Raw genomic sequence first — 54,578 nt, 5'->3', positions numbered from 1 at the left:
CCTTGAAGGGTCGTTCGAGACCAGGACGTTGATAGGTCGGGTGTGTAAGCGCAGTAATGCGTTCAGCTAACCGATACTAATTGCCCGTAAGGCTTGATCCTATAACAAGTCTGCCTTGTAGATCGGCGCCGTGCTCAAGCACTGGCCGCGATCCAAAGCGACAAGTTGGATTCTCGTGTGCGATACACACAACTCAAAATTACTGCTTCTTCCAGGATTGGTTGCGCTGCGAAGCAACGCAACAACCCCCTTTGCCTGATGACCATAGCGAGTCGGTCCCACCCCTTCCCATCCCGAACAGGACCGTGAAACGACTCTACGCCGATGATAGTGCGGATTCCCGTGTGAAAGTAGGTAATCGTCAGGCTCCCCTCAAGCCAGAAACCCCCGCCCGAACAGGCGGGGGTTTTTGCATTGGTGCGGCGGAAATGTGCGGTGCGCCTGGTATGGGTTGCAGCTCGTGCCGCCAGGCTAAACGGCAGCGGACCTGAGTGTCTGGCGCCGCTGCGCTTGCATCGCAATCGTCGCTTGTCACAGTTACTAACGGTATCGAGTCTCGGGTACTGAGCTACCTGAGCGATGGTGACTTGCGACGCCCACCATGGGCAATGCGCCGATCACATCGGCGTGATGATGAGCCGCTTGTCCTCGACAGTAATCCGGACGCGTTCTCCAGCTTCGAATCCCGCGTCTTCAAGCCATACTCCAGCCAATTTGATCCACGGGTAATACGTCGTGTTCAGTTTCCGGTGCGCTCGGATAGCACGGAGGACCCTAGACAAGGAATGATGGCGTGCTGACTCTTGGACGGTGACGAAGCGTTCCGTTACCGGGGGACGTGACTTATGATTGGCGTTAGCCATTTCCGACTCCTCAACTGAGTTGGTGGTGGTCAGCGGGTCGTATGGGTGGCAGCCCATGCGGCCCGCGCTTTTTGCGGTGACGCCATTTGAGTCTACCTAACTGGGCATCTCGAAATATGGAAAATTCGACGAGTGGCCAATTGGCATAGTTGTGGAAGAGTTGATCAACGCTGGCGGAAAGAAAAAGGCCCACCGATCTCCCAACATATGAACCTGCTTTATAGGTTGCGAGACTACTTCCAAGATTGCACTTGCGATCATCATTCCGTGGACGGACGCCTCGTGCCGCATTACCGGCAAGCACATGCTGGAAAGAACGATGACGGACCCAGTGTTCCGTTGAAAGCGGAGGAGGCCGGCTACAACGCCGATGGACTCAACTGGCTGATCGTCTGCATGACGGAAAGCTTGTTGAAGCAGTGGCCACATCGAGTCCTCACGAGCGCACGCAGCTCGGCCGCGTGAACGCGCATGCACTCCGCCATACCTTCGCAGGGGCGGGCCTTGGAAGACGGAGTACATTGACGTCCTAGCAGAGTGCCAGATTATTTTGATTCGTCTGACCTTGTTTTCGATCTGGTACTCCACATATCTGTGGGACGCACGCAGCCAAAGTCGGTGAATCGTGCATGGCCGTTGGCGAAAGATCGTCGACGAGTTTAACCGCCTGATGAGACCAAGGGAAAAACATGACCAATAAAGCCATGGGACTATCACCCGCATGTCTTAAGACGCTAGCGCCGGTGGAAGCAAACCCTAACAAATCCAACCAGCACGAACTCAACGGTGTCATCGAGCTAAAAGCTATTCTCGGCCTTAACGACGCCCACTATTCGGCGATCTTCTCCGTCCGCGGTGAACCAATCACTGCCACGGTGGATGTGACCTGGTACGACGCTCGGGCCGCCCATCCCACGCGCACCGAGCATCGCCTCTATTTCGAAACAAACGCAGTGATGGAGCGCGCGCGGGCAGGTGACGATCTCCTGATCGGGTTCGATAAACAAGGTCAACTCCACTGCATCCTGATTCCGAGATCCGCAGCAGGAGGTGGCGCGCACACGGACGCGTGGGTGTCGGTGACATAGAAAAATTCGCCGGCCCCCGAAGTGCAGTGGCATGGGCGTGACCATGACGCCCACAGCATAGAAGGCCTCGTCCTTTCCGGCCCAACAGCAGGCCCTATCCCTTGGCTCGTCGGAAATTCGAACCCGACGGGCATCTCTATTGCGTTTTCGACCTGAACCGCGCCACGCTTTCTTAGACCCGCTTCGAGCAAGCGAACGTCCCCGCGATGCGTAAGCGTTCCGCGACCGCACGGTCTCGGCTCCAATGAGAGGACCCTGCGAGCGCCAACGTCGCAAAGTGCGCTAGGTCTAAACGTTCACACCAGTCGGTTTCCCCGCCCAGCAGGTTGCCCTCTCTGCCGCAACTGATTCTTGCAGTGCAAAAAACCGCTTCGTAGCGGACGCTCGCGCTCGTTGGGGTTCAACGGCGCGAGAACCAGCCTATCACCTATTCTTCTTGGCAGCAGTACGACTAACGGCCATAATGTCCGGAAATATTCCCAGAGGCAAGAATGCAAAAAAATCCGCCACTCCAGCTCCTAAGGCAAGCTAGAGGTCGATTTACCCAGCAACAAATTGCTGATTTCATTGGAAAAAACGCGAAAACGATCAGGCGATGGGAAAAAGGGGAGACGGCTTGTCCGATCGTCGTCGAAGCTGCCCTGCGCGAAATGTTGAAGTGCGAAGCGGCAGCCGGTGATGTAGCGCCAGAGACGTTTCGATTCGTCGATCTATTCGCAGGTATCGGTGGTATCCGGATGGGCTTCGAAGCGCACGGAGGTGAATGCGTCTTCACAAGTGAATGGAACGACTTTTCGAAGAAGACCTATCTAGAGAACTATGGGGATCGTCATCCGTTCGTCGGCGATATCGTGCCGTTCCCGGCGGAAGACATCCCTGACCATGATGTGCTGCTCGCGGGCTTTCCCTGCCAACCGTTCAGCATTGCAGGTGTGAGCAAAAAGAACTCGCTTGGCCGACCTCACGGGTTCGAATGCACGACCCAAGGTACTTTGTTCTTCGATGTCGCGCGGATTATTTCCCACAAACGCCCGAAAGCATTTCTACTGGAAAACGTCAAAAATCTTCTGTCACACGACAAGGGAAACACGTTCCGCGTTATCCTCGAAACGCTGCGTGACGAATTGGGTTACGACGTCCATTACCGCGTAATTGATGGTCAGCATTTTACTCCGCAGCATCGCGAGCGAATCATCATTGTCGGGTTTCTGGAGAAGACGGGCTTTTCATGGGATGACCTCAGACTGCCCTCGGAGGGCCCCCGCCTTGGGTCGATCCTGCATCGCACGGACGGAGCGGAGCCTTTGCTGCCGTGGGATGGCGATCGCTTCTTCGATCACGAGCGCAGCTCAGTGCAAGCCAAGTACACCCTGACCGAAAATCTTTGGAAGTATCTGCAGGCTTACGCAGAAAAGCATCGCGCCGCTGGCAACGGATTCGGTTTCGGGATGACCTATACCGATAGCGTCACGCGTACGCTGTCGGCCCGTTATTACAAGGACGGGTCGGAGATTCTCGTGTCGCAGGGCGGCTGCAGGCGACCCCGGCGCCTTACCCCGCGAGAATGTGCCCGCTTAATGGGCTTCCCTGATACGTTCCGGATCCCGGTGAGTGATACGCAAGCTTATCGCCAGTTTGGAAACAGTGTAGTCATGCCTGTGATGAAGGAAGTGGCACGCATCATGATGCCTCACGTCCAGTCCCTCGTGGCCCGCGCGCGAGACGGAGTTCCATATAACCTGCCGTTGTTTGCCTGATGGTCGACGTAGTCGACAGCGCCACGCGAAGCCGGATGATGTCTGGCATTCGTGGACGCAACACGAAGCCGGAGATCTTGCTGCGCAGCGCGCTGCATCGACGGGGGTACAGATTTCGCCTGCACGTGCGGGATCTCCCGGGCAAGCCGGACATTGTGTTTCCGGGGCGGCGCGCCGTGGTCTTCGTACATGGTTGTTTCTGGCATGGACACGACTGCCCACTTTTCAAGTGGCCGCAGACACGTCCAGAGTTCTGGGAACAAAAGATACTGCGGAACAGGCAGAACGACGAGAAAGCAGTTGCTGCGCTCCAAGCAGGCGGTTGGCGGGTTGGAATCGTCTGGGAGTGTAGTCTGAGAGGGGCAGATAAAAAAATCGAAACGGTTGCGCAGGTTGTCAGCGACTGGCTATGCAGCAGCGAGGAAACGATGGAACACCGAGGATGAAATTCCGGCGCTTATCCGAGTACTTTAAGTGCGTCGCTGCCGAGCGACTGAACAGTGATTGCTGTTTCGTTCGACCTGCCGCGACAGCTGCTGATCGACAGCAAGCGGATCGCGATGCGAACCGTAAGACAAGGTATGTTAAAGCCGTGGTTCGCGGCTGCCGTTATACAGCGATGGAGCGAACTGCAGGACGCTCGGCTGCGGCTTTTCGATCAGCGCGCTGCCGTCCCAAAGTGAATTATTGCCATTTGTATGCTTTCCGATAAAGCAATCGACAACTGAAGCGAACAACGAACTGGAACTCACTGTGAGCGACTTAATCAACGAGCCAGATGCACCACGCTTGATTTATGGCCTTCGGGACACTGGGTATAACGTAAAGACGGCGGCGGCCGACATCGTCGACAACTCAATTGCTGCGAAGGCGAGTCGGATCAACATTCAAATCGACCTCCGGAATGACGGTCGCAAGGTCGTGTACTTCGGCGACAACGGCAGCGGTATGGACGCCGACGGCGTCTGGCAGGCCATGCGCTATGGCGCACCCGTGCGGGAAAATCCCGAAAGTCTCGGAAAATTCGGTCTCGGACTGAAAACCGCCTCCAGCTCGGTGTGTCTTCGATTTTCTATCATCTCGCGCAAATCGGCAGACCAGCCGCTGGCGAAGCTTACTTGGGACCTCGAGCATGTTGCTGATGCCGAGAAATGGGAGATGTTGCGGGAGCCAGTCACTTCTGACGAAGACGAGATGTTCAGCGAATTGTGCGGGGACAAGGGAACCCTCGTCGTCTGGCAGAAGTGCGATCGCATTCTCACAAAGGACTATGAGCCGGGTAGCACAGCTGAGAAGCAGGCCATCAACAGACTAGCCGAAAGTCTCGATAAGCATCTGTCCCTGGTCTTCTTCCGTTTCCTCGATAAAACAGACGAACGGGCTCGCAACGTTGAAATATTCATCAACCAAAGTCCCGTAGTGCCGTGGAACCCGTTTTACCCGACCCGTTCTGAGCAGGTTCTGCCCGAGAGCAAGCAGTCGCTGAACATCGAGCTTCTGGACGGTTCGGAACAGGTCGCCACGATTCGCGCATGGATCTTGCCGCATCGTGCAGATATGACCAAGGCCGAGGAAAAAGAATACGCACGCATTTCAAACCGTGCTCAAGGATTCTACGTTTTCAGAGAAGGCCGGCTCATCCAGGATGGCGGATGGATGGATGTTTTCGGGTCCCCCGAACCGCACACTTCCCTGCTGCGGATCGAATTCGACTTCGGTCACAAGCTCGATGAAGCGTTCCGAATAGATGTAAAAAAATCGCGAATCCTCTTTCATCCCGACCTTGAGGATGGGTTGCGCGAACTCCTGACCCCGATCTATCGCGAGGCAAACCGTCGCTATAGACGAACGATTCGCAACACGAACAAGCCGATTGATCACTCCAGCGCGAACAAGAGTATCGCGGACGCCAGTAACGCGGATAAACCGCAAGTGAATTCTGTCGACGCTGCAGATCAGTCTGCTGTCGTGGCGAATAACATGGGTCCGAAGATTAAACTCAAGCTCAAGATCGAAAACTTTGTCAGTCCCGACACAATCCATGTGGAAGCGAGCGAGGAGATCAAAACAGGTGAATTGTGGCAGCCGGCTTTTCGCAGCTCGGGCACCAGTGGTCACGTACCCTCTGTCCTGCTCAATAAGCACCACGACTTCTACCAGAAAATCTACAAACGTGCTGCTGCAAACGGGTATGCAGTCGAAGGTATGGACTTGCTCCTCTGGGCATTCGCTGTAGCGGAACAGAACAATACGAACGAGGAGCTGGAACCGATCTTTGAAGACATCCGAACCGAGATCTCCAACAATCTCCGAAAGCTGCTGCGAAACCTGCCGGAACCCGAGCCAGGTGAGACGGCGGACGACGAGGAGGGCTGATGATCGCGGCAAAGAAGGATCTCATCATCAAAGAGCTACAAGAAGGCACAGGCGCCGAACTTGTCGCTGCTATTGATACGTCAGGTTTGCGATCTAGCCTTCGCATATGGTTCGGCGACCTGGACGAGAAACATGGACCAATCGCCGACCTTCGTCCGTTCGGGCTGAAAGGTCACCGGGTCGAACTATCCCTTGGATCCTTCTCTCGCAACGTCATTCGCCAGATTGAGAAGGCTTCCGCCGAGGATGTACAGCTGGCGCGCGCGTTGGTGGCGTCTATTGGACCAAACGTTGAGATCGACATTCCTGGCCAAACGCGTTCAAGCTGGAAGGTCGATAGCGGCGCCTTCAAGATAGTAGCGAAGCTGCGCGATCAAGAAGCACCTGAGGAAGATAATGCCATCGTCGCAACATGTCGGAATGTGATCGTGCCATTAATGGCCGCCATGGCTGAATTGATCGGCTACGACGTGATCGAGGAGGCCGTGATGGGTGATGAGCCGGCGGTGGAAGGTGGTCTGTCTCAGGCGTTAATTACTCGGCGCGAACGTAACCCACGTAACAGACTCTTGTGCATTCGTCTCCACGGAGAGAAGTGCGTTGCTTGCGGTATTGAGCCTCGGCAGCGCTACGGCGAGGCGGGAACCATCATTGAGGTCCACCACCTTGAGCCGTTGGCTTCTCTCACTGAACCGCGTCCGTACGATCCGAACACAGATCTCGTTCCGCTGTGTCCCAGTTGCCATCGCGCGGTTCACACGAGACGTCCCGTTCCATTCAGCGTCGAAGATCTCAGGAAAATGATGGAGCCTTGCCATGGCTGATATGTCTCACCTGCCCGAGGCATTTGACGCGCTGCAAGGTCGACTTCCTGAGGGATACACAGCCTCAGAACGGCTGCTTGATCCAGTGGTCGTCATTGACCGAATCGGTGGGAAGACCATCGCCCGCCTCGGTGGAACACGAACCGTAAGGGGGCAACGAAGGATTCTGCATGCCCCGACGAACCGACACTCATGGGTGAACGACGGAAATACCCTGAGGCCTCTTCCGCGCGACTCGGTGCAGATTTTCAAGGAGCTTCTGGGCTCAGCAGACGCGAACGATTTGCCTTACGACGTCGCGATCCGACTTATCCGGAATTCAGGCGCGGCTATCAAAACCGAACCCGCTGAGGGCTTTCTTGACGCGGGTAAGACGGTAGCGGCGAGTCTTCACGATTCAATAAGCATTCCCGACCTGAGGGCAAACCTGTTTCCGTATCAGGCCAGGGGTGTACAGTGGATGCATGAGACGATCCGGTATACGGGTGGTGTGATCCTTGCAGACGAAATGGGTCTGGGAAAGACACTACAGGTGATCGCGCTTCTTTTGCTCGAACGCCCCCAGTCAAGCGCACCCGCCCTCATTATTTGCCCGACTAGCCTGATTGCGAACTGGCTTCGCGAAATTGAACGGTTCGCGCCAGATTTAACCGTGATGGTACATCGAGGACCGGAACGGACGGGAGTGTATAAAGGACTGCAAGTCGCAAGTGTTGTCGTCACCACTTATGAAACGATGGTGAACGATATTTCGATTGTTTCCTCGTTTAAATGGTCTTGGGTTATTTGCGATGAGGCTCAGGCAGTCAAGAATCCCGAGTCAAATCGTCGACGTGCTCTTGTGACAATCCCCCGACGCCGTGCCATAGCGATTACCGGAACGCCCGTAGAGAACTCGCTCCTTGATTTATGGTCGCTCGGGGATTTCGTCATCCCCGGATTACTGGGCTCTCGGCGGGAGTTTGAGGACCATTACCCGGACACCACCGATTCGGCGCAGCTGGTCGGGAGAATTACCGATCCCATTGTGCTGCGGCGCAGGGTGAAGGAGGTTGCGGATGATCTTCCAGAGCGCGTCGATATCGACCTTCCTTTGGAACTCGACGACAATCTCACGGACTACTATCTTCAGGTGCGCAACGAGACCATCGCGAAGTATCCGGTTGCTGGCCCGCTGGTAGCGACACTGCAGTTACAACTACTCTGCGCCCACCCATGGCTTCGGCTCGCGAATGACGCAGAGCTAGGCTCGGAAGACGCGAATCTGGAGCCCTCGAAGACGGTAGCATTGATGACAGCAAAGCTAGAGCGCACTGAAGCCTTATTGCAGGAAGCGTTCTATAACAAGCAGAAGGTCATTCTCTTCTCCATCTTCAACAAGGTGGGAGACTTGGTGCGGACAGCATGTCCGAACCCGGATAATGTTTTTTGGGGTACGATTAATGGGTCAACGCCGCAAGATGAACGTCAACAGATAATCGATGATTTCTCGGCGCATGCAGGTCCGGGATGTTTGATCCTTAACCCAAAAGCAGCGGGCGCCGGACTCAATATCACGGCCGCAACAGTGGTTATTCACTTCACACCGGTGTGGAACCCTGCACTAGAGGCTCAGGCCAGCGCTAGGGCTCATCGACGTGGGCAGACGCGGCCAGTGACGATCTATCGGCTCTTTTATCAAGACACCGTCGAGCAGGTGATGATCGAGCGTTCTGCATGGAAAAGAGAGCTTGCTAATGAATCTATCCCGGTCGCGACACGTGATGCGACGGATATGAAGCGAGCACTAGATATGAAACCGGGGAAATCGTGACAATGAGAACCTTCTGCAAGACGCTGAGCGCAAACGACGTGGGGGCAACTGGAGCGCACCAGGCGGGCATCCTCGTCCCAAAGTCGGAACAAGAACTCCTGGACTTTTTGCCTCAGCTCGATTCGGCTGTCAAAAATCCTGACGCTTGGATCGAATGCGTGGACGAAGCAGGGATGCATCATCGCTTCAGATTTGTGTACTACAACAACCGGCTCCACGACGCCACGGGCACGCGCAACGAGTACCGGATCACTTACATGACAAGGTATTTCAAGGCGGCCGGAGCGAGTGAAGGCGATACGTTTGAGATCTCTCGATCGGATGGGAAGACGCCCTATAAGATCCGCGTTGTGCCCCATGCGCAAGTCGTTCCGGACCAGAACACGCCAGTCGCTAACGGAGGGCTGGCGATAGAAGCGGTGTCTGCAGTTATGCAAGCGTCCGACGAACTTAAGAAGCTGACGAAAAATCCGAACGGGCAAGGCTTTAGGATCAAACTAACGTCGGCGTGGCGACGAGTGCACTAAGGGGGATGCATCGGGGAACGGCAGTGTATGCGCCTGAGGGGGCGCCATGTCTGAATGGCTCATTCGCATCTTGACGACACGCCGCTGGGACATGACAAGCCACGAGAAGAACGAGAGGTAAGGAAGCGATGCATGCAGTAGTATGGGACGAGCCAGCTCATGCTGCTGGACGCACACTTTACCCGGTAGCGGGGTGAGACAACTGTGAGTGAACAAAAGACGGCAAAAGCTAGGCCTCTATCCCCACTTCTAAAGATGGCCGCATCGAGCGGTGTCCACGCAGCCGTTCGCCTTAGGCTGAACCGTGGTGACAATGTTAATGCTACGGACGGAAACGGTCGCACCGCCCTTCACCTCGCCGCCACACGTGGTCATTTGCAGACATGTCGTGTGCTCCTTGATGCAGGCATCGATCTCGCTGCCCGCAACCGAGATGGCGACGATGCTCGCGCACTCGCGCTCGCTGGAGGGCATGTCGACGTTGTTGCGCTGATTGACACCTATCAAAAGACGTCTAACGTACGAGCGACAGCCGCCATGACGCAAACGTCAACTGAACATACTGCCGTTACAGAGGTGCCTAGCGAGCACGGTGTAAGGATCAAACTGAGGTCAGCATGGCGCAGGTATATCGAATGAAATGCGGATTTTTGGGATCGTTTCCCGATCTATCAAGTGAATCGAATCTGTTGCTCGGGAAATCCGACCGAGTCCGTATTGAGATTGATGGGGGACTGACTTGAGCTCTCTCAAGTTTTGTGTCAGGTGCATCGTAATACATACGCGCGAGATGGCGAACCTGACGATAAGCTAAGCAAAATGAAAAAAACACGAGAAGGACGCGAGGCTGAGAAGAAGTGCATTCACCCACGACGGGCGGACTATACCGCCCAGCTGTGCGAGTTGCAGTCGTATCCTGACGTGACAGGTCGAGGCAACGGTGAGTGAACTTCACGCGTCAAAAGTGAGGCCGCTATCCCCACTTCTAAAGATGGCCGCGTCGAGCGGGGTGCATGTTGCAGTTCGCCTCAGGCTGAACCGTGGTGATGACGTTCATGCGACGGATGAGAAAGGCTATAACGCGCTTCACTACGCCGCCGCGCGCGGACATCTGCAGACGTGCCGCGTACTTCTCGATGCTGGTATCGATCCAATAGCTAGGAACGGTGATGGCGCCGACGCCCGTGCGTTGGCGCTTGTTGACGGGCACATCGAGGTAGTAGCCTTGATCGACTCGTACGTGACCGCTGCCGATTGCAGCGATGTTTCGAACGATGCTCCTCTTGCTGGAGCAGCGGAATCCGTTGCGCTTCCCGCGGCGATTATCTCACTACAAGATGAACCTGCCCCGTCCGCTGCTTACGTTCTACAGACAGAACGTCTCGACGACGTTGAGCATGTTGTTTCTGCAGTAGGGCTGAGGCCGCCGGTAACGCAAGCCTGCCTGATAGGAACACCCGAATCAGAGCAGTTGGCCGATGTTAACGACTGGGAGGAAGAAGTGGACCCGGTGCGCCCGAACAACGATACATCGTTCCTTCAGTCCGCGTCCAGAATACAGATCTCAATAAATTGCCATCGGACCGTTGATCGAGACGAGCTTTGGGACGATGTGGACATCGATCTGCCTGAAATACGGCGGCTGCACTGGGGCCCCAACGGCTCTTCTGGCGAACGCCACGCGCGAAGCCGGCAGATCCTCGCTTACGGTTTGCGTCACGGTTTCGTCCCCGAATCGTGGATACGTGAAACAGCTGATGTTGACGGCGAAGCGAGCTCAGGATATTTCGCCAACTTGGCGATCATTGTGGCCGACCTCGGTATTCAGACATCTGAAGGAATATGGGACTGGCAGGAGTTAGCCGACGATATCGAAGACCCTGAACTTGCGGAATCTGCGCAATCCGGCGTAGACGCGCTTCTTTCGCTAAATTCCTCTGATGTCGATCCGCTAAAGCTTTACGAGGATGAATTCAAACGGGTTCCGCTGCTCTCCAAAGAGGAAGAAGTTGAATTTGCCAAGACGATCGAGCACGGGTTTGCAGAGGCCGCCCGCATCGTCGCGCGGTGTCCGGTAGCCCTTGAAATGATTGCGGCGTCACTTGAGGGGGTCATCGCTGGAGCGGCCTCAATAGCCGATGTATTCGCATTAACGCAATCTGACGAAGGTATTGTTTCGGGGGGCGGCGACGAGGCGTTCGAAAGTACTTCGACTGGGCAAACTGATTCCGACGCGGATTCCTTGTTTAGTCAGAACGTTGCCGAATCGGAGGCGCTCGATCTGGCATCACTGGTCGAAAGCCTCCGTGCGGCGAGCTCCTACGCGGGTTGCGACGACGAGCGTGTTGTCGATCTCGAAGCGACCTTGCTCGCCTCCCGGTTGGCTTCAAAGTACCTTGAACATCTGCATACGCGCCTTGCTGAAGCGCCAGAGACTCAGCAGACCTCAATTCGACTAGCATCCTGTCTTGAAATGGCCGAAAGAGCTCGCCACCGGCTCGCAGAGGCTAACCTTCGACTTGTGTTGTCAATTGCCAAGAAGTACCAGAACCGCGGAATGGATCTGCCGGATCTTATTCAGGAGGGGAACATTGGACTGCTGCGGGCCGTCGATAAGTTTGAATGGCGCAGAGGATTCAAATTCTCCACATATGCTACATGGTGGATTCGCCAGGCTGTGAGCAGGGCAGTTGCAGATCAGGCTCGTATTGTCCGGCTTCCCGTGCACGTCGTTGAAACGCTGAACCAGATCCAACGGGGAGAAAGGGAGCTGGAACAGCGGAGCGGGAAAATTCCGTCAGGTGACGAGATTGCATTGCACTTGGGCATGGATCCCGCGATGGTTGCAAAGCGCCTACGAGTCTCCCGGCAAACGGTGTCGTTAGATAGTGACGAGGGCGTCGAGATTGGCCTGAATCTCACTAATGAGGAGCATCAGCCGGATGCCGCCGTTGTTTCCGCACAGTTGCGCCATGCAATTGAGAAGGTCTTCGCCGCACTGACGTCGCGAGAAGCCAAGATTCTCAGGTTGCGTTTCGGTATCGACTGCTCCTCCGAGCATACCCTCGAGCAGCTCGGGCAGATGTTCGATGTCACAAGAGAGCGCATTCGGCAACTCGAATCAAAGGCACTCAGGCGCTTGCGGCACCCAGTGAGATCCGTCGAACTTACCCCTTTCCTTGAAAATATTTCCAAACACCGCGCCCCTGAAACCGACGATGAGGCGTAGAGCGATGCACGTGTTACTCGAGCCGGTGTCGTCATCGAGTCACTGCATGTTCTCAGCTATTCGCCGGTTGCATGACCACGCGTCGATGAAACATGTGCACTGTATAACTTGAATTTATCACGATATGGAACTAGCTGACTTTCTTGCGCAAACGCAAGCGCAGGTCAATACCGAGGTTAATGAGAGACTTGTCGACACGGATGGCGTTCATCCGCGTCCAGAACTAATCTTCGCGGAAATTGTGATGCGTCACATGTCCGAAGTAGGCATGACGTTTGAGCCAGAGGTATGTCATCACTCGTCGGTTCTTGACAAGGCGAGCCTGTCTTTGAGCGGCTTCTCTATTTCCGAAGATTTGGAACAGTTAGATCTTTTTGTCAGCATCTACGACGGAAAGGAAGGAATCTCTTCCATTTCTGATGCGATTACAAAGAACGCCGCGGAAGAGTGTCTGCAATTTTTGACGAAGTGCGTGCAAGGTACGCTGGCGGCGGCGACGGATGACTCATCCGAGGCATATCCCCTGATCCTGACGATTCAGGAAAATTACCCACGGCTAGAGCAGATCAGAATCTATGTGCTGACTGATCGTCGCGCGAAAACTCGGAATTTCAGAGCGCGGGAGGTTAACGGTAAGACGGTAAAGCTTGAGGTGATGGACATTGAGCGGCTCCATCGTCACTGGTCGGAAGGTAAGCCTCGCGATGAACTCGTAATCAACTTCGAGGAGGTATCAGGTTCCGCTCTGCCGTGCGTCTATGTGCCCGGTCAGGCGACCGATTACGACTACGCGCTCACTGTCATTCCTGGGGAGGCGCTACGGTTCATCTATGAAAAATATGGGGCCCGTCTGCTAGAAGCCAATGTCCGTTCCTTCCTGAGCGTCGCGGGCAAGGTTAATCGGGGAGTTCGCGATACTTTGCGTGACAACCCGGAACGGTTCATGGCATACAACAATGGCATTGTGCTTGTCGCAGATGAGGCTCATCTGGGCAAAACGGTTGACGGAGGTCCAGGCCTTTTGTGGCTGAAGGGTATGCAGATAGTCAATGGGGGGCAGACGACCGCCTCCATCTACTTCGCAAAGAGAAAGAACCCAAGCATTGACCTCCGGAACGTTCGCGTACCAGCGAAAGTCATCGTTTTGAGATCCACCGATACAACATCGGAGGAAGCGCTCATCTCTGACATCTCCCGATATGCAAACAGTCAGAACGCAGTGAAACTGTCTGACCTGTCTGCGAACAAGCCGTTTCATGTTGAACTGGAGCGCCTTGCGTCAACGACGTATTGTCCGGACGGGGTGGGTAAATGGTTCTATGAACGGGCGGCAGGCAGCTATAACACGTGGCTTGCGAGAGAGGGGGCGACGGCAGCTCGCCTTCGTCATCTTAAGGAGGCCGTCACACCGCCTTCTCGGAAAATAACAAAAACTGATCTTGCAAAGTTTCTGTATGCGTGGGATTGCAAGCCACACTTTGTAAGTATGGGGGCACAGAAAAATTTCGAGCGTTTCATGGAATCATTGTCGGACGGCGAGACAAACAAACAGATGTCACTTCCGGACGTAGTTGGCTTCAAGCAGATAGTTGCGAAGGCCATCCTTTTCAAGCGGACGAGTTCGATCGTGCGGCCACTGTTTCCGGCGTTCCAAGGAAACGTAACCGCTTACCTCATTTCCATCCTTTCCCTTAGAACCGGCGGGACGATCGATTTCGAGCGCATCTGGCTTAACCAGTCAATATCGCACGCTCTAACACAGCAACTCAAAACATGGGCCTTCGAAGTCAATGAAGTGCTGCATAAGTCGGCATCTGGCCGAATGGTCTCGGAGTGGGCCAAGAAAACTGAATGCTGGGAGACAGTGAAGAGCAGCGCTTTCTCGCCGACCGCCGAGGGTATTCCCGAGGTCAGCTTAAATAAAAGGGCCAATTCATAATGGAGGCGCACATTCGAATAACTGACGATTTCGCGAGAGAACTCGAAGAGAAGCAAGGCATCACGCTCGGTTAGCGACTGGAGCGAAACTGTTCTGCCCGACTTTCGGGAGGGAAAGCGGCCGCGGAAAATTCAGCCGGTAGGTCGCCGTCGAATTTAAGTCGTAAACGTCCTTGACCATGCGCATGTTCATCCGGGGCGCGGGCATGCTGTCTCCGGCCAAAGCCGGCGAGCATAGCCCGCGTAGTTGATGTCATGCGCAACGCCAATCCCGCCTTCTGGTTCGCTCGGTCACGTTCCCGAAACGGCTGGTCACGTTCGTCCGATATACGCACTCGTGTTCGAAAAAATGCTCAGGGCAGTAGGCGTCCGTCTAGGCCTCAATTTGCCGGCGTCACTTCACCATGGACTACGGCGCTATGCGGAAATTCGACGCGAGGCCGACGTCTCACGCATCGTATCAATAGCCATTGAGACAATCGACTCGTGATACCCTCTGGACGAGACTCAGGCAGTCTTTCTTGAGCACCGAGCGGCAACTATACAGAAGTGGAGACTATGTCCCGGATTTCTCGGTCGGCAGCTCCAGCGAAATCGTCAGGCCGGAATCAGAAACTGTCTGCATGGACCCGTCATCAAAGTCCCCGTCGCTCAGAAGGATAAACGCCTGCGCGTCGTCCTCAGCGGAGAAACGCCGAGCTTCTGCGAGTGCTGGCATGATGCTGCTATTGGTGCCCAAAGCGACACGCTCTATGTCGAACGCCCTTCCTAACGCCTCGGTCAGGGAGGCGCAAACATTGGCCTTTCCTCCAAACAAGATACAAGTGTCGGATAGCTCGCCAGCAGTCACTAACTGACGTAATCGGGGCGCGACGGCCAAGACATCATTGACGTAACTTCTCGACAAATCGAGGATTGCTATCGTCCGCGAAGTGAGGCCGTGTGCCTGCTTTAACAGCCTCCGCAACGTATCGAGCCCTGCTCCCCAAGGTGCAACATCTAGAATGACGCGTGGGTCCGAACCGATTTCAGGGCGAGGAAAGTATTCGAGCACGCAGGAGAAGTCGCTGGGTCGAAATTGGTCCATGTATCGTTGTGCCGTGCTTACGTAGCTCGACATCGAATACCCACCTTTTTCAGAGAATTTCGGGTCGACAATCCACATCGGTGATGTCTCAGCTGAACGGTCCCGCCACAGCGAGATATCCGGCATGTCTCCCTTGGTGCGACGACGAAACAATTGGTAAAAGAGAAACATTTTTACGTCGTCTTTTGTGATTTCGGCAACTGGACTCGTGGCTTTAGCGTACTTCAGATTCCATACGAAGTTGGAATCCTCGCCACTTACGACCTCCAACAATTGGACGCCGCAACCACAATCTCTAAGCATCTTCAAGATAACGCACATCACCCACATCTCATAGAGTTGAGGTCGATGACGGAATATATCCAGTCTCAGGAGCTGAGCAAGCTCCTTTGCGGGCGTGCGTTTGTGGAGGAACGAAACAGATTCAATAAAAATCTTAAAGCGTTCGATCGAACGCGAATCGATTTCGGGAGACCATATTTCTCGTGAACTATATGCAGAATCCACTTCCGATTCAAATTTCTGCAGGTCACGTGATAGCCTCTTTGCAAGACTTCGAATTTCCCCCAAAATAGGGAAGTCTGTTGGTTCGTCACTAGCAGCACTGTCTGGAAGTAAATTGTCAGCAAGGTGCAGAATCCGCTCAAACCCGTCGAGCGCCTCGCGAGAGTATTCACAGAAGTCGATACGCTCAAAGACCTCGCCCAGATGCATGTATCGTCGACTAAGCCGTGTCCTCGACCTCTGATGTGGCGCAGCGTTATTTCGAACATCGAGAAGGAATGGTTTCACAAAGGTTCGAAACTCGACCTCCAATTCCTTTCTCACTTGCTCCTTCGGGCGCATGTTTTCGGTCCAGGAGATTGCATACTCTAGTTGCTGCGATTTAACTCTTATGTTGTCTGCAAGACAAATTATAGATGCCGTTGTACGTGCCCTAACGTCATTTTTCCCCAAAAAATCGGCAACCTCAGCCAGCATATTCATCGGACGCGTCAATGCGTCGAACACTGCCATGCAGTATGTTGTCTTCGATACCGATTGAAAAACCGTCTGCGGTTCCTTTTTGAAGGACTCTTTGGATACCGCCTCAACCTTGAGGTCGTCGCATACTCGCGACCATTCGCTGTCAGACAACAGGTCGGCAAGTTTCGCGTAGGATTTGTCTTTCAAAATTCGATTCCGCAGTGTTATGTGTATTTGCCGACGGGCTGCTATACAGTCGCATCCTTCATTTGCTGAGCAGCAAACCAGTTTCGCATGAACTGGGCTGGCGGAGTCTCCAGAACAACTGCGTCGTCGAGAACCACGATGAGTTGACGTTCCGGATACGAAAGCTCGAGTACATCGAATGATTCAGTTTGCGTTGACATCGTGTTTTCTCTATCGATAACTTTTTCGGGCAGCTCCCTACTTCGCCATCTGGCCGAAGGGCGCAGCCGCCTCTCTTGACCGCTGACTGGTCAGGGCAGCACACGAGCCTCAAATGCCTCACTTAGTCCGTCGTCGCCGGATTTTGCGTTTTGGTGACTCACAGCTATCGATAAAAAAGGCCCATAAGTTGAGAAACTTATGGGCCGATTTTTCTCAGGCTATGCGATTACCTACACCATGAGTTAGACGTCAATATTCCCCGCCCGCAACGCATTCGACTCGATAAACGCTCGCCGCGGCTCGACGTCATCCCCCATGAGGGTAGTAAAGATCCCGTCCGCAGCAATCGCGTCTTCGATCTGCACACGCAGCAGACGCCGCACTGCCGGATCCATCGTCGTTTCCCACAGCTGCTCGGGGTTCATCTCCCCCAGCCCCTTATACCGCTGCTTCGAAACGTTCCGCTCAGCATCCGCCAGCAGCCACTTCATCGCGCTCTTGAAGTCCGCCACGGCCATGCTGCGCTCACCGCGCTTGATGACCGCACCTTCCCCAATCAGCCCCTTGAACGTATTCGCGGTGGTCACGAGCTGCTGATAATCCGCCGTATGCTGGAATTCCTGGTCGATGACCGAAACGCGCACGTTGCCGTGATGCGTGCGCTCGACATGCAGCGCCCGCTGTTCGCGAACCGCGTCATACGAAGGCACCACGCGCACTTCGTTCTTCAGCGCTTCATCATGCAACGCAGCGTGCAGCGCCTTAGCCGAAGCCTCGGTCGACTCCTCGCTGGAGAGATCGATCACCACCCCGTCCATAACGGCTTCCAGCGCAGCCGGGTCATACAACCGGCTCAACCGCTCGATCACGCTCTGCGACAGCAGATACGACCTTGCCAGCTCCCCAAGCGCATCACCCGAAATCGCAGCCGCATTCTCACCCGGCACCAACTCCGACCCTTGCAGCGCCAACCGCAGCATGTGCGCGTTGAGCTCCACGTCGTCCTTCAGATACCGCTCGTCCTTGCCCGCCTTGATCTTGTAAAGCGGCGGCTGCGCGATATACACGTACCCGCGCTCGATCATGTCCGGCATCTGGCGATACAGGAACGTGAGCAGCAGCGTCCGGATGTGCGCTCCGTCGACGTCCGCGTCGGTCATGATGATGATGCGGTGATAGCGCAGCTTCTCGAGGTTGTAGTCTTCCTTGCCGATCCCGCACCCAAGCGCGGTCACGAGCGTGACGATCTGCTCCGACGACAGCAGCTTGTCGTAGCGCGCCTTCTCGACGTTCAGCACCTTGCCGCGCAGCGGCAGGATCGCCTGGAACTTGCGATCACGCCCTTGCTTGGCCGACCCACCTGCCGAGTCACCCTCGACGATGTAGATTTCGCACTTCGCCGGGTCTTTCTCCTGGCAGTCCGCGAGCTTGCCCGGCAGGCCGACGCCGTCGAGCACGCCCTTGCGGCGCGTCATCTCGCGGGCCTTCCGAGCAGCATCCCGCGCCCGAGCAGCCTCAACGATCTTCCCGCAGATGATCTTCGCGTCGATCGGCGTCTCCAGCAGGAACTCTTCCAGCGCCTTCGCCACAACTTCCTCAACCGGCGCACGAACCTCGGAAGAAACCAGCTTGTCCTTCGTCTGCGAGCTGAATTTCGGCTCCGGCACCTTCACGGACAGCACGCACGACAACCCTTCGCGCATGTCGTCGCCGGTCGTCTCGACCTTCGCCTTCTTCGCGATTTCGTTGTCGGTGATGTACTTGTTGATGACGCGCGTCATCGCGGCCCGCAGGCCGGTCAGGTGCGTGCCGCCGTCGCGCTGCGGAATGTTGTTCGTGAAGCACAGCACGTTTTCGTTGTAGCTGTCGTTCCACTGCATCGCGACTTCGACGCCCACGCCGTCCTTCTCGCCGTTGGCGAAAAACACCGTCGGGTGCAGCGTGCTCTTGGTCTTGTTGATGAACTCGACGAAGCCCTTCACCCCGCCGGCGAACGCGAAATCGTCTTCCTTGCCCGAGCGCAGGTCGGTGAGGCGAATCCGCACGCCGTTGTTCAGGAACGAAAGCTCGCGCATCCGCTTCGCGAGGATGTCGTAGTGATACTCGACCGTGCCGAAAATGGTCGGGTCGGCCATGAAATGCACTTCGGTGCCGCGGTTCTCGGTGTCGCCGGTCACGAGCATCGGCGACACTTCGACGCCGTCCACCACCTCGATCACGCGATCCTGCGCGACGCCGCGGTGGAACTCCATGAAGCGCTTCTTGCCGTCGCGGCGCACGGTGAGGCGCAGCCAGCTCGACAGCGCGTTCACGCACGACACGCCCACGCCGTGCAGGCCGCCGGACACCTTGTAGCTGTTCTGGTCGAACTTGCCGCCGGCGTGCAGCTCGGTCATCACGATCTCGGCGGCGCTGCGCTTCGGCTCGTGCTTGTCGTTCATCTTCACGTCGGTCGGAATCCCGCGGCCGTTGTCGACCACGGAAATCGAGTTGTCGGCGTGAATCGTCACGTGGATGTCGTTGCAGTACCCGGCCAACGCTTCGTCGATCGAGTTGTCGAGCACCTCGAACACGAGGTGGTGCAGACCGGTGCCGTCCGACGTGTCGCCGATGTACATCCCGGGGCGCTTGCGCACCGCCTCCAGACCTTCGAGGATCTGGATCGACGAGGCGCCGTAGCTGCTGTTATCGGGTTGCGAATTGTGCTGTTCACTCATGGATATCTTCCGGTTCTGCGGGGCCACTCTCGTGGCGGCGCGGTGCGTTTCAGCGAGGGAAATCGCCGGCCGCTCCAGTTTCCTGGCCCGCCCCAGGTGCCGAAAAGGCACTAAAAGGGCGGGTTGTCGGTTCGCCATAAAAACGCCAAAGGGGCTTGCCGCCCCCTGGTGTGTGTCGCGATGTCGAGCGCGTCAGATGCGCATCGGCATCACGACATACTTGAACTCGTCGTTCTCGGGCACGGTGATCAGCGCGCTCGAGCTGGCGTCGCCGAGGCTCACCTGCACGGTGTCGACCTTCAGGTTCGCGAGCACGTCGAGCAGATACGTGACGTTGAAGCCGATGTCGACGGTATCGCCCTGGTAGGCGATTTCGAGTTCTTCCTGCGCCTCTTCCTGATCGGCGTTGGTCGACATGATCTTCAACTGGCCCGGCGCGACGATGCAGCGCACGCCCTTGAACTTGTCCGAGGTCAGGATCGCCGCGCGCTGCAGCGAACGCTGCAGTTCTTCACGGCCGATCTCGAACGTGTTCTTGTGCGCCTTCGGGATCACGCGCTGGAAGTCGGGGAACTTGCCCTCGACGAGTTTCGACACGAGCTCGACCTGGCCGAACGTGAACTTGGCCTGGGTTTGCGCGATGTCGATGGTGACGGTGTCGTCGATGTCCTCGAGCAGGCGCTGCAGCTCGAGAATCGTCTTGCGCGGCACGATGACTTCCTGGCGGCCGAACGTGCCGCCTTCGAGCTTCATCGACGAGAACGCGAGGCGGTGGCCGTCGGTGGCCACGGCCATCAACTGGTCGCCGTCGACGACGAGCAGCATGCCGTTCAGGTAGTAGCGGATGTCCTGCTGCGCCATCGCGAAGTGCACCATGCCGAGCAACTGGCGGAACGACTTCTGCGGGACGGTGAGCGTGGCGCCGAAATCCTTCGCCTGCGCGACGGTCGGGAACTCGTCGGCCGCCAGCGTCTGCAGCGCGAAGCGGCTCTTGCCCGATTGGACGGTGAGGCGCTTGTCGGCGAGCGACAGCGTGACCTGGCCGTCAGGCATCGCGCGCAGGATGTCGAGCAGCTTGCGGGCCGCGACGGTGGTCGCGACCTGGTCGCCGCCGACGCCGAAATCGGCGCGCGTGGTGATCTGCAGCTCCAGGTCGGTCGACAGGAATGAAACGTCCGGGCCGTTCTTGGTGATCAGCAGGTTGGCGAGGATCGGCAACGTATGGCGGCGTTCGACGATGCCGCTGACCGTTTGCAGCGGCCTGAGGAGGGTGTCTCGTTCGGTCTTGACCAGTTGCATAGAGTTCCTTCGTTGAGTAACGGCCTGCAGCGCAGCAGCCACGCAGCGCCCCGCCGGCCGGGCTCTTGGCCCGCCACCACCGGGGCGGTCAAACCAGTATTGTGCCTCAAAACCGAACCGCCCCCCTTAAATTGGGGCGGAGGCCGAATTATCAAGCGCGGTGCGCGCGCTCAGCCCTTCAGCGTCTGTTCCAGCACGTGCAGCTCGTGGTTGAGCTGCGCGTCCTTGCTGCGCTCGTCGGCGATCTTGCGCACCGCGTGCAGCACGGTGGTGTGATCGCGCCCGCCGAACAGCTCGCCGATTTCCGGCAGGCTCTTCTGCGTGAGTTCCTTCGCCAAGTACATCGCAATCTGCCGCGGCCGCGCGATGTTCGCGGGGCGCTTCTTCGAGTACATGTCCGCGACCTTGATGTTGTAGAAATCGGCGACGGTCTTCTGGATGTTCTCGACCGAAATCTGCCGGTTCTGCACGGTCAGCAGGTCCTTCAGCGCTTCCTTGGTCAGCTCGATCGAGATCTCGCGGCCGTGGAACTTCGAATACGCGAGGATCTTGCGCAACGCGCCTTCGAGTTCGCGCACGTTCGAGCGCAGATGCTTCGCGACGAAGAACGCGACGTCTTCCGACAGGTTCACGCCTTCGGACTGCGCCTTGCGCATCAGGATCGCGACGCGCATTTCCAGCTCGGGCGGCTCGATCGCGACGGTCAGGCCCGAGTCGAAGCGCGAGATCAGGCGATCGTCGATGCCCGAGATTTCCTTCGGATACGTGTCGCTGGTGATGATCACCTGCGCCTTGTTCGCGACGAGCGCCTCGAACGCGTAGAAGAATTCCTCTTGCGTGCGCGACTTGCCGGAGAAGAACTGGATATCGTCGATCAGCAGCAGGTCGAGCGAATGGTAGTAGCGCTTGAAGTCGTCGAACGCCTTGCGCTGGTACGCCTTCACCACGTCGGACACGTATTGCTCGGCGTGGATGTAGCGGATGCGCGCGCCGGCCTTGTCGAGCAGCAGCTGGTTGCCGATCGCGTGGATCAGGTGGGTCTTGCCGAGGCCGACGCCGCCATACAGGAACAGCGGGTTGTACGAGATGCCGGGATTGTCCGCGACCTGGATCGCGGCGGCGCGCGCGAGCTGGTTCGCTTTACCGGTCACGAAGTTGTCGAACGTGAGCACCGGGTTCAGCTTCGAGCGTTCGTACATCGAATCGGCTTCGCCGCCGTTGGCGGGCGCGGCGCCCGGGCCCGGACGCCACGTGCGGCGGCCGGCCGCCGCTTCGTGCGCGGGCAGGCTCGGCAGGTCGATGTCGGCGTCGTCGGCGTTCAAATGGTGCGCGGCGGCGGCCGACGGCGTCATCGGCACGTCGGCCGGCGCGGCGGGCGCAGCGGAAGCATTCGCGGTCAGGTTGGCGGCGATCGCGGCGACCGTCGCGACCGGGCCGCTCGGCGCCAGCGGCGCACGCGCGGCGGCCGGTGCGGCGCCCGCGGGCGCGCTGCGCATGCCGGCCTTCGGATCGAGGACGAACTGGACTTCGATCGGCGTGTTCCAGAATTCGCGGGCCAGATCGGCGATCCGGCCCGAAAACTGGCTCTTGACCCAGTCCAGCTTGAAGCGGTTCGGCGCGGCGATGGACAGCGTGTTCGCCGACGCATCGAAGGCCACCGGGGCCAAGGGTTTGATCCACGTCACGTACTGCTGGGGCGTCAGCTCGCGCTCCAGCAGTGCGGAACAGTGTTGCCAGAAATCGTTCATCAAGTAGCTGTCGTTTTTTGCGTGCACAGCGCGGCTCGCCGGCGCCCTTGTCGCGGTTGCGCAACAAGGCCCGAAGCGGTCGTGCGAGCGTGCCTCGGACGCCTGCGTCACAGTCTTGGAGGGGCAGGCGCGAGCCGAAGCGGCGTGCGGGATTCTTGGAGATAAGGCGAGATTCTAACGCCAAACGCGGCCACAGCGGGACTTATCCACAGGCTGTGTTTGTGGGTCGCGGGGCCGGATCGGGGCGGCCCGGCACAGGCGAGCGACTCGTAAAGTATTGACCGTCAAGAGAAAAACGGTTTAAATAGCGGGTTCCGCGAAAACCAATCCTGTATTCCCGGCGATTGCGTTCGCCCGAATGCCTCCGGTTAAGGGCACGCGGTCCCCTGAATTTCGACATTCTCGAACAAGTGAGAACATCATGAAACGTACTTACCAACCGTCCGTGACGCGCCGCAAGCGCACCCATGGCTTCCGTGTCCGCATGAAGACGGCAGGTGGCCGCAAGGTCATCAACGCTCGCCGCGCGAAGGGCCGCAAGCGCCTCGCCATCTAAGGCAGGTTGCGCGCTGTGTCCGCCGTCCGCAGTCCTGCGGAAGGTGCCGTCGAGCCGGGTGCGAATCCGTCGCAGACGAAAGCCGCCTTCCCGAAAGCTGCGCGACTTCTGAAAACGGATGAATTTTCATCCGTTTTTCGTTTGCGCCCCTGGCGGCGCTCCGCGCACTTCGTGATTTACGGCAAGCCGACCGGTCAGCCTGCACGTCTGGGGCTCGTCATCGGCAAGAAGTATGCGCCGCGAGCGGTTACCCGCAACCTCGTGAAGCGGCTGGCGCGCGATCAGTTTCGCCTGCGCCGCGCCGAATTCGCCGGTTACGACCTGCTGCTGCGGCAGCACACGCGCTTCGACAAGAAAGCGCTGCCGAGCGCGGCTTCCGCCCCGCTCGCGGCGATGTGCGCGGCCGAGATCCGCGAGCTGCTCGACAGGGCAGTCCGGGAAATCGCCCGCCGTGCGTCGAAGCCCGCGTCCGAGTGACGCATCCGTGCCCCGCGCGGCGTTCGCGCCCGCCCGGCCGGTTTTGACGCGGCGTCGTACGGCGCCGCCCAAGGTATGAAAACGGTATTGATCGCCTTGCTGCGCTTCTACAAGGTTGCCGTGAGCCCGATGCTCGGCAACCGTTGCCGTTTTTATCCTTCCTGTTCGGATTACGCGCGCGAGGCAATCCAGTATCATGGCGCCGCGCGCGGCACGTATCTCGCCGTCAGGCGCGTGTGCCGATGCCACCCGTTTTCCGCGGGCGGCATCGACCTCGTCCCGCCGCCCAACTCCGACACTCGCGCTCGCGGCGAAGCCGACGCGCGGTCCCATCGACTCTGAGACAACGCATGGATATCAAACGCACCGTCCTATGGGTGATCTTCTTCATGTCAGCTGTCATGCTGTACGACAACTGGCAGCGGGACCATGGACGCCCGTCGATGTTCTTCCCGAGCGCCACGCACACGGCCCCGGCCGCTGCAGGCGGCGCATCGGGCACGGGCGCGACGACGAACGCAGGTGACGTGCCTGCCGCCGCAGCCGGCGCCGCGCCGTCGACGACGGCCCCGGCCGCGCAGGCGCAGCTCGTGAAGTTCTCGACCGACGTGTACGACGGCGAAATCGACACGCGCGGCGGCACGCTCGCGAAGCTGACGCTGAAGAAGCAGGGCGACGGCAAGCAGCCCGACCTGTACATCACGCTGTTCGACCACACGGCCGGCCACACGTATCTCGCACGCACGGGCCTGCTCGGCGGCGATTTCCCGAACCACAACGACGTCTACACGCAGCTGAACCCCGGCTCGACGTCGCTGACGGGCGATCAGAACACGCTGAAGCTGTCGTTCGAATCGCCGGTGAAGGGTGGCGTGAAGGTCGTGAAGACCTACACGTTCACGCGCGGCAGCTACGTGATCGGCGTCGATACCAAGATCGACAACGTCGGCACGGCCCCGGTCACGCCGACGGTCTACATGGAACTCGTTCGCGACAACACGGCCGTCGAAACGCCGATGTTCTCGCACACGTTCCTCGGGCCGGCGGTCTATACGGACGCGAAGCACTTCCAGAAGATCGACTTCAGTGACCTCGACAAGAACAAGGCGAACTTCGAGAAGTCCGCGGACAACGGCTGGGTCGCGATGGTGCAGCACTACTTCGCGTCGGCCTGGATTCCGCAGCAGGGCGCGAAGCGCGACATCTACGCTGAAAAGATCGATCCGGCGCTGTACCGCGTCGGCGTGAAGCAGCCGGTCGCCGCGATCGCGCCGGGCCAGTCGGCCGACGTGCAGGCGCGCCTGTTCGCCGGTCCGGAAGAAGAGCGCATGCTCGAAGGCATCGCGCCGGGCCTGGAACTCGTGAAGGATTACGGCTGGGTGACGATCATCGCGAAGCCGCTGTTCTGGCTGCTTGAGAAGATTCACGGCTATGTCGGCAACTGGGGCTGGGCGATCGTGCTGCTGACGGTGCTGATCAAGGCCGTGTTCTTCCCGCTGTCGGCGGCGAGCTACAAGTCGATGGCGCGCATGAAGGAAATCACGCCGCGCATGCAGGCGCTGCGCGAACGCTTCAAGAGCGATCCGCAGAAGATGAACGCCGCGCTGATGGAGCTGTACAAGACCGAGAAGGTCAATCCGTTCGGCGGCTGCCTGCCGGTCGTGATCCAGATCCCGGTGTTCATCTCGCTGTACTGGGTGCTGCTCGCATCGGTCGAAATGCGTGGCGCGCCGTGGATTCTGTGGATTCACGACCTGTCGCAGCGCGACCCGTTCTTCATCCTGCCGGTGCTGATGGCCGTGTCGATGTTCGTGCAGACGAGCCTGAACCCGACGCCGCCGGACCCGGTCCAGGCGAAGATGATGAAGTTCATGCCGATCGCGTTCTCGGTGATGTTCTTCTTCTTCCCGGCGGGCCTGGTGCTGTACTACGTCGTGAACAACGTGCTGTCGATCGCGCAGCAGTACTACATCACGCGCAAGCTCGGCGGCGTCAAGAAGAAGCCGGCCTGACGTTGGTCGTACTCGCGGGCGGTTAGCCGCTCGCGACGCACGCAAAAAAGCCGCATGGTTCGTGACCATGCGGCTTTTTGTTTCCCGGCGACGACGGGGCGGCGGCGCGTGCGGTTGCTGCCGTTCAGGCCTTCTTCGCTTCGAGTTTCGGATCGCCGTAGAACTGCTCGACCAGTTCCTGCACGAGGTAGCGCTGATGCGGCGACAGCGCCTCGATCTTCGATGCGAGTTCGATCGTCTCGGGCGTCGGCGGATAGCGTTCGTCGCGCGGCAGCGGTTGCGGCGTCGGGTGTTCGACCACGCTCGGGGACGGCCCGTAATGCAGCCAGTGCACTTCGACGCGCAACCATTCGGCGAGCGTTTCGAGTTTGTCCGACGTCGGGATCGTGCGGCCCGTCAACCATTTATGCGCGGTTTGCGGCGAAACGGGGTGCGTTCCGCGGTGGCGCAGATTGAATCGGTTCGCCAGTTCCGTCGCGCCCGTGACCTTCTCCGGGCTGCGCCGCAGGGCGAATTTCAGGCGTTCCGAGAACGCGGCTTTTTCTTCGGGTGTCGGCATGGGGAGATTGTGCAATTCCCTCGCCGCGTCTCAGACAACCATATGAGATAAACGTATCCTGTTCGGACGAATCCCCCCTTGGTCAGGATGGGGAAATGAAATTGAGGGACGTAGTGCCGAGCCCCTCCGGCACGCATACTCGTCCGAAACGGTCGGTCCGTCATGATGCCGGACTGATACTCGGCTTATCCCCGGCGGGATAAATTCGGCCGAGTCCGAACCCGCCGTCGTGGCCGGTCGCGTGTGAGCCGGCACGCTACAATGCCGGCGTTCCGATGCCCGAACTGTTGCGCGGGCGCACCATTGACTCGCTGATTACCCGATTTCTCCGATTCCCATGCTCGCTACCGATTCCGATCCGATCGTCGCCATTGCCACTGCTGCCGGCCGGGGCGGCATCGGGGTCGTCCGCGTGTCGTTCGGGCGCGGCGGCGAGGCGGCCGCGCTGCCGTTGATCGACGCGTTGTGCGGGCAGAAGCTCGCGCCGCGTCATGCGAGCTACGTGCCGTTCCTCGACGAGCATGGCGCGCCGCTCGACCGCGGGATCGCGCTGTATTTTCCGGCGCCGCATTCGTACACGGGCGAACACGTGCTGGAGCTGCAGGGGCATGGCGGGCCGATCGTGATGCAGTTGCTGCTGCAGCGCTGCCTGGACGCGGGGCGCGGCGTCGGGCTGCGACTCGCGGAGCCGGGCGAGTTCACGCGGCGCGCGTTCCTGAACGACAAGCTCGACCTCGCGCAGGCCGAGGCCGTCGCCGACCTGATAGAGGCGAGCACCGAAGCGGCCGCGCGCTCGGCCGGGCGTTCGCTCGACGGCGCGTTCTCGCGGCAGATCCACGCGCTCGTCGAGGACGTGATCACGCTGCGGATGCTGGTCGAGGCGACGCTCGATTTTCCGGAGGAGGAGATCGACTTCCTCGAAGCGGCCGACGCGCGCGGCAAGCTCGCGAAGATCCGCGCGCAGCTCGCGCACGTGCTCGGCGATGCGCGGCAGGGTGCGCTGTTGCGCGAAGGGCTGTCGGTCGTGCTTGCAGGGCAGCCGAACGTCGGCAAGTCGTCGCTGCTGAATGCGCTGGCCGGCGCCGAGCTGGCGATCGTCACGCCGATCGCCGGCACGACGCGCGACAAGGTCGCGCAGACGATCCAGGTCGAGGGGATTCCGCTGCACATCATCGACACGGCCGGGCTGCGCGAGACGGAGGACGAAGTCGAGCGGATCGGCATCGCGCGCACGTGGAGCGAGATCGAGCGCGCGGACGTCGTGCTGCATCTGCTCGATTCGCGCACCGGGATGACGCCCGATGACGGCGTGATCGCGGCGCGGTTTCCGGCCGGCGTGCCGGTCGTGCGCGTGCTGAACAAGACGGATCTGACCGGCGTGCCGGCATGCGTCGAGCATCCCGCGGCGGAAGGCGATCTGACCGAGGTGCATCTGTCGGCGAAGCGCGGCGACGGGATCGACATGCTGCGCGCGGAGCTGCTGCGGATCGCCGGGTGGCAGGCGGGGGCCGAAGGCGTGTATCTGGCGCGCGAGCGGCATCTGATCGCGCTGCGGGCCGCGCAGGAACATCTCGCGCAGGCGGCCGATCATGCGGAACAGCGTGCGCAGTCGCTCGATCTGTTTGCCGAAGAGCTGCGGCTCGCGCAGGAGCAGCTCAATGCGATTACCGGGGAATTCACGTCGGATGATCTGCTGGGGGTGATTTTCAGCAGGTTCTGTATCGGGAAGTGATGCGCGCGCATTCGAAGTTCGACAGTCGATGCGGTGCTGGAGCGGGATGACCGGATCGCCGCTCCGGACTCTTTACCCGTCATCAATCCCAATGACGATGATGGTGGTAATACCCATCTCCGTAATACCCGCCGCCGTCAGGCACCACGATACAGCCGCTCAACAACACGGCGACGCCGGCAATCAACAAAAGGACCTTCTTCATCGCGTTCACCTGCTCGGGTTCAATATGAAACCCAGCATAGCGAGCGGCTCCGGCCCAGGCTGTAAGCGATCGTTTCCCCGCGCCGCAATCCGTAACGGCGGATTATTCCGGTCACAATGACCGTAACAATTCGCCAAACAGCAGACGTTTTCAGGCGACGACGACCCGGTTTCGCCCCGTGTCCTTCGCGCGATACAGCGCGGCATCGGCGGCTTCGATCAACGCGTCGGGCGTCGATAGATCGTCGGGCGACACGGTCGCGCAGCCGACGCTGACGCTCACGCGCCCGGCCGGCGAATCGGGCATCGCGAGCTCGAGCCGCAGCACGGCTTCGCGCGCTTCGTCGGCCACCACCCGCGCACCGCGCGCGCCCGTGTTCGGCAGCACGATCGCGAACTCCTCGCCGCCGTAGCGCGCGACGATATCGGCCGGCCGCCGCACCGCGCCGGCCAGTGCATTCGCGACGGCGATCAGGCACGCATCGCCCTTCACGTGGCCGAACGCGTCGTTGTACGCCTTGAAGTGATCGACGTCGACCATCAGCAGCGACAGCGGCTCGCCTTGCCGCCGCGCCTGCAGGAACAGCGTGTGGAAATGGTCGTTGAAGTGGCTGCGGTTGAACGCGCCCGTGAGCCCGTCGCGTGCGGAAGAGCGCACCAGCGTCGCGTGCGCTTCGAACAGTTGCTGGTACAGCATCGTCACTTCCCATGCGAGCACGCACACGAGCACGCCGGGCGTGAACATGCTGAACACGCGCGCGACATACCAGCCGACGGTGAAGCGGTGGGCGGACAGCAGGTTCAGCGTCGTATCGGTGAGGCATGCGAGCACCGCGATCGCGAGCCACAGGTCGAGCGTCGTGCGCAGCCGGCCCGCGGCCAGCACGGCCACGAGCGCAAGCAGGTTGAGGATCCACACGGCGAGCGCGATGCCGTTGACGGGCAGCACGGCCGCGTCGCCGGCCGGATGGAACGCGGGCGGCAGCGACACGTTCAGCGCGAGCGCACACAGGAGCGCCGCCGTGGCGGCCGGGCCGCCGACGAGCGCGACCGTCCAGCGGCGCGTCTCTTTCGCGCCGACCGGGGCGCGGGTCAGCCGCTCGCGTGCGAGCAGCGCGGCCATCACGAAGCACGGAAAGCCGGCATGCCAGAAGATCCACATCCATGCGGCGCTTTGCGGGCGCGCGCCGAGCAGGCCGTGCGGCGCGAACACGCCGGGAAAGGTGAGCAGTTGCAACGCGACGGCGAGTGCGGTGAATGCATAGGCGCCGCCGAGCGCGCCGAGCACGGGCCGGCGCGTCACGGTGAACTGCGCGCCGAGGAAGAACGCCGCGATGCTCGCGGTCGTGAACACGGTGAGCGCGCACATCGGCATGAACGGCTCGACGGCCGGCAGCGCGACGTTCGCGTGCGGCGCGGCGATCCCGAGCGTGAGCAGGATGACGAGCGCCGTCAGCGCGCCGAACCACAGCTGACGTTGCGTCGTGTGCTGGATCAGGATGCCTTCCATGGAGTCCCCCGGACACGCGTGCTCGAACGCCCGATCTTGCGCCGGGTGGCGGCACGCCTGCCGATCGCGGCGCGACCGGTGCGGCCCGATCCTATCGCGTTATGGGGCGCCGCTCAAACACCGAGCCCCGGGCCGAAGTTGCCGGCGACGCAGCGCGTGACGGCGTCGACGTCCGCGTAGTCCTGTTCGGGCAGGCCGTCGAGCATCGACAGCACGTCGTTGCTGGCGCCGGCATCGCGTGCGGCGTCGACGATCGCATCCTTGTTCGCCGGATAGCGGACGGCCGCCAGCACATCGGCGATCTGCAGGTCGATCGTTTCGTTCGGGATATCGTGCGGGGGAGTGGCGGGTTTGTCGTTCACGTCGGCGTCTCGCGGGTTGAGCGGCAATCGGATCGAAGCGCAAGGGGCATGCCCGGCATGTTCCCCGGCCCAGGGTGGCCCGGCCGGCGCGTGCTGCGGATGGCGATGATCGACGTCAATGCCCGCGTCGCACGCGGCGCCACGGATGCTTCCAGTCGATGTGCGGTGCGTGCTCGTCGCGCGGATGCTGGCGACGATGTTCCTGCCAGAGTTCGTCGGAAAACAGTGCAGCCACGATGACGAGCGGCAGCACGAGGAAAATGCCGAGGATGACTTGCTCGAACACGATAGCCTCCTTGCGGTGGCAGGAACCCTTGCTCCCATTCTAGGCTCTGAACTTCGCCCGCGTTCAATTTCTTACAGTGCGGAACGGGCCTGAACGCGGCCCCGGCACGCGGGCGTTCCGCACGTGCGCCGGCAACAAAAAGGACATGAACATGCAACTCCAGAACGATACCAACACGCTCGCGCTGCGGCCGCTGGAGCGCCAGGACCTGCGCTTCGTCCACGAGCTGAACAACGACGCGAAGATCATGCGCTACTGGTTCGAGGAGCCGTACGAAACCTTCTCGGAGCTGTCGCAACTGTACGACCGCCACGTGCACGACCAGCGCGAGCGCCGGTTCGTCGCGGTCGACGCGCAAGACGAACTGGTCGGCCTCGTCGAGCTGATCGAACTCGACTACATCCACCGCCGCGGCGAGTTCCAGATCATCATCGCGCCGCACTGCCAGGGGCGCGGCTACGCGGGCCAGGCGACGCGCCTCGCGATCGAGTACGCGTTCAAGGTGCTGAACATGCGCAAGCTGTACCTGATCGTCGACACGTCGAACGCGGCGGCGATCCACGTGTACGAGAAATGCGGATTCCAGCACGAGGCCGAATTGAAGGAAGAATTTTTCGGGAATGGCGCGTATCACAACGCTTATCGCATGTGCATCTTCCAGCGCGATTATTTCGAACGCCAGCAAGCCGGTCCGAATAAAGCAGGGTAAACGCCACGCCGCGCCACGCCGGTTAAAGGCGCTTGCGAGGAATTCTGCGAGCGCCGAATACATGCGGGGAACTACGGATAAATACGGATGCGCTTATACCTGGCATTTTTCTTGTATCAGGTAAAGGCGATTCCACGCGGCGGTAAAGGCGAATCGTTTCGGATGACTTTATGTGCAATGCATCAAAATGATCCGGACAGCGAAATGGATTATCCAAACCGTTCAATCGCTGCAATGTAACTTTGCTGAAAGCCTTGCCGGATAACGCTTTCCGTCCGGCCGCGCGGGGCGGTCCGCGGTTCGGCCGCCTTTTCCGGGCGCACGTATCGCGCCAAAAACGCACCGCGCGCGGGGTGCGACAATCCGCCGCTATTGCGGTCGCACAACAAATGTGCTTGCTATCGTTTGCCGGTCTTCTAAAGTGAAAAACGCGGGTTCACGATCACCTTTAAACACATAGCTAACCAGCCTGGTGCCCGCAAGCCTGGAGACAGAACATGATGAAGCGTACCGGTATCCTTTTTGCCGTTGTCGGCGCATTTTGCGCTGTGTCGATTGCCCAGGCCGGCGGCGATTCGGCCGTCAAGCCGAAGCAGGAAATCCAGCTGACGAAGAACGCATGGGGCTGCCTGTCGAAAGACAATCTGGACTCCGTACTGAGTCACGAGCGCGACGGCAAGTCGCAGGCGAAGCAGCAGTACTTCGACGACTTCCGCTGCCTGTCGGTGCCGGAAGGGCAGCGCTTCCGCGTGGTGTCGGTCGACCAGGGCGACGTGCAGTTCGTCAGCGCCGACAACAGCGACCAGCAAGGCCTCTGGACCGATTCGCGCTTCGTCAAGCAGTAACGGTCCCTTCATCGCGCAGTCGCACGACGCGCGAGCGTGCCGGCCCCGACGGGCCGGCGGCGCGAATCGAACACGGCCCGGCACCTGCCGGGCCGTTGCGTTGTGGAGCGCATGACGCACGCCGGGCGGCGCGCATTCGGTATCATCACGGCCCGACCGAACCGAATGCCCGCCCGGGCCGCATCCGCATGGCGCTGAAATCCACCATCTACAAAGCCGAACTGCAAATCGCCGACATGGATCGGCACTACTACGCCGATCACGCGCTGACGGTGGCGCGCCATCCGTCGGAGACCGACGACCGGATGATGGTGCGCATCGTCGCGTTCGCGCTGTTCGCGCACGAGCGGCTCGAATTCTGCAAGGGGCTGTCGGACGTCGACGAGCCCGATCTGTGGCAGAAGGACCTGACGGGCGCGATCGACGTGTGGATCGAGGCCGGCCAGCCCGACGAACGGCGCATCTCGAAGGCGGCCGGCCGCGCCGGCCAGGTCACGGTGATCGCGTACGGCGGCAAGACGTCGGATATCTGGTGGCAGGGCGTGCGCAGCAAGGTCGAACGGCTGCGCAACGTGCAGGTGCTGTCGCTCGCCGACGGCGTCGCGGCCGCGCTCGGGCGGCTCGCGGAGCGCACGATGCGCCTGCAATGCACGGTGCAGGACGGCGCCGCGTGGATCTCGAGCGCCGACCACGATCCGGTCGCGGTCGAGTGGACGGTGCTGAAGGCGCGCGAGGGCGCGTGACGGGCCCGCGCGCCGGCCGCGGTCAGCCGAGCGCGGCCGGCGGCCCCTTGAATTCGACCATGTTCCCCTCCGGGTCGAACAGGTAGATAGACGGCCCGTAGCCGCCGGCACCGTAGCGTTCGGCCGGCGCGCCCGGTCGCGCGCCATGCGCGGTGAAATGGGCGATCAGTGCGTCGGGATCGAACGGCTCGACGCGCAGGCACAGGTGATCGAGGTTGCGCCCGGTGCCGGGCGGGCCGCTGTCGGGGCGGTCGATCGGGCCGCCGACGGTCAGCAGGTCGATCAGCGCATCGCCGGCGCGCAGTTGCACGAGGCCCAGATCGGGCTGCTCCTTCTCCACATGGCAGCCGACGGCGTCGCAGTAAAAGCGCGTCATCGCCGCCATGTCGGTCACGCGCAGCACGATGTGATCGATTCCGCGGATGGTGGGCTTCATGGACGGGACTCCTTCGCAGTCGACGAGCATCGAGTGTAGACGCATCGCGCCTGCGTTGCCGGCCGGAAGGCGGCACAATCGACGGACGAAAAAAAGCCCGTTCACGCAGAGCGGAACGGGCTTAATCCATATCAGGAGGAGACATGGAGGAGACAGTTCCAACTATACACACGCCGATGGTGCGACGCAATATTCCGATTGCAAAAAAACGTCAGGACGGCGATTTGTCGCATCCGCACTGCAGCAAAATGATGACGAGACGATGACGAAACCCGCGCTGGAGCGGCCGCCGCGCACGTTTCGTCGGATTTTTCCGGCCGATGCGACCCCGATTCGCCGGCACGAATCACAGAGCAAGATTCAGGGCGCGACGGCATGTGCCGATGTCTAGAGTAGGCACCATCTACACTAGAGAGTGCGAGGTTCAGATGAAAACCGCCTATCCGACCGATGACGCCCGCTGGGGCGCCGTGACCGAGCGCGATCCGCATGCGGACGGCGCGTTCTTCTATGGCGTCAGCACGACCGGCGTGTTCTGCCGCCCGACCTGCGCGTCGCGGCAGCCGCGCCGCGAGAACGTGTCCTTTTTCGTCGATGCTGCGGCCGCGCGCGCGGCCGGCTTCCGGCCCTGCAAGCGTTGCCAGCCGGAAGGGCTGCCGCGCGAGCTGGCGATCGTCAATCGTGCATGCGCGGTGCTCGACGCGCACGCCGAGCGGCTCACGCTGCAGCAGTTGAGCGACGCCGTGCACGTGAGCCCGTTCCACCTACAGCGGCTCTTCAAGCGCGTGGTCGGCGTGTCGCCGCGGCAGTACCAGGCCGCGCAGCGCGGCGCCGCGCTGCGGCAGGCGCTGCAAAGCGGGCAGCCGGTCACGCAGGCGGCCGTCGACGCCGGGTTCAACTCGCCGTCGCGGCTCTATGCGTCGGTGCCGCGCGAGTTGGGGATGGCGCCGTCCGCGTTCCGCCGCCAGGGCGCCGGCCTGCGGATCGACTATGCGACCGCGTCGACGTCGCTCGGCACGGTGCTCGTCGCCGCGACCGAACAGGGGATCTGCCGGATCGCGTTCGGCGACGACGCGGCGTCGCTCGTCGGCGAGCTGAAGGACGCCTTCGCGCGGGCCGAACTCGTCGACTCGCCCGCGCGGCTCGCGCCGTTCGTCACGCAGATCCGCGCGTATCTCGACGGCACGCGGCACGCGTTCGACCTGCCGCTCGACATCGCGCCGACCGCGTTCCAGCAGCGCGTGTGGGAAGCGCTGACGCATATCCCGTACGGCGAAACGCGCAGCTATTCGGAAATCGCCGAGGCGCTCGGCTCGCCGCGCGCGGTGCGGGCGGTCGCGTCCGCCTGCGCGTCGAACCCGGTCGCGCTCGCGATTCCGTGCCACCGCGTCGTGCAAAAGGGCGGCGCGCTCGCCGGCTATCGTTGGGGCGTGCGCCGCAAGGCGACGCTGCTCGCCGCCGAGGCACGCCATGTTCGCAACGACGAAACCGAAGCCGAGACGGAGGGCAGTGCGGTTTGAGCATCGAGAAAACAACGATTACGTCCCTCGCGAACGGCGGCCTCGTGCCGCCGTCCGCGCAGATGGAACTGCGCTACAAGGCGCCGTACGACTGGGCGCGCGTGTTGCGCTTCTTCAGCGGGCGCGCGATTCCGGGCGTCGAGCAGGTCGCCGACGGCGTGTATCGCCGCATCGTCGACCTGCACGGCGAGGCGGGCCGGCTCACCGTCACGAAACATCCGCGCAAGCATTGCCTGATCGCGACCGTCGAAGGGGCGATCGCGCGTCATGTCGACGAGGCATTCGCCGCGCGCGTCGCGACGATGTTCGACCTCGGCGCCGATCCGATTGCGATCGGCACCGGGCTCGCGCGCGATCCGTGGTTCGCGCCGCTCGTCGAGGCCGCGCCGGGGCTGCGTGTGCCGGGCGCATGGTCGGGGTTCGAGCTGGCGGTGCGCGCGATCGTCGGCCAGCAGGTGAGCGTGAAGGCCGCGACGACGATCGTCGGCCGGCTCGTCGAACGGGCCGGCGAACGCGTGATTCATGACGACGACGGCGCGCCCGCGTGGCGTTTCCCGACGCCCGGCGCGCTGGCCGCGTGCGATCTCGACAAGATCGGGATGCCCGGCAAGCGCGTGGCGGCACTGACCGGCGTGGCACGCGCGGTGGCGGCCGGCGACGTGCCGGTCGATCGCGCGCATGCCGATCTCGCGACGCTGCGCGGCGCGTGGCTCGATCTGCCCGGCATCGGCCCGTGGACCGTCGAATACATCGCGATGCGCGCATGGCGCGACCCGGACGCGTGGCCGGCATCGGATCTCGTGCTGATGCAGTCGATCGCTGCGCGCGACCCGGCGCTCGACCGGCTCACCAGTCAGAAGCGCCGCACCGAAGGCTGGCGGCCGTGGCGCGCGTATGCGGCGCTGCATCTGTGGAACGACGTGGCGGACCGGGCGGGCGGCGCGCGCGGCGGGTAAGCGCCGCGGCCCGCGGCCGGGCGCGACAGCAAGGAGGCCGGCCGGGCTGCAACCCGTTGCGCCGGCGGCGCGGGCGTGACGCGGCCCGTCATGGCGATGCCATGCATCCGGCGCCGGCCCGGATGTCGCGCATGCGACGCTTGCGCGACGCGTCGTTTTCCGAACGATTCGGCGGCACGGTTGCACCTGCGGCCGCCCGTTCGCCGTTCATATTCCGTCCGACGAATCGCGGTGACCGGCGTGCCGATCGGCTTCATCCGAAACGGGGGATACGGGCCGGGACTACGGCGCCCGGCCCGTCCGGTGGCCCGCTGGGGCCCGTGTGTCGTACCCGCGGCCACCTCAAGCGCGGGTTTCGGCGAGATGTTAAAGTGCCCGCTACCAACGAAGCGACCAACAATCCAGCCGGCCGCGCGCGGCGTTCTGCGCGCGGCCGTCACGCACTTGCGTCTCCATGTCGAACACCATGACTCACCGCCAGTCCGAACTGCTGCTGAATCGCCTCGACGCGCTGAGCTCGGGCCCGACGCGGCAGCATCTGCCCGACGGCCTGCGCGGCATCGAAAAGGAAAGCCTGCGCGTGACGCGCGACGGGATGATCGCGTTCACGCCGCATCCGCGTGCGCTCGGCTCGGCGCTCACGCATCCGGCGCTGACGACCGACTATTCCGAAGCGCTGATCGAACTGATCACGCCCGCGGAGCGCGACGCCGCGCTCACGCTCGAACGCCTCGACGATCTGCATCGCTACGTGTATGCATCGCTCGGCGACGAGCTGCTGTGGAACGACTCGATGCCGGGCCTGCTGCCGGCCGACGACCAGATCCCGATCGCCGACTACGGCACGTCGAACATCGGCCGCCTGAAGACGGTGTACCGGCGCGGCCTCGCGTATCGCTACGGCCGCACGATGCAGTGCATCGCCGGCATCCACTACAACTACTCGCTGCACGAGGAAGTGTGGCGGCGCCTGCATGCGGACGAAGGGTCGACGGCGACGCTCGTCGATTACCAGTCGGAACGCTATCTCGCGCAGATCCGCAACTTCCGCCGCCGCAGCTGGCTGCTGATGTACCTGTTCGGCGCGTCGCCCGTGCTCGACGCGAAGTTCCTGCGCGGCAAGCCGCACAAGCTCGACACGTTCGACGCCGATACGCTGTACCGGCCGTATGCGACCAGCCTGCGGATGAGCGACCTCGGCTACTCGAACACGACGGCCCAGGCCGCGCTGCACGTCGACTACAACACGCTGCCCGGTTATCTCGACGCGCTGTCGAAGGCCGTGAGCGAGCCGTATCCGGCGTACGAGGCGATCGGCACGCATCGCGACGGCGAGTGGATCCAGATCAACACGAACGTGCTGCAGATCGAGAACGAGTTCTACTCGACGATCCGGCCGAAGCGCGTCACGTATTCGGGCGAGCGGCCGCTGCATGCGCTCGCGTCGCGCGGCGTGCAGTACATCGAAGTGCGCTGCCTCGACATCGATCCGTTCGAGCCGACCGGCATCGCGCTGGAGACCGCGCGCTTCATCGACGCATTCCTGCTCGCGTGCGCGCTCGACGAAAGCGCGCCGCTCGACTGCGACGCGTACAAGGAAGCGAACGCGAATTTCGGCAGCGTGACGCTGGACGGTCGCAAGCCGGGGCTCACGCTGACGCGCGACGGCCAGCCGGTCACGCTGCAGCAGTGGGCCGACGAGCTGATGGGCGATATCGAGATCGTCGGCCGCCGGCTCGACGAAATCCGCGGCGGCGACGAGCATGCGCGTGCGATCGCCGCGCAGCGCGAGAAGCTCGCCGATCCGGAGCGCACGCCGTCCGCGCGCGTGCTGCGCACGATGCGCGAGAACGGCCAGTCGTTCCTCGCGTTCGCGCTCGCGCAGAGCGACGCGCATGCCGCGCATTTCCGCGCGCGTCCGCCGTCGGCCGAGACGCTGCGCACCGAGCAGGCGCTTGCCGCGAAGTCGCTGGCCGAACAGGCCGAGCTCGAAGCGAAGGAGGCCGGATCGTTCGACGCGTTCGTCGCCGCCTATCGCGCCTATACGCTGAACCGCTTCAGCGTGTGACGATCGCGCACGCGGCCGGCGCGGGGAGCGCCGCGCCGCGATGCGATTACATCCGGTTTCGCCGGTGATCAGTGATGGGCGTACGTGCCGCGATCGGCAGCGTGCGGCAGCATCGGCTTGCCCGATTCCGTGTGGGCCCGGCCGTCGCCGCCATAACCGGCAACGTCGCCTTCGCCGCGGGCCCGGGCGGCACGCTGCATGATCGCCTGCATGTTGCGCGGAAAGTCGGGACTGCTTGCGAGGCTCGTCCGGTAGCCGGCGGCCTGCAGTTCCGCGAGTTCCTGGCGGACCTGCGCGCGCGTGAGCGTCGACGTGGCTTGCGCATGCGCGGCGAATGCCGCGCCGATCAGCACGAATGCGCAGGCCGCGTGTTTCATCGTTTTCATCGTGTGGCTCCGTGAGGTTCCGGTGCCGCGCCATCGCCGGCGCGGCCGGAAACGATGCAGCCAGTCTAGGCTTCGGCGGCCGGACGAAACATCCGCGTGGCTGGCAGTCACCTTTTCCGGTCGCGCAACATTGCGCGCACCGGCGAGCCCTGGGGGTTCCTGTCGAACGCGACAGCTGCGCGCCATCTGCCGGCCAGCGTGCGGCGCACGGGGCGCATCGATTCGCCTGCATCGGGCTTCTCCCCCTTGTACAAGCGCGTTGCGCCTCCTAACCTCTTTTAAGCGACCGATCGGTTGGCCGCGCAACGTCGTTGCGTACGCAAGCACCCCGATCGCGGTCGCGACTGCAGGACATCGCCTTGTACCGAACCCGGCGCCCCGAGAGGCGAACACGGGTCGACTCTGGAGACACGATGAATCCCACCGACGCCCTCCCGCCCGGCATCGTCTTCGCGCAACCGTTGACGCCCATTGCCGGCTCGCTGCTCCTGTCGTTCCTCGTCGCCGCGATCCCGATCGCGGTCGCGCTGATCGCGCTCGGCGTGCTGCGCCGCCCCGCGTGGCAGGCGTCGCTCGCGGGGCTCGTCGCGGGCCTCGCGGTCGCGATCGGCGCGTGGGGGATGCCGGCCGGGCTCGCGTTCAACGCGGTCGGCGCGGGCATGGCGCTCGCGGTCGTGCCGGTGATGTGGATCGTCTTCAACGCGCTGCTGCTGTACAACATCGCGGTGAAGTCGGGCCGCTTCGACCAGTTCCGGCAGTGGATGCTCGACAACCTGCCCGACGACCGCCGCCTCGTGCTGCTCGTCGTCGCGTTCTCGTTCGGCTGCCTGCTCGAAGGGATCTCCGGATTCGGCACGCCGGTCGCGATCACGAGCGCGCTATTGATCGCGCTCGGCTTCCCCGCGCTCGAAGCGCTCACCTATACGCTGCTGTTCAATACGGCCCCGGTCGCGTTCGGCGCGCTCGGCGTGCCGATCACCGTGCTCGGCGCGGTCACGTCGCTGCCGCCCGCGACGCTTGCGCAGATGGTCGGCCGCCAGTTGCCGTTCTTCGCGCTGCTGCTGCCGTTCTACGTGGTCGGCGCGTATGGCGGGCTGCGCTCGATCGCGAAGCTGTGGCCGGCGCTGCTCGTGTCGGGCGGCAGCTTCGCGCTCGCGCAGTTCGTCACGTCGAACTTCCTCGGCTACCAGCTCACCGACGTGCTGTCGTCGCTCTCGTCGCTGATCGTGACGATCGGCTTCCTGCAGGTGTGGAAGCCGCAGCCCGATCCGCAATACGCGCTCGCGCGCAGCGTGCCGGCCGCGGCCGGCGCCGCGCGCGCGGGCTTCGGCGGCTGGCTGCCGTGGCTCGTCGTGTCGGTGGTCGTGATCGTGTGGGTGCACGCGAACATCGCGGCGATCGGCGACGTGAAGATCAAGTGGCCGGGCCTGCACAACGCCGTGTACGTGTCGCTGTACCACAAGCCGTATGCGGCGATCTGGGATTTCCAGCCGCTCGGCACGGGCACCGCGATTCTCGTGTCGGCGATCGTCACGGCCGCGCTGACGCGCACCGGCCCCGGCGCGTTCGTCGAATGCGCGGTGAAGACGTGGCGGCAGACGTGGATCGCGATCGTCACGGTGATGATGATCGTCGGGCTCGCGTACCTGCTGAACTACTCGGGCATCAGCTACACGCTCGGCACCGGCGTCGCGTCGACGGGCGCGCTGTTCCCGCTGGTGTCGGCATCGCTCGGCTGGATCGCGGTGTTCCTGTCCGGCAGCGACACGTCGGGCAACGCGCTGTTCGGCAACCTGCAGGTCGTCGCCGCGCGGCAGCTCGGCCTCGATCCGGTGCTGATGGCCGCGACCAACTCGTCGGGCGGCGTGATGGGCAAGATGATCTCGCCGCAGAACATCGCGACGGGCGTGTCGACGACGGACCTGAAAGGGCAGGAAGGCCTCGTGTTCGCGCGTACCTTCTGGCATAGCGTGATCCTCACGCTGTTGCTCGGCGTGCTGGTGTTCCTGCAGCAGCACGTGCTGACCTGGATGATTCCGGCGCTGCCGAAGTGAGCGGCGGCGCCGCGACAGCACGAAGGCACGAGGAAAACGACGAGGGAAGGCGCGGGAACAGCGCCACGTAGTGCGCGGAGGCGGTGAGTGCGCGGTGGTTCAGCGCGCGCTCACCCGCCGCAACGTTCGTCCGGCTTCATCCGCGCCGGCCGCTGCGCCGCCGCCCGGCAGGATGCACGCGAGGAACGCGTCGATCGCGGGGCTCTGGCGGCGCGCTTTCAGGTAGTACACGTATTCGTCGATCGTCGTGTCGACGCCGCGCAGCGCGATCACGCGCAAGTCCGGATGGCGCTCGGCCTCGCCGAGCGGAAAGAGGCTGCCGCCCACCCCGTGCAGGATCGCCTCGCGAATCGCTTCGCGGCTGCCGATCTCGGCGACCGAGGCGGCCGCGACGCCGGCCGTGGCGAGGATCGTCTCCGTGCAGCGGCGCGTGACCGACCCTTCCTCGCGGATCAGCAGCCGCACGTCGGCGAGCCGCGCCGCGTCGATCGAATCGAAGCGCGCGAGCGGATGATCGCGATGCACGACGAGCACGAGCGGATCGGTGGAGATCACCCGGCGTTCGAGGCCGTCGGCGTCGTTGCGCTGCGACGAGACCGCGAGATCGATGCGGAATTCCTGCAGCGCCTGCAGGATTTCCTCGGAGTTGCCGATCCGGCACGTGAGCGCGATCGACGGATGCGCGCTCGAGAAGCGGCCGACCGCATCCATGATGTAGTACGGGCCCGTCGCGCCGATCCGCAGGTGGCCTTCGAACAGGCCGCCGACGTTGCGCAGCATGATGTCGGCCTGCGCCTCCAGCGCGATCATCTTCTCGACGAGCGGCAACAGCTCGATGCCCGTCTCGGTCACCTCGAGCTTGCGGCCGCTGCGGTAGAACAGCTCGACGCCGTACATCTGCTCGACCTGCCGGATCTGCGCGGCGATCGTCGGCTGGCTGACGCCCAGGTGGCGCGCGGCGCGCGTGATGCTGCCCTGCCGGACGGTCGCGTGAAACGCCTTCAGCTGATCGAACACGACTCGGCTTCTCCCCCCTCTTCATCGCGCGTCAGCGTAGCGCAGGCGTGTGTCGGCCGCATGAAAGGCGCGCCGTGCGCGACTTCGAAAAAAAGCTGGGGATGACCGCAAGAAACCTGCGGGAACCGGTCACGGCCGGGACACGCCGGTGCGGGGTAATGACGGCGACGCAGATCGCCGGCCCCGCTCGCCCGGCGACCCCACTCCCACCGACCACAGGGTGCTTTTCATGTCCTCGAACAATCGACGCGATTTCCTGCGCCTCGCCGCGCAGTCGGCCGGCGCGATGGCCGCCTATGCGGGCTTCCCGCCCGCGATCCGCAATGCGCTGGCGATGCCGGCCGCCTATCGCACCGGCACGATCCGCGACGTGGAACACGTCGTGATCTTCATGCAGGAAAACCGTTCGTTCGACCATTACTTCGGCGGGCTGCGCGGCGTGCGCGGTTTCGACGACCCGCGTCCGCACCTGCTGCCGAACGGCGCACCGGTGTGGCAGCAGCCGCCGGCGTCGGTGTTCACGAAGAACTACCATTCGCGCGGGCTCGATCCGTCGGCGCCGTACGTGCTGCCGTTCTATCTCGACCCGAAGCAGACGACCGAATTCCAGCCGGGCACCAACCACGGCTGGAGCAGCGGCCACCTCGCCTGGAACAACGGCCAGTGGGACCAGTGGGTGAACCAGAAGCAGGACGTGCTGACGATGGGCTACCTGAAGCGCCAGGATCTCACGTACCACTACGCGCTGGCCGACGCGTTCACGATCTGCGATTCGTACTTCTGCTCCGCGCATGCCGACACGGCGCCGAACCGCATCTACCTGTGGACCGGCACGATCGACTCGCGCAACGTCTACGGCAGCGCGCCGAACGGCCCGGGCATCGGCGAGCGCAACGACGTGAACGGCTACACGTGGACGACCTACGCCGAACGCCTCGAGAACGCGAAGATCAGCTGGAAGGTGTACCAGGGCGGCACCGGCATCCCGGGTGATCCGACCGACAACTACACCGACAACTCGCTGATGTTCTTCAAGCGCTTCCAGGTGAAGGAAGGCGCGAGCGGCCCGCTCGTCGACAAGGGCGCGTCGAACCACACGCTCGCCGAACTGAAGGCCGACGTGCAGGCCAACCGCCTGCCGCAGGTGTCGTGGATCGTGTCGCCGTACAAGTACAGCGAGCACCCGCAGGCGTCGCCGACCGACGGCGCGTTCTACATCAACATGGTGCTCGAGGCGCTGACGTCGAACCCCGAGGTGTGGGCGAAGACGGTGTTCATCCTGAACTACGACGAGAACGACGGGCTGTTCGACCACGTCGTGCCGCCGGTGCCGCCGGTCACGAGCGGCGTGGGCGGGCAGGGCATCGTGTCGTCGAACCTGCTGTCGACCCTCGGCGACGAACTGCTCGACCTGAACAAGTACCCGGGCGAAATGAGCCCGCTCGTGCCGGGCGCCGACCCGGGCGGCATCCAGCCGATCGGCCTCGGGCCGCGCGTGCCGCTGATCATCATTTCGCCGTGGACGAAGGGCGGCTGGGTCTGCTCGGAGACGTTCGACCATACGTCGGTGCTGCGTTTCCTCGAAGCGCGTTTCGGCGTGCAGGAGCCGAACATCAGCGCGTGGCGCCGGTCGATCTGCGGCGACCTCACGTCGGCGTTCGACTTCTCCGCGCGACCCGACACGCGCACGGTGAGTTTCACGGTGCCGCAGCACATCGCGACCGCCGGCCAGGCGTACCAGGTGCCCGCGCGGCAGTCGATGCCGACGCAGGAGCCCGGCACGCGTCCGGCGCGTGCGCTGCCGTACGAGTTGTTCGTGCATAGCCGCGTGGGCGCGCATGACGACACCGTGTCGCTCGACTTCGCGAACACCGGCGATGCGGGCGCCGCGTTCTACGTGTACGACCGCCGCAACCCGGCGACGCCGCCGCGCCGCTACGCGGTGTCCGCGCACGACCGCTTCGTCGATACGTGGAGCACGTCGGCCGCGCGCGGCGACTACCATCTGGCCGCCTACGGCCCCAACGGCTATCTGTGCGAATTCCAGGGCAATACGCGGCTTGCCGCGGACGGCCGACACGCGAACCCGGAAGCGAAGATCGGCTACGACGTGCGCAACCGCCACGTGTATCTGCAACTGCGCAACAGCGGGCGTGCGACCTGCCGCGTGACGGTCGACAACGCGTACAGCCATGCGCATGCCCGCACGTACACGCTGGAGCCGGGCGAGCGCGTCGAGGGGCATTTCGAGCTCGCGTCGAGCCACGGCTGGTACGATCTGACGATCACCGCGACAACGCTGCACGGCGGCGACGACAAGGTCGTGCGCCGCTTCGCGGGCCACGTCGAGACGGGCCGGCCGAGCCAGAGCGATCCGGGGCCGGTGAAGCGCACGGCCTGACGGACCGTCCGGGCGTCGCGCGGTGCGGGGATGGTTTCCTGCATCGCGCGGCGGCGGCGGGCCGGTCGTGCTCCGGCGCGCGGGACCGGCTTTTGGAAACTGAAAACTGTTGACAATATGCCGGGGCGACGGTATACAGCGATCATTCGCCGTATGGCGCCCTCGTTCTCACCCCCAGCTCCGCTGCCCGCCCGACCATGACTGTCCCGAACGCGCTCAACGCCATCGAACTCCTGCAAAGCCAGTCGCTCGCGATGATCGTCCAGGACATGCTCGAGCGCGCGATCGTGTCCGGCGAATACGCACCGGGCGAAAAGCTCAACGAAGTCGACATCGCGACCAGGCTGAACGTGTCGCGCGGCCCGGTGCGCGAGGCGTTTCGCGCGCTGGAGCAAGCCGGCCTGCTGCGCAACGAGAAGAACCGCGGCGTGACCGTGCGCGTCGTGCCGCTGCGCGAGGCCGAGGAGATCTACGAAGTGCGCGCGATGCTCGACGAATCGGTCGCGCGCGCGCTCGCGAAGCGCATCTCGCCCGACACGCTGAAAGTGCTGAAGGGCATCATCCAGTCGATGAAGGACGCCGCGAAGAAACACGACGTCACGCGCTATACCGAGCTGAACGTGCAGTTCCACGACGCGATGGTCGTCGGCGTCGGCAATACGCATCTCACCGATACGTATCGCCGGCTCGTGCGCCAGCTTGGCCTGCTGCGCCAGGCGGCGATCGAGGCCGAGCAGGATGCGATCGCGGTGTCGGCGGCCGAGCACGACAAGATCGTGCAGGCGCTCGCGGCCGGCGACGAGGACAAGGCCGTCGCGCTCGTGCGCGAGCACGTCGCGCATGGCCTCGCGCGGATGCGCCGTACGCACGAGCAGGGGCTGCCTGCTACCGGCAAGGCGGCGCGGGAGAAGGCCGGCGCGTGAGTGGCGGCGCTATCTGTCACCGCACGTTGACGACGAAAGGCCGTGGAGCGGCTGGATTGCGACCTTTCACGGTTCGAGTCGCCAGCTCGGCGCACGGCCCGCTCGTGCTGCCGAGTACCGTGACGCAACGCGGTCTGCCTGCCGAGTAGGTGATTCGATACGTCTTCCGAATGATGTAATCACCCCTTGTCGGCCTTCCCCGCCGCGCTCGCAAACTTCGCGAGCCACGTATCAACCGCCGACGGCTTTCGATTCTCGTCCTCCGCGCGCTCCTTGCGACGGATCGCGTTGCGCACGACGTGCGCGCCGACATAGCGGATTGGCTCCGGCGGGAAATGGCCGAGCGGGCCGCGCACGATCGGGCTGCGCGTCCACGCGTTGTCGAGCCCGAGCACGAGCGACGACAGGATTTGCCCGCCCATGTACGTCGGCCCGACGCCGTTGCCCGAATAGCCGAAGCCATAGAACACGTTCGGCGCGCCGTCGAGGCGGCCGAAGAACGGAAAGCCCGTCACCGAGCGATCCGACGGCCCGTTCCAGCTCGCGGTGATCGGCACGCCCGCAAGCGACGGGAAGAATTCGCGCAGGCTGCGCGTGAGCTGCGCCTCGTACGGCGAGCGGCGGTCGAACACGGGCGCGATGCGGCTGCGCCATGAGAACGTGTTGCCGCCCTTGCCGAGCATCAGCCGCCCGTCGGGCGTCGTGCGGTAGTAGTACACGAAGATCCGCGAATCGAGCACCGACACGCCGTCCACGAGCCCGGTCCGCGCCAGCAGCTCCGGACATTTCTCGGTGATGACCATGTCGCTCGACACGACCGCGATCGTCCGTTCGAACTGCGGGAAGCGGCTCGCCATCCACGCGTTGATCGCGAACACGAGCTTGCTCGCCGTGACGCTGCCGGACGGCGTGCGCACGACGGCCGGCTGGCCGGGCGTGAAGTCGAGCATCGCCGTGCGCTCGTAGATCCGGATGCCCATCGCGCGTGCGACGCGGCGCAGCCCGCGCACGAGCTTGCCGGGATGCACGGTCGCGGCGATCGGCGAGTAGACGCCGTCGAGATTGCGCGCGGAGCCCGAGCGGCGCGCGACTTCGGCGGGCGGCAGCGGCGCGTAGCTGTGGATGCCGCACGCGGCGAGCGCGTCGAGCACCGGCGCGAGCGTGCCGACCTGCGCGCGCGACGTCGCGGTGTACAGCGTGCCGTCGAGCCGCAGTTCGGCATCGATGTCGTGCGCGCGGCAGAAATCGGCGATGTGCTGCACGGCCGCTTCCGATGCCTTCACGAGCCGGATCGCCTCGGCTTCGCCGAACAGCCGCCGCAGCGTCAGGAATTTCGCGGACCACGTGAGCAGGCAGCCGCCGTTGCGGCCGCTCGCGCCGGCGCCGCACAGGTCGGCCTCGAGGATCGCGATGTCGAGCGCCGGGTGCTGCTGCTTCGCCTGGATCGCGGTCCAGAGGCCCGTGAAGCCGCCGCCGACGATGCATACGTCGGCCTGCGTCGCGCCTTGCAGCGCGGGGGCGAGATCGCCATCGTTGAACAGCGCTTGTTCGATCCAGAAAGGTCGCATCGGGTGTCGTACCGGTAAGGGTGGCAGGTTGCCGTGCCGCACACGGCGCAGAAACGAAAACCAGTGCGAACGCGAAACCGCCGCACCGCGATGCAGGGCGGCGGGGCCGCGCGCCGCCGTGCGGCCCGATTCGCCGAGCGAGGCCCTCTCCTTGTGGGCGTGCGGCGCACGCCGTCGCCTTGCGCGTGTTGGCGATCGCGGCAACTGCTCCCGGAATACCGACTTCGCCGAAGTGGCCGATGCAGCCGACGCGGAACGCGTCGACTTTGGCGAGCTTGCCCCGATACCGAATGTAGCCGCGCTTTTTGACCGCCGGATAAACACCGCGCCGCGACACGAGGCGGACGGAGTGGACCCTTTCTTCATGCGCCTCGTCCATCCGCCTCTTGCTTTCTGTTCTCTGCATGTTGTTGACAATCTACAAATCATCGATTTTAATGTCAAGCGTCGAAAACAGCAGTGGGGCGCGGCGTGGGCGCCGACGGCTCACCCCTTCGACCTGAAAGGAACGAACGTCATGCCTGAAACGCCTGTATCCGTGGAAGTGAACGGCCGCCGCTACAACTGGATGAGCCGGCCCGTGGTGGTCGTCTGCGTCGATGGCTGCGCATACGAATATCTGGAAGAAGCCGCCGAGGCCGGCGTCGCGCCGTTCCTGCGCACGCTGCTGAAGCCGGGTACCGCCTTCAAGGGCGAATGCGTGGTGCCGAGCTTCACGAACCCGAACAACCTGTCGATCGTCACCGGCGTGCCGCCGGCGATCCACGGGATCAGCGGCAACTACTTCTACGATCGCGACACCGGCGCCGAGGTGCTGATGAACGATCCGAAGTATCTGGTCGCCCCCACCGTGCTCGCGACGTTCGCCGAACAGGGCGCGCGCGTCGCGGTCGTCACCGCGAAGGACAAGCTGCGCCGCCTGCTCGGCAAGGGGCTCGACGGCATCTGCTTCTCGTCGGAAAAGGCCGACGAAGCAAGCGTCGAGGAAAACGGCATCGACAACGTGCTCGAGCTGGTCGGCAAGCCGGTGCCGAGCGTGTACAGCGCGGAGCTGTCGGAATTCGTGTTCGCGGCCGGCGTGCGCCTGCTGGAGACGCGCCCGATCGACCTGATGTACCTGTCGACCACCGACTACGTGCAGCACAAGTGCGCGCCCGGCACGCCCGGCGCGAACGCGTTCTACGCGATGATGGACGGCTACCTGCGGCGCCTCGACGAACTCGGCGCGATCGTCGCGATCACCGCCGATCACGGGATGAACGCGAAGCACGACGACACGACCGGCGAGCCGAACGTGATCTACCTGCAGGCGCTGTTCGACGAATGGCTCGGCCACGATGCGGCGCGCGTGATCCTGCCGATCACCGATCCGTACGTCGTGCACCACGGCGCGCTCGGTTCGTTCGCGACCGTCTACGTGCCGGCAACGGCCGATGCCGAGGCGCTGCGCGCGCGGCTCGCCGCGGTCGACGGCATCGAGCTCGCGCTGACGGGCGCCGAAGGCTGCGCGCGCTTCGAGCTGCCGCCCGCGCGGATGGGCGACCTGATCGTGATCTCGAAGCAGGACGTCGTGCTCGGCACGCGTCGCATCGGGCACGACCTGTCGGGCCTCGACGTGCCGCTGCGCTCGCACGGCGGGATCTCCGAGCAGATCGTGCCGCTGATCTTCAGCAGGCCGGTCGCGACCGACGTCACGGGCCGCGCGCGGCTGCGCAACTTCGACATCATCGACATCGTGCTCAACCATCTGCAGTGATGCACGCGCATCCGTGGGGGATACAGTCATGAACGCCATCGCAGCATCGGCGGCCGTCCGCGGAATTCGTCGCGAAGCACTGCGAATCGACGGCGAACGAATTCAGCGGGATGCGGTGATCGAAGTACGCAACCCGTACGACGGCGCGCTGGTCGGCACCGTGCCGAAGGCGACGCTCGACGACGTGCGCCGCGCATTCGCGGTCGCGCATGCGTACCGGCCGACGCTCACGCGCCACGATCGCGCGGCGATCCTGCGTCGCGCGGCCGACATCGTGCGTGCGCGCACCGCGGAGATCGCGGCGCTGATCACGGCCGAGTCCGGGTTGTGCGTCAAGGATTCGACGTACGAGGCCGGCCGCGTGGCCGACGTCCTGACGTTCGGCGCGGGCGAAGTGCTGAAGGACGACGGCCAGATCTTCTCGTGCGATCTGACGCCGCACGGCAAGAAGCGCCGCGTGTACACGCAGCGCGATCCGCTGCTCGGCGTGATTTCGGCGATCACGCCGTTCAATCACCCGATGAACCAGGTCGCGCACAAGATCGTGCCGTCGGTGGCGACCAACAACCGGATCGTCGTGAAGCCGTCGGAGAAGGTGCCGCTGTCGTGCTACCGGTTCGCGGACATCCTGTACGAGGCCGGCTTGCCGCCGCAGATGCTGCAGGTGATCACCGGCGACCCGAAGGAGATCGCCGACGAACTGATCACGAACCCGGCGATCGACCTCATCACGTTTACCGGCGGCGTGGCGATCGGCAAGTCGATCGCCGCGCGGATGGGCTACCGGCGCGCGGTGCTCGAACTCGGCGGCAACGATCCGATCATCGTGATGGAGGACGCCGATCTCGACGAAGCGAGCACGCTCGCGGTGTCGGGCTCGTACCGAAACTCGGGGCAGCGCTGCACGGCGATCAAGCGGATGCTCGTGCACGAGGCGGTGGCCGATCGCTTCACGGCGCTGGTCGTCGAGAAGACGCGCGCGTGGTCGTACGGCAATCCGTCCGATCCGTCGGTCGACATGGGCACGGTGATCGACGAGGCGGCCGCGAAGTTCTGCGAGCAGCAGGTGAACGACGCGATCGCGCGCGGCGCGCGGCTGCTGGTCGGCAACGTGCGCGACGGCGCGCTGTATGCGCCGACGGTCGTCGATCGCGTGACGCCCGACATGCCGCTGGTCAAGCATGAAACCTTCGGCCCGGTGTCGCCGATCATGCGTTTTCGCGACATCGACGAAGCGATCCGGATGTCGAACAGCACCGACTACGCGCTGTCGTCGTCGGTGTGCACGAACCGCTTCGATCACATCACGCGCTTCATCACCGAGCTGGAGGTCGGCAGCGTGAACGTGCGCGAGGTGCCCGGCTATCGGCTCGAACTGACGCCGTTCGGCGGCGTGAAGGATTCGGGGCTCGGGTACAAGGAAGGCGTGCAGGAGGCGATGAAGAGCTTCACGAATACGAAGACGTATTCGCTGCCGTGGTAAGCGACGCGTAAGACGCCCGCGCCCGGACTATAGCCGGCGCGGGCGTTATTCGATCGGCTCATATCGTTAGCCGATTTGCGTGTTTGCCGGGCCTCGACGCGTCGGTAGAATTCGCGGACCTCTCGAACGGCGCACGCGTGCCGGCGGGATGATCCTCTCCAATCATTCGGGGTCCGCACCATGAAATTGCTTCGCTCCATCCTGATCGTCGCGCTGCTGCAGGCCACCGCGGCCACCAGTGCGCTGGCGGCCGACGACCTGTCGCAGATCAAGTCGGCCGGCGTGTTCCGCGTCGGCACCGAAGGGACCTACGCGCCGTTTACGTACCACGACGAGACGGGCAAGCTGACGGGCTTCGACGTCGACATCGCGACCGCGATCGCGCAGCGTCTCGGCGTGAAGCCGCAGTTCGTCGAAGGCAAATGGGACGGGCTGATCGCGGGCCTCGACGTGAATCGCTACGACGCGGTCGTCAACGAAGTGTCGATCACCGACGCGCGCAAGGCGAAGTACGATTTCTCGACGCCGTACATCACGTCGCACGCGGTGCTGATCGTGCGCGCGGACAACACGACGATCCGCTCGTTCGACGACCTGAAGGGCAAGAAATCCGCGAACACGCTGACCAGCAATTTCGGCAAGCTCGCGGCCGCGCACGGCGCGGACGTGGTGCCCGTGCAAGGCTTCAACGAATCGATCGACCTGCTGACGTCCGGGCGCGTCGATGCGACGATCAACGATTCGCTGTCGTACCTCGATTTCCGCAAGCACAAGCCCGACGCGAAACTGAAGATCGCGGCGACCGACAAGAGCGGCGCGGGCGACGCGTCGGGCGTGCTGCTGCGCAAGGGCAACCCGGCGCTGGTGGCCGCGATCGACAAGGCGCTCGCGGACATCAAGGCGGACGGCACCTACGCGAAGATCTCGCAGAAGTACTTCGGCCGCGACGTGTCGCAGCCGTGACGCGAGGCTGATCGATGCCGGCCTGGCTGCACCTGATGGCGGAATCGCTGCGGCCCCTGCTTTACGCAGGGCTCGTGTTCACGGTTCCGCTCACGCTCGCGTCGTTCGCGATCGGCCTGTTGCTCGCGTTCGGCGCGGCGCTCGCGCGGCTGTTCGGACCGCGCTGGGCGCAGGCCGTCGTGCGGTTCTATATCTGGCTGTTCCGCGGCTCGCCGCTGCTCGTCCAACTGTTCGTGATCTTCTACGGATTGCCGAACGTCGGCATCGTGCTCGATCCGCTGACGGCCGCCGTGATCGGCTTCTCGCTGAACGTCGGCGCGTACAACGCCGAGGTGATCCGCGGCGTGATCGAATCGATCCCGAAGGGGCAGTGGGAGGCCGCGTACTCGATGTCGATGACGCGCGCGCAGGCGCTGCGCCGCGCGATCCTGCCGCAGGCCGCGCGCGTCGCGCTGCCCGCGCTGTCGAACTCGTTCATTTCGCTCGTGAAGGACACGTCGCTCGCGGCCGTGCTGACCGTGCCGGAGATCTTCCAGGCCGCGCAACGCATCGCGGCCGTGACCTACGAGCCGCTGATTCTCTATACCGAAGCCGCGCTGATCTACCTGCTGTTCAGCTCGGTGCTGTCGACGCTGCAACGCCGCCTCGAAACCCGCTTCGGCCGCCACGCGCTGTTCCACGCGGAGTTGCGATGATCCGGCTCGAACGCATCGACAAGTCGTTCGGCCAGCATCGTGTGCTGAGCGAGATCGACCTCGCGTTGCAGCCGGGCAGCGTGACGGCGCTGATCGGGCCGTCCGGCAGCGGCAAGAGCACGTTGCTGCGCTGCGTGAACCTGCTCGAAGTGCCGGAGGCGGGCACGCTCGCGGTCGGCGATGCGCGCATCGACTTCGTGCCGGGGCGCCGGCCGTCGCGCGACGCGGTGTTCGCGGTGCGCAAGCAGACCGGCATGGTGTTCCAGAACTTCCAGCTGTTTCCGCACCTGAGCGTCGTGCAGAACGTGATGGAGGGGCTCGTGACCGTGCAGCGCTGGCCGCGCGAGCGGGCGCGCCAACGGGCGCTTGCGCTGCTCGACAAGGTCGGCATCGCGGACAAGGCCGACGCATGGCCGGCCACGCTGTCGGGCGGCCAGCAGCAGCGCGTCGCGATCGCGCGGGCGCTCGCGCCGTCTCCGCAGGTGCTGCTGTGCGACGAACCGACGTCGGCGCTCGATCCGGAGCTGTCCGTCGAAGTGGTCGAGGTGCTGCGCCAGCTCGCGCGCGAAGGCACGACGATGCTGATGGCCACGCACGACCTGCGCCTGGCCGCGTCGATCGCGCACGACGCGGTGTTCCTCGCCGACGGCCGCATCGTCGAAGCCGGCGCATCGCGCGAGCTGTTCGGCCGGCCGCGCGACCCGCGTACCGCGAAGTTCGTCGCGACCCGCGCACAAGGCGTGCCGGCGTTCTGACGACGCGGCGCGATGTGGGGGGGGCGCTCAGCGTTGCGCGGGCGTGTCGGGCACCGTGGCGACGATCGCTTCCGGCGCATCCTCCTGAACCAGATGTCCCGCGTGCGGGACCCGGATCAGCTGGCCGTTCGCGATGCGATCGGCCAGCGCCTGCCCTTGTTCGAGCGGAATCCACTGATCGTCCTCGCCCCACACGATGCGCACAGGAAAATCCGGCGGCACGTAGCGGGCCTCCGCTTCCTCGATATAGCGTTGACGCATCTGCACGATCTGGCGATAGAACGCGGCTTGGCCGGCCGGCGTGAGCCACGGCGCACGGTAGATCGACAGCGCGTCGTCGCTCAACGGCCGCGCGACCGCATTGCCGAGATAGGCCGACACGAGCGCGCGATGCGCGTACGCGGGCAAGCCGGTGAACGCGGCTTCGTGCTGCGCGACGTGGCGCACGAACGGCGAGCCTTGCGGCGCGATCGCGACCGGGTTCACGAGCGTGAGATCCGCATACGCGATGCCGTCGAGAAAGTGCGCGCGCAGCGCGGTTGCGCCGCCGTAGTCGTGCGCGAGCACGCGTGGCCGCGACAGGTGCCATTCATTCAGCAGCGCACCGAACAGCACGTTCTGGCGGCCCAGCGACACGTCCGCGTCCGGCATGTCGGACTGGCCGTAGCCGAGCAGGTCGTAGAAATACACGCGATGGCGCCGCGCGAGCCACGGCGCGATCCGCCGCCAGACCTGCGACGAAAACGGCGTGCCGTGCACGAGCACGAGCGGCGGCCCTTCGCCGAGCGTGCCCCATGCAATCCGGTGACCTTCGAAATTGAAGCGGTTCGGGAGTTCGAGCATCGGCTTCTCCGTGCTAACCTGTTTTGGTTGTTAACAGGTTACGCCGGATTGTCCGGATGTGAAACCGATAGGTGAAAATAAATGGTTACTCGACCCGACCCGGCGCGACACGGGCACGACTGGCGCGCGGCCGATTTCGTCGGCGGCCATCCGGCACTCGACTTCCTCAACACGGTGGCCGACACGGGCAAGACGCGCGACGAAGAGAAACTCGTCGACTGGCCGGCCGTGCGTGCATGGGCCGGGAAAGCGCGGTTGCTGGCGCCGGACGATCTGGCGCGGCTGCTGCGTCGCCCGCGGCAGGATGGCCCCGACGAACTGGCGGCGCTGCACCGCTTTCGCGACGACGCGTACGCCGCGATCGCGCACCTGACGGCCGAAGACGGCGGCAGCGCGGGCACGCGCGCGGCGGACCGGCTTGCGGCGGCGATCCGCGAGGCGATCGGGCGCAGTACGTTCGACGCGGTCGGCGGCCGCTTCGCGTGGCGGCCCGATGCGCGTGCCGCGTCGCGCTGGGTCGATGCGGTCGCGCTCGGTTTCGAGCATCTGATGCGCAGCGACGATTTCGCACGCGTGCGGCAATGCGGCCGGTGTACGTGGTTCTTCGTCGATCGCGGCCGCGGCGTCGGGCGGCGATGGTGCGACATGCGCACGTGCGGGAATCGCGCGAAGGTGGAAGCGTTCAGGGAGCGGTGACGCGCGCGCCGTGACGGTTGTCGCGCCGCGCGTCGTTCATCGCGCGGCGTCGTGCGGCCGATGGTCGGGCCACAACGTCGCGGCGACGAACAGCCCGGCCGCCAGGAACGGCGCGCCGATCGCGAACAGGATGGCCGTGAGGCCCCAGCGATCCCAGAAGCGATCGACGAGCGCACGCTCGGGCGTGACGGGATCGTACAGCACGTTGACCGCGTCGCCTTCGTGCAGGCCCGGGTGCGACGACGCCGAGCCCTGGGCGAACGTGATCAGCCGCCCGCTGTCGGTCGTGAACGCGACGACGGCCGAATACAGCGCCGTGCGCGACCGCGACGACCGTCCGTTTTTCGCGATCTCGACCACGTGGCCGGTCGAACGCGCATAGTGGTGGACGATCTGCCACTGGCGCAGGCCGGCCGCGCCGGCGCCGGCGACGAAGCCCGTGCCGATCGCGATCGGAATCAGCACGATCGCGACATCCCAGCGGCGCCGGACCGGCTGACGTGCGGCGCGGCGCGGCGCCGGGTCCGATTGCCGTCGGCGTCGCTCGCCCGCGAGCAGCAAGCCGCCGATCGCGAACGACGCGGCGGCGAGCAGCGCCGGCACGGCCACCGGAAGCCAGCGTTGCGTGAAATCGTCGATCAGCGCGGGGCGCTCGGGATGGTCGGGGTCGAGCAGAACGTCGACGTTCTCGCCGATGTCGTATGCGGGAACCGTCGACGCGGTATTGCCGGCGACTTCGCGGCGCCGGCCGTCACTCGCGAGGTAGGCGACGATCGGCCGGTATGCGCGCATCGCATCGTTGTCCTGGACGATGCGCACGACCGTGCCCGGCGCGCGGACCAGGCGGCCGGGTTCCCGGCTTGCCGTGACGGCCAGTACGCCGGCCAGCACGAACAGGACGACACCGATCGTCAGCGCGACCAGCGCGTCCTTACCGGGCATGACGCGATCCGGTTCGTGCGTCGCGCGGATTCGGGTGTGCCCCGGTGAGCGGCCCATCGCGACGGACAGGCCGATATCGGCGCAACCATGCCCTCTGAATGGTCGCGTCTCGTTCACATGCTTCCATGTCTGACGTCCCATGTTCTCTCAGTGCCGGCGGGCAAATGGCGATGCCTGCGCCGGTCGTGTGATATTTGTCGGACGATTCTAGCGGAAACGATGCTCAACCGGCGTGCGATCGTGCCCGAGGAAGGTGCGCGCCGCGACGAATGCGGCGGCCAAAACGGAAAAGGCCGGTCAGCTTTCGCTGACCGGCCTTTGGAATTCCTGGTGGGGCGTGAGTGACTCGAACACTCGACCTACGGATTAAGAGTCCGCTGCTCTACCAACTGAGCTAACGCCCCCAACAGAAGAAAGATTATGCCGGGGTTTTCAGGACATGGCAAGCCCTTTCTGCAAATTTCCCGAAAATATTTCGTCA

At 63.1% G+C, this 54,578-nt stretch carries 45 protein-coding genes, 1 tRNA gene, 2 rRNA genes and 1 pseudogene; 31 read left to right on the top strand and 18 right to left on the bottom strand.

Going from position 1 to position 54,578, the window contains the following annotated elements; translation table 11 throughout:
* Together HWX62_RS17400 and rrf are read left to right on the top strand one after the other, a co-directional pair.
* A 23S ribosomal RNA gene (locus tag HWX62_RS17400) occupies positions 1-101 on the top strand; the annotation flags it as partial.
* A gap of 153 nt (positions 102-254) precedes the next feature.
* Positions 255-367: ribosomal RNA gene (gene rrf / locus HWX62_RS17395) — 5S ribosomal RNA — on the top strand.
* A 250-nt stretch (positions 368-617) separates the two neighbouring features.
* Here rrf and HWX62_RS17390 read toward each other — a convergent pair.
* Positions 618-863 (bottom strand): SymE family type I addiction module toxin, encoded by a 246-nt coding sequence (locus HWX62_RS17390; protein WP_124659550.1) that lies wholly within the window; start codon positions 861-863, stop codon positions 618-620.
* Between the two features lie 689 nt (positions 864-1,552).
* Between HWX62_RS17390 and HWX62_RS17385 the strand changes: the two genes are divergently transcribed.
* The 9 genes from HWX62_RS17385 (at position 1,553) to HWX62_RS17340 (ending at position 14,416) form a co-directional block, all read left to right on the top strand.
* Entirely contained in the window at positions 1,553-1,951 is a 399-nt protein-coding gene (locus HWX62_RS17385; RefSeq protein WP_175985195.1) for a type II restriction endonuclease, read from the top strand.
* Positions 1,952-2,442: 491 nt separating this feature from the next.
* The gene (gene dcm / locus HWX62_RS17380) at positions 2,443-3,708 is read left to right on the top strand and encodes a DNA (cytosine-5-)-methyltransferase (protein WP_175985193.1); all 1,266 of its coding nucleotides are present in this window, start codon (positions 2,443-2,445) and stop codon (positions 3,706-3,708) included.
* Entirely contained in the window at positions 3,708-4,154 is a 447-nt protein-coding gene (locus HWX62_RS17375; protein ID WP_124633932.1) for a very short patch repair endonuclease, read from the top strand. The genes dcm and HWX62_RS17375 overlap by 1 nt, the downstream gene beginning before the upstream one ends.
* Positions 4,155-4,461: 307 nt before the next feature.
* Positions 4,462-6,084, top strand: a complete 1,623-nt coding sequence (locus HWX62_RS17370; protein WP_124633931.1) for an ATP-binding protein — start codon at positions 4,462-4,464, stop codon at positions 6,082-6,084.
* A complete protein-coding gene (locus HWX62_RS17365) occupies positions 6,084-6,908 on the top strand; it encodes an HNH endonuclease (protein ID WP_124633930.1) in 825 nt (274 codons plus the stop codon). Before HWX62_RS17370 ends, HWX62_RS17365 begins: the two co-directional genes overlap by 1 nt.
* The gene (locus HWX62_RS17360; protein ID WP_175985191.1) at positions 6,901-8,721 is read left to right on the top strand and encodes a DEAD/DEAH box helicase; all 1,821 of its coding nucleotides are present in this window, start codon (positions 6,901-6,903) and stop codon (positions 8,719-8,721) included. The genes HWX62_RS17365 and HWX62_RS17360 overlap by 8 nt, the downstream gene beginning before the upstream one ends.
* A 2-nt stretch (positions 8,722-8,723) precedes the next feature.
* Positions 8,724-9,248: an EcoRII N-terminal effector-binding domain-containing protein gene (locus HWX62_RS17355; RefSeq protein ID WP_208458651.1), complete on the top strand. Its 525-nt coding sequence runs from the start codon at positions 8,724-8,726 to the stop codon at positions 9,246-9,248.
* Positions 9,249-10,188: 940 nt separating this feature from the next.
* Positions 10,189-12,477 carry a sigma-70 family RNA polymerase sigma factor gene (locus HWX62_RS17345; RefSeq protein ID WP_175985188.1) on the top strand — a complete coding sequence of 763 codons (2,289 nt, stop codon included), beginning with the start codon at positions 10,189-10,191 and terminating at the stop codon, positions 12,475-12,477.
* 124 nt (positions 12,478-12,601) lie between these two features.
* Positions 12,602-14,416 (top strand): AIPR family protein, encoded by a 1,815-nt coding sequence (locus HWX62_RS17340; protein WP_175985186.1) that lies wholly within the window; start codon positions 12,602-12,604, stop codon positions 14,414-14,416.
* A 555-nt stretch (positions 14,417-14,971) separates the two neighbouring features.
* Here HWX62_RS17340 and HWX62_RS17335 read toward each other — a convergent pair.
* The 4 genes from HWX62_RS17335 to dnaA form a co-directional block, all read right to left on the bottom strand.
* Positions 14,972-16,675 carry a hypothetical protein gene (locus HWX62_RS17335; RefSeq protein WP_175985184.1) on the bottom strand — a complete coding sequence of 568 codons (1,704 nt, stop codon included), beginning with the start codon at positions 16,673-16,675 and terminating at the stop codon, positions 14,972-14,974.
* 443 nt (positions 16,676-17,118) lie between these two features.
* Complete coding sequence (gyrB, locus tag HWX62_RS17330; RefSeq protein WP_175932826.1) at positions 17,119-19,593, bottom strand: DNA topoisomerase (ATP-hydrolyzing) subunit B; 2,475 nt, start codon at positions 19,591-19,593, stop codon at positions 17,119-17,121.
* Between the two features lie 192 nt (positions 19,594-19,785).
* Positions 19,786-20,892: a DNA polymerase III subunit beta gene (gene dnaN, locus HWX62_RS17325; RefSeq protein WP_080331645.1), complete on the bottom strand. Its 1,107-nt coding sequence runs from the start codon at positions 20,890-20,892 to the stop codon at positions 19,786-19,788.
* A gap of 170 nt (positions 20,893-21,062) precedes the next feature.
* The gene (dnaA, locus tag HWX62_RS17320; RefSeq protein WP_244136051.1) at positions 21,063-22,640 is read right to left on the bottom strand and encodes a chromosomal replication initiator protein DnaA; all 1,578 of its coding nucleotides are present in this window, start codon (positions 22,638-22,640) and stop codon (positions 21,063-21,065) included.
* 421 nt (positions 22,641-23,061) lie between these two features.
* Between dnaA and rpmH the strand changes: the two genes are divergently transcribed.
* The 4 genes from rpmH (at position 23,062) to yidC (ending at position 25,685) form a co-directional block, all read left to right on the top strand.
* On the top strand, positions 23,062-23,196 hold the full coding sequence (rpmH, locus tag HWX62_RS17315; RefSeq protein ID WP_004198824.1) for a 50S ribosomal protein L34: 135 nt from the start codon (positions 23,062-23,064) through the stop codon (positions 23,194-23,196).
* Positions 23,197-23,211: 15 nt separating this feature from the next.
* Positions 23,212-23,673, top strand: a complete 462-nt coding sequence (gene rnpA, locus HWX62_RS17310) for a ribonuclease P protein component (RefSeq protein ID WP_006489941.1) — start codon at positions 23,212-23,214, stop codon at positions 23,671-23,673.
* A gap of 75 nt (positions 23,674-23,748) precedes the next feature.
* Complete coding sequence (gene yidD / locus HWX62_RS17305) at positions 23,749-24,015, top strand: membrane protein insertion efficiency factor YidD (RefSeq protein ID WP_006489939.1); 267 nt, start codon at positions 23,749-23,751, stop codon at positions 24,013-24,015.
* Positions 24,016-24,023: 8 nt separating this feature from the next.
* Positions 24,024-25,685 (top strand): membrane protein insertase YidC, encoded by a 1,662-nt coding sequence (gene yidC, locus HWX62_RS17300; protein ID WP_175932800.1) that lies wholly within the window; start codon positions 24,024-24,026, stop codon positions 25,683-25,685.
* 124 nt (positions 25,686-25,809) lie between these two features.
* On the opposite strand, the gene HWX62_RS17295 is transcribed toward yidC, so the two are convergent.
* Entirely contained in the window at positions 25,810-26,244 is a 435-nt protein-coding gene (locus HWX62_RS17295) for a transcriptional regulator (protein WP_175932801.1), read from the bottom strand.
* Between the two features lie 337 nt (positions 26,245-26,581).
* Between HWX62_RS17295 and mnmE the strand changes: the two genes are divergently transcribed.
* Positions 26,582-27,976: a tRNA uridine-5-carboxymethylaminomethyl(34) synthesis GTPase MnmE gene (mnmE, locus tag HWX62_RS17290; RefSeq protein ID WP_175932802.1), complete on the top strand. Its 1,395-nt coding sequence runs from the start codon at positions 26,582-26,584 to the stop codon at positions 27,974-27,976.
* Between the two features lie 82 nt (positions 27,977-28,058).
* Here mnmE and HWX62_RS33215 read toward each other — a convergent pair whose 3' ends face one another.
* The 4 genes from HWX62_RS33215 to HWX62_RS17275 all read right to left on the bottom strand — a co-directional run bounded on the left by HWX62_RS33215 (position 28,059) and on the right by HWX62_RS17275 (position 30,338).
* A complete protein-coding gene (locus tag HWX62_RS33215) occupies positions 28,059-28,181 on the bottom strand; it encodes a hypothetical protein (protein WP_256218021.1) in 123 nt (40 codons plus the stop codon).
* A gap of 150 nt (positions 28,182-28,331) precedes the next feature.
* The gene (locus tag HWX62_RS17285; RefSeq protein WP_175932803.1) at positions 28,332-29,690 is read right to left on the bottom strand and encodes a sensor domain-containing diguanylate cyclase; all 1,359 of its coding nucleotides are present in this window, start codon (positions 29,688-29,690) and stop codon (positions 28,332-28,334) included.
* A gap of 113 nt (positions 29,691-29,803) precedes the next feature.
* Complete coding sequence (locus HWX62_RS17280; protein ID WP_175932804.1) at positions 29,804-30,052, bottom strand: DUF2795 domain-containing protein; 249 nt, start codon at positions 30,050-30,052, stop codon at positions 29,804-29,806.
* Positions 30,053-30,167: 115 nt separating this feature from the next.
* Positions 30,168-30,338, bottom strand: a complete 171-nt coding sequence (locus tag HWX62_RS17275; protein WP_175932805.1) for a hypothetical protein — start codon at positions 30,336-30,338, stop codon at positions 30,168-30,170.
* 151 nt (positions 30,339-30,489) lie between these two features.
* On the opposite strand from HWX62_RS17275, the gene speG reads away from it, so the two are divergent.
* From speG to HWX62_RS17260, 3 genes are all read left to right on the top strand, one after another.
* The gene (gene speG, locus HWX62_RS17270) at positions 30,490-31,047 is read left to right on the top strand and encodes a spermidine N1-acetyltransferase (RefSeq protein WP_175932806.1); all 558 of its coding nucleotides are present in this window, start codon (positions 30,490-30,492) and stop codon (positions 31,045-31,047) included.
* 497 nt (positions 31,048-31,544) lie between these two features.
* Positions 31,545-31,892: a hypothetical protein gene (locus HWX62_RS17265; RefSeq protein WP_175932807.1), complete on the top strand. Its 348-nt coding sequence runs from the start codon at positions 31,545-31,547 to the stop codon at positions 31,890-31,892.
* A 188-nt stretch (positions 31,893-32,080) separates the two neighbouring features.
* On the top strand, positions 32,081-32,635 hold the full coding sequence (locus HWX62_RS17260; protein ID WP_069618258.1) for a YaeQ family protein: 555 nt from the start codon (positions 32,081-32,083) through the stop codon (positions 32,633-32,635).
* Between the two features lie 22 nt (positions 32,636-32,657).
* Here the strand turns inward: HWX62_RS17260 and HWX62_RS17255 are convergent, their stop codons facing one another.
* Positions 32,658-33,071, bottom strand: coding sequence for a VOC family protein (locus HWX62_RS17255; RefSeq protein WP_175932808.1), 414 nt, complete (start codon positions 33,069-33,071; stop codon positions 32,658-32,660).
* A 428-nt stretch (positions 33,072-33,499) separates the two neighbouring features.
* Here HWX62_RS17255 and ada point away from each other — a divergent pair, with 428 nt between their 5' ends.
* The 3 genes from ada to gshA all read left to right on the top strand — a co-directional run bounded on the left by ada (position 33,500) and on the right by gshA (position 37,615).
* A complete protein-coding gene (gene ada / locus HWX62_RS17250; protein ID WP_175932809.1) occupies positions 33,500-34,591 on the top strand; it encodes a bifunctional DNA-binding transcriptional regulator/O6-methylguanine-DNA methyltransferase Ada in 1,092 nt (363 codons plus the stop codon).
* Complete coding sequence (locus HWX62_RS17245) at positions 34,588-35,547, top strand: AlkA N-terminal domain-containing protein (protein WP_175932810.1); 960 nt, start codon at positions 34,588-34,590, stop codon at positions 35,545-35,547. Before ada ends, HWX62_RS17245 begins: the two co-directional genes overlap by 4 nt.
* Before the next feature lie 454 nt (positions 35,548-36,001).
* Positions 36,002-37,615 carry a glutamate--cysteine ligase gene (gene gshA, locus HWX62_RS17240; protein WP_175932811.1) on the top strand — a complete coding sequence of 538 codons (1,614 nt, stop codon included), beginning with the start codon at positions 36,002-36,004 and terminating at the stop codon, positions 37,613-37,615.
* A 68-nt stretch (positions 37,616-37,683) separates the two neighbouring features.
* Here the strand turns inward: gshA and HWX62_RS17235 are convergent, their stop codons facing one another.
* Complete coding sequence (locus HWX62_RS17235; protein ID WP_175932812.1) at positions 37,684-38,001, bottom strand: DUF4148 domain-containing protein; 318 nt, start codon at positions 37,999-38,001, stop codon at positions 37,684-37,686.
* Positions 38,002-38,414: 413 nt separating this feature from the next.
* Here HWX62_RS17235 and HWX62_RS17230 point away from each other — a divergent pair, with 413 nt between their 5' ends.
* Positions 38,415-40,055, top strand: coding sequence for an L-lactate permease (locus HWX62_RS17230; RefSeq protein WP_175932813.1), 1,641 nt, complete (start codon positions 38,415-38,417; stop codon positions 40,053-40,055).
* A gap of 99 nt (positions 40,056-40,154) precedes the next feature.
* On the opposite strand, the gene HWX62_RS17225 is transcribed toward HWX62_RS17230, so the two are convergent.
* Positions 40,155-41,072: a LysR family transcriptional regulator gene (locus HWX62_RS17225; protein ID WP_175932814.1), complete on the bottom strand. Its 918-nt coding sequence runs from the start codon at positions 41,070-41,072 to the stop codon at positions 40,155-40,157.
* A gap of 229 nt (positions 41,073-41,301) precedes the next feature.
* Here HWX62_RS17225 and HWX62_RS17220 point away from each other — a divergent pair, with 229 nt between their 5' ends.
* Positions 41,302-43,473: a phospholipase C, phosphocholine-specific gene (locus HWX62_RS17220; RefSeq protein ID WP_175932815.1), complete on the top strand. Its 2,172-nt coding sequence runs from the start codon at positions 41,302-41,304 to the stop codon at positions 43,471-43,473.
* 197 nt (positions 43,474-43,670) lie between these two features.
* Entirely contained in the window at positions 43,671-44,396 is a 726-nt protein-coding gene (locus HWX62_RS17215; RefSeq protein ID WP_175932816.1) for a phosphonate utilization associated transcriptional regulator, read from the top strand.
* A gap of 179 nt (positions 44,397-44,575) precedes the next feature.
* On the opposite strand, the gene HWX62_RS17210 is transcribed toward HWX62_RS17215, so the two are convergent.
* Positions 44,576-45,964: an FAD-dependent oxidoreductase gene (locus HWX62_RS17210; protein ID WP_175932817.1), complete on the bottom strand. Its 1,389-nt coding sequence runs from the start codon at positions 45,962-45,964 to the stop codon at positions 44,576-44,578.
* Positions 45,965-46,139: 175 nt separating this feature from the next.
* Positions 46,140-46,274: pseudogene (locus HWX62_RS17205) on the bottom strand (2-aminoethylphosphonate--pyruvate aminotransferase); the annotation flags it as partial.
* Between the two features lie 207 nt (positions 46,275-46,481).
* Here HWX62_RS17205 and phnA point away from each other — a divergent pair.
* The 5 genes from phnA (at position 46,482) to HWX62_RS17180 (ending at position 51,616) form a co-directional block, all read left to right on the top strand.
* The gene (phnA, locus tag HWX62_RS17200) at positions 46,482-47,720 is read left to right on the top strand and encodes a phosphonoacetate hydrolase (RefSeq protein WP_175932818.1); all 1,239 of its coding nucleotides are present in this window, start codon (positions 46,482-46,484) and stop codon (positions 47,718-47,720) included.
* Between the two features lie 28 nt (positions 47,721-47,748).
* The gene (gene phnY / locus HWX62_RS17195) at positions 47,749-49,203 is read left to right on the top strand and encodes a phosphonoacetaldehyde dehydrogenase (protein ID WP_175932819.1); all 1,455 of its coding nucleotides are present in this window, start codon (positions 47,749-47,751) and stop codon (positions 49,201-49,203) included.
* A gap of 180 nt (positions 49,204-49,383) precedes the next feature.
* Entirely contained in the window at positions 49,384-50,166 is a 783-nt protein-coding gene (locus tag HWX62_RS17190) for an amino acid ABC transporter substrate-binding protein (protein WP_175932820.1), read from the top strand.
* Between the two features lie 14 nt (positions 50,167-50,180).
* The gene (locus HWX62_RS17185; protein WP_175932821.1) at positions 50,181-50,861 is read left to right on the top strand and encodes an amino acid ABC transporter permease; all 681 of its coding nucleotides are present in this window, start codon (positions 50,181-50,183) and stop codon (positions 50,859-50,861) included.
* Positions 50,858-51,616, top strand: a complete 759-nt coding sequence (locus HWX62_RS17180; RefSeq protein ID WP_175932822.1) for an amino acid ABC transporter ATP-binding protein — start codon at positions 50,858-50,860, stop codon at positions 51,614-51,616. The genes HWX62_RS17185 and HWX62_RS17180 overlap by 4 nt, the downstream gene beginning before the upstream one ends.
* A gap of 27 nt (positions 51,617-51,643) precedes the next feature.
* Here HWX62_RS17180 and HWX62_RS17175 read toward each other — a convergent pair whose 3' ends face one another.
* Positions 51,644-52,459, bottom strand: coding sequence for an alpha/beta hydrolase (locus HWX62_RS17175; RefSeq protein ID WP_175932823.1), 816 nt, complete (start codon positions 52,457-52,459; stop codon positions 51,644-51,646).
* A gap of 81 nt (positions 52,460-52,540) precedes the next feature.
* Here HWX62_RS17175 and HWX62_RS17170 point away from each other — a divergent pair, with 81 nt between their 5' ends.
* The gene (locus HWX62_RS17170) at positions 52,541-53,155 is read left to right on the top strand and encodes a CGNR zinc finger domain-containing protein (protein ID WP_175932824.1); all 615 of its coding nucleotides are present in this window, start codon (positions 52,541-52,543) and stop codon (positions 53,153-53,155) included.
* 36 nt (positions 53,156-53,191) lie between these two features.
* Here the strand turns inward: HWX62_RS17170 and HWX62_RS17165 are convergent, their stop codons facing one another.
* Both HWX62_RS17165 and HWX62_RS17160 read right to left on the bottom strand, forming a co-directional pair.
* The gene (locus HWX62_RS17165) at positions 53,192-54,238 is read right to left on the bottom strand and encodes a DUF3592 domain-containing protein (protein ID WP_175932825.1); all 1,047 of its coding nucleotides are present in this window, start codon (positions 54,236-54,238) and stop codon (positions 53,192-53,194) included.
* Between the two features lie 187 nt (positions 54,239-54,425).
* Positions 54,426-54,501, bottom strand: a tRNA-Lys gene (locus HWX62_RS17160).
* Positions 54,502-54,578 lie beyond the last annotated feature (77 nt).

Source organism: Burkholderia sp. BCC0506 (assembly GCF_902833145.1).
Classification (GTDB): Bacteria; Pseudomonadota; Gammaproteobacteria; order Burkholderiales; family Burkholderiaceae; genus Burkholderia.
Note: the sequence above shows the minus strand (reverse complement) of the source record. Positions and strands in the feature narration are given on the sequence as shown.

Coding starts and splice junctions, on each gene's coding strand:
- dnaA (WP_244136051.1), bottom strand. CDS start 22,640: ATGAACGATTTCTGGCAACACTGTTCCGCACTGCTGGAGCGCGAGCTG.
- dnaN (WP_080331645.1), bottom strand. CDS start 20,892: ATGCAACTGGTCAAGACCGAACGAGACACCCTCCTCAGGCCGCTGCAA.
- phnY (WP_175932819.1), top strand. CDS start 47,749: ATGAACGCCATCGCAGCATCGGCGGCCGTCCGCGGAATTCGTCGCGAA.
- HWX62_RS17170 (WP_175932824.1), top strand. CDS start 52,541: ATGGTTACTCGACCCGACCCGGCGCGACACGGGCACGACTGGCGCGCG.
- HWX62_RS33215 (WP_256218021.1), bottom strand. CDS start 28,181: ATGAAGAAGGTCCTTTTGTTGATTGCCGGCGTCGCCGTGTTGTTGAGC.
- HWX62_RS17255 (WP_175932808.1), bottom strand. CDS start 33,071: ATGAAGCCCACCATCCGCGGAATCGATCACATCGTGCTGCGCGTGACC.
- HWX62_RS17285 (WP_175932803.1), bottom strand. CDS start 29,690: ATGGAAGGCATCCTGATCCAGCACACGACGCAACGTCAGCTGTGGTTC.
- gyrB (WP_175932826.1), bottom strand. CDS start 19,593: ATGAGTGAACAGCACAATTCGCAACCCGATAACAGCAGCTACGGCGCC.
- HWX62_RS17265 (WP_175932807.1), top strand. CDS start 31,545: ATGATGAAGCGTACCGGTATCCTTTTTGCCGTTGTCGGCGCATTTTGC.
- HWX62_RS17185 (WP_175932821.1), top strand. CDS start 50,181: ATGCCGGCCTGGCTGCACCTGATGGCGGAATCGCTGCGGCCCCTGCTT.
- HWX62_RS17175 (WP_175932823.1), bottom strand. CDS start 52,459: ATGCTCGAACTCCCGAACCGCTTCAATTTCGAAGGTCACCGGATTGCA.
- HWX62_RS17385 (WP_175985195.1), top strand. CDS start 1,553: ATGACCAATAAAGCCATGGGACTATCACCCGCATGTCTTAAGACGCTA.
- HWX62_RS17230 (WP_175932813.1), top strand. CDS start 38,415: ATGAATCCCACCGACGCCCTCCCGCCCGGCATCGTCTTCGCGCAACCG.
- HWX62_RS17235 (WP_175932812.1), bottom strand. CDS start 38,001: ATGAAAACGATGAAACACGCGGCCTGCGCATTCGTGCTGATCGGCGCG.
- yidC (WP_175932800.1), top strand. CDS start 24,024: ATGGATATCAAACGCACCGTCCTATGGGTGATCTTCTTCATGTCAGCT.
- HWX62_RS17180 (WP_175932822.1), top strand. CDS start 50,858: ATGATCCGGCTCGAACGCATCGACAAGTCGTTCGGCCAGCATCGTGTG.
- HWX62_RS17295 (WP_175932801.1), bottom strand. CDS start 26,244: ATGCCGACACCCGAAGAAAAAGCCGCGTTCTCGGAACGCCTGAAATTC.
- HWX62_RS17210 (WP_175932817.1), bottom strand. CDS start 45,964: ATGCGACCTTTCTGGATCGAACAAGCGCTGTTCAACGATGGCGATCTC.
- HWX62_RS17220 (WP_175932815.1), top strand. CDS start 41,302: ATGTCCTCGAACAATCGACGCGATTTCCTGCGCCTCGCCGCGCAGTCG.
- HWX62_RS17190 (WP_175932820.1), top strand. CDS start 49,384: ATGAAATTGCTTCGCTCCATCCTGATCGTCGCGCTGCTGCAGGCCACC.
- HWX62_RS17340 (WP_175985186.1), top strand. CDS start 12,602: ATGGAACTAGCTGACTTTCTTGCGCAAACGCAAGCGCAGGTCAATACC.
- mnmE (WP_175932802.1), top strand. CDS start 26,582: ATGCTCGCTACCGATTCCGATCCGATCGTCGCCATTGCCACTGCTGCC.
- HWX62_RS17215 (WP_175932816.1), top strand. CDS start 43,671: ATGACTGTCCCGAACGCGCTCAACGCCATCGAACTCCTGCAAAGCCAG.
- HWX62_RS17165 (WP_175932825.1), bottom strand. CDS start 54,238: ATGGGACGTCAGACATGGAAGCATGTGAACGAGACGCGACCATTCAGA.
- HWX62_RS17375 (WP_124633932.1), top strand. CDS start 3,708: ATGGTCGACGTAGTCGACAGCGCCACGCGAAGCCGGATGATGTCTGGC.
- rpmH (WP_004198824.1), top strand. CDS start 23,062: ATGAAACGTACTTACCAACCGTCCGTGACGCGCCGCAAGCGCACCCAT.
- dcm (WP_175985193.1), top strand. CDS start 2,443: ATGCAAAAAAATCCGCCACTCCAGCTCCTAAGGCAAGCTAGAGGTCGA.
- phnA (WP_175932818.1), top strand. CDS start 46,482: ATGCCTGAAACGCCTGTATCCGTGGAAGTGAACGGCCGCCGCTACAAC.
- HWX62_RS17390 (WP_124659550.1), bottom strand. CDS start 863: ATGGCTAACGCCAATCATAAGTCACGTCCCCCGGTAACGGAACGCTTC.
- HWX62_RS17360 (WP_175985191.1), top strand. CDS start 6,901: ATGGCTGATATGTCTCACCTGCCCGAGGCATTTGACGCGCTGCAAGGT.
- HWX62_RS17355 (WP_208458651.1), top strand. CDS start 8,724: ATGAGAACCTTCTGCAAGACGCTGAGCGCAAACGACGTGGGGGCAACT.
- speG (WP_175932806.1), top strand. CDS start 30,490: ATGCAACTCCAGAACGATACCAACACGCTCGCGCTGCGGCCGCTGGAG.
- ada (WP_175932809.1), top strand. CDS start 33,500: ATGAAAACCGCCTATCCGACCGATGACGCCCGCTGGGGCGCCGTGACC.
- HWX62_RS17365 (WP_124633930.1), top strand. CDS start 6,084: ATGATCGCGGCAAAGAAGGATCTCATCATCAAAGAGCTACAAGAAGGC.
- HWX62_RS17260 (WP_069618258.1), top strand. CDS start 32,081: ATGGCGCTGAAATCCACCATCTACAAAGCCGAACTGCAAATCGCCGAC.
- yidD (WP_006489939.1), top strand. CDS start 23,749: ATGAAAACGGTATTGATCGCCTTGCTGCGCTTCTACAAGGTTGCCGTG.
- gshA (WP_175932811.1), top strand. CDS start 36,002: ATGTCGAACACCATGACTCACCGCCAGTCCGAACTGCTGCTGAATCGC.